This window comes from Photorhabdus noenieputensis (genome assembly GCF_018448935.1).
Taxonomy (GTDB): domain Bacteria; phylum Pseudomonadota; class Gammaproteobacteria; order Enterobacterales; family Enterobacteriaceae; genus Photorhabdus; species Photorhabdus noenieputensis.
Map to the genome: position 1 here is coordinate 1 of NZ_RCWC01000034.1, position 57,671 is coordinate 57,671.

At 40.7% G+C, this 57,671-nt stretch carries 50 protein-coding genes and 1 pseudogene (1 of these 51 running past the window's edge); 15 read left to right on the plus strand and 36 right to left on the minus strand.

Annotation, left to right across the window (positions count from 1 at the left end):
* Positions 1 to 1,477 (minus strand): ShlB/FhaC/HecB family hemolysin secretion/activation protein (locus EAE91_RS18680; RefSeq protein ID WP_214089805.1); only part of this gene is annotated, 1,477 nt, incomplete at its 3' end.
* Positions 1,478 to 2,040: 563 nt separating this feature from the next.
* Here EAE91_RS18680 and EAE91_RS18685 point away from each other — a divergent pair.
* Both EAE91_RS18685 and EAE91_RS18690 read left to right on the plus strand, forming a co-directional pair.
* Positions 2,041 to 2,280, plus strand: a pseudogene (locus EAE91_RS18685) (IS30 family transposase); the annotation flags it as partial.
* A gap of 270 nt (positions 2,281 to 2,550) precedes the next feature.
* Positions 2,551 to 4,227 carry a S8 family peptidase gene (locus EAE91_RS18690; protein ID WP_214089806.1) on the plus strand — a complete coding sequence of 559 codons (1,677 nt, stop codon included), beginning with the start codon at positions 2,551 to 2,553 and terminating at the stop codon, positions 4,225 to 4,227.
* Positions 4,228 to 4,313: 86 nt separating this feature from the next.
* On the opposite strand, the gene EAE91_RS18695 is transcribed toward EAE91_RS18690, so the two are convergent.
* The 18 genes from EAE91_RS18695 to yceD form a co-directional block, all read right to left on the minus strand.
* Complete coding sequence (locus EAE91_RS18695; RefSeq protein ID WP_214089807.1) at positions 4,314 to 5,618, minus strand: NAD(P)/FAD-dependent oxidoreductase; 1,305 nt, start codon at positions 5,616 to 5,618, stop codon at positions 4,314 to 4,316.
* A gap of 395 nt (positions 5,619 to 6,013) precedes the next feature.
* Positions 6,014 to 7,036 (minus strand): beta-N-acetylhexosaminidase, encoded by a 1,023-nt coding sequence (gene nagZ / locus EAE91_RS18700; RefSeq protein ID WP_214089808.1) that lies wholly within the window; start codon positions 7,034 to 7,036, stop codon positions 6,014 to 6,016.
* A 52-nt stretch (positions 7,037 to 7,088) separates the two neighbouring features.
* Positions 7,089 to 7,952: a thiamine kinase gene (gene thiK, locus EAE91_RS18705; RefSeq protein WP_214089809.1), complete on the minus strand. Its 864-nt coding sequence runs from the start codon at positions 7,950 to 7,952 to the stop codon at positions 7,089 to 7,091.
* Complete coding sequence (lpoB, locus tag EAE91_RS18710) at positions 7,939 to 8,508, minus strand: penicillin-binding protein activator LpoB (RefSeq protein WP_214089810.1); 570 nt, start codon at positions 8,506 to 8,508, stop codon at positions 7,939 to 7,941. The genes thiK and lpoB overlap by 14 nt, the downstream gene beginning before the upstream one ends.
* A gap of 305 nt (positions 8,509 to 8,813) precedes the next feature.
* Positions 8,814 to 9,170, minus strand: coding sequence for a purine nucleoside phosphoramidase (gene hinT, locus EAE91_RS18715; protein WP_105395045.1), 357 nt, complete (start codon positions 9,168 to 9,170; stop codon positions 8,814 to 8,816).
* A 70-nt stretch (positions 9,171 to 9,240) separates the two neighbouring features.
* Positions 9,241 to 10,026, minus strand: coding sequence for a metal-dependent hydrolase (locus EAE91_RS18720; RefSeq protein WP_214089811.1), 786 nt, complete (start codon positions 10,024 to 10,026; stop codon positions 9,241 to 9,243).
* 31 nt (positions 10,027 to 10,057) lie between these two features.
* Complete coding sequence (gene holB / locus EAE91_RS18725) at positions 10,058 to 11,041, minus strand: DNA polymerase III subunit delta' (RefSeq protein ID WP_214089845.1); 984 nt, start codon at positions 11,039 to 11,041, stop codon at positions 10,058 to 10,060.
* Positions 11,041 to 11,679, minus strand: a complete 639-nt coding sequence (tmk, locus tag EAE91_RS18730; RefSeq protein WP_214089812.1) for a dTMP kinase — start codon at positions 11,677 to 11,679, stop codon at positions 11,041 to 11,043. Before tmk ends, holB begins: the two co-directional genes overlap by 1 nt.
* A complete protein-coding gene (gene mltG / locus EAE91_RS18735; RefSeq protein ID WP_214089813.1) occupies positions 11,676 to 12,701 on the minus strand; it encodes an endolytic transglycosylase MltG in 1,026 nt (341 codons plus the stop codon). The genes tmk and mltG overlap by 4 nt, the downstream gene beginning before the upstream one ends.
* An 85-nt stretch (positions 12,702 to 12,786) precedes the next feature.
* On the minus strand, positions 12,787 to 13,611 hold the full coding sequence (gene pabC / locus EAE91_RS18740; protein ID WP_214089814.1) for an aminodeoxychorismate lyase: 825 nt from the start codon (positions 13,609 to 13,611) through the stop codon (positions 12,787 to 12,789).
* Between the two features lie 238 nt (positions 13,612 to 13,849).
* Entirely contained in the window at positions 13,850 to 15,091 is a 1,242-nt protein-coding gene (gene fabF, locus EAE91_RS18745) for a beta-ketoacyl-ACP synthase II (protein ID WP_214089815.1), read from the minus strand.
* 73 nt (positions 15,092 to 15,164) lie between these two features.
* Positions 15,165 to 15,401 (minus strand): acyl carrier protein, encoded by a 237-nt coding sequence (gene acpP / locus EAE91_RS18750; RefSeq protein ID WP_011147052.1) that lies wholly within the window; start codon positions 15,399 to 15,401, stop codon positions 15,165 to 15,167.
* 154 nt (positions 15,402 to 15,555) lie between these two features.
* Entirely contained in the window at positions 15,556 to 16,290 is a 735-nt protein-coding gene (gene fabG, locus EAE91_RS18755; RefSeq protein WP_214054730.1) for a 3-oxoacyl-ACP reductase FabG, read from the minus strand.
* An 8-nt stretch (positions 16,291 to 16,298) separates the two neighbouring features.
* Positions 16,299 to 17,231 carry an ACP S-malonyltransferase gene (gene fabD / locus EAE91_RS18760; RefSeq protein ID WP_214089846.1) on the minus strand — a complete coding sequence of 311 codons (933 nt, stop codon included), beginning with the start codon at positions 17,229 to 17,231 and terminating at the stop codon, positions 16,299 to 16,301.
* Positions 17,232 to 17,255: 24 nt separating this feature from the next.
* Positions 17,256 to 18,209: a beta-ketoacyl-ACP synthase III gene (locus EAE91_RS18765; RefSeq protein ID WP_214089816.1), complete on the minus strand. Its 954-nt coding sequence runs from the start codon at positions 18,207 to 18,209 to the stop codon at positions 17,256 to 17,258.
* 6 nt (positions 18,210 to 18,215) lie between these two features.
* A complete protein-coding gene (gene plsX, locus EAE91_RS18770) occupies positions 18,216 to 19,253 on the minus strand; it encodes a phosphate acyltransferase PlsX (protein ID WP_214089817.1) in 1,038 nt (345 codons plus the stop codon).
* A 29-nt stretch (positions 19,254 to 19,282) separates the two neighbouring features.
* Complete coding sequence (gene rpmF / locus EAE91_RS18775; RefSeq protein ID WP_011147057.1) at positions 19,283 to 19,453, minus strand: 50S ribosomal protein L32; 171 nt, start codon at positions 19,451 to 19,453, stop codon at positions 19,283 to 19,285.
* A gap of 12 nt (positions 19,454 to 19,465) precedes the next feature.
* Positions 19,466 to 19,990, minus strand: coding sequence for a 23S rRNA accumulation protein YceD (yceD, locus tag EAE91_RS18780; RefSeq protein WP_214089818.1), 525 nt, complete (start codon positions 19,988 to 19,990; stop codon positions 19,466 to 19,468).
* Between the two features lie 142 nt (positions 19,991 to 20,132).
* Between yceD and EAE91_RS18785 the strand changes: the two genes are divergently transcribed.
* Positions 20,133 to 20,723: a Maf family protein gene (locus EAE91_RS18785; protein WP_214089819.1), complete on the plus strand. Its 591-nt coding sequence runs from the start codon at positions 20,133 to 20,135 to the stop codon at positions 20,721 to 20,723.
* Here EAE91_RS18785 and rluC read toward each other — a convergent pair.
* Positions 20,720 to 21,679 (minus strand): 23S rRNA pseudouridine(955/2504/2580) synthase RluC, encoded by a 960-nt coding sequence (gene rluC, locus EAE91_RS18790; protein WP_214089820.1) that lies wholly within the window; start codon positions 21,677 to 21,679, stop codon positions 20,720 to 20,722. The genes EAE91_RS18785 and rluC overlap by 4 nt on opposite strands.
* Positions 21,680 to 22,238: 559 nt before the next feature.
* Between rluC and rne the strand changes: the two genes are divergently transcribed.
* Together rne and EAE91_RS18800 are read left to right on the plus strand one after the other, a co-directional pair.
* On the plus strand, positions 22,239 to 25,298 hold the full coding sequence (gene rne, locus EAE91_RS18795; protein ID WP_214089821.1) for a ribonuclease E: 3,060 nt from the start codon (positions 22,239 to 22,241) through the stop codon (positions 25,296 to 25,298).
* Positions 25,299 to 25,607: 309 nt separating this feature from the next.
* On the plus strand, positions 25,608 to 26,240 hold the full coding sequence (locus EAE91_RS18800; protein ID WP_214089822.1) for an SDR family oxidoreductase: 633 nt from the start codon (positions 25,608 to 25,610) through the stop codon (positions 26,238 to 26,240).
* A 44-nt stretch (positions 26,241 to 26,284) separates the two neighbouring features.
* Here EAE91_RS18800 and tmaR read toward each other — a convergent pair whose 3' ends face one another.
* Complete coding sequence (gene tmaR / locus EAE91_RS18805) at positions 26,285 to 26,602, minus strand: PTS system regulator TmaR (RefSeq protein ID WP_036782152.1); 318 nt, start codon at positions 26,600 to 26,602, stop codon at positions 26,285 to 26,287.
* An 892-nt stretch (positions 26,603 to 27,494) separates the two neighbouring features.
* On the opposite strand from tmaR, the gene EAE91_RS18810 reads away from it, so the two are divergent.
* Positions 27,495 to 27,725 (plus strand): hypothetical protein, encoded by a 231-nt coding sequence (locus EAE91_RS18810; RefSeq protein ID WP_214089823.1) that lies wholly within the window; start codon positions 27,495 to 27,497, stop codon positions 27,723 to 27,725.
* A gap of 834 nt (positions 27,726 to 28,559) precedes the next feature.
* Here EAE91_RS18810 and EAE91_RS18815 read toward each other — a convergent pair.
* Both EAE91_RS18815 and EAE91_RS18820 read right to left on the minus strand, forming a co-directional pair.
* Positions 28,560 to 29,207 (minus strand): hypothetical protein, encoded by a 648-nt coding sequence (locus EAE91_RS18815; protein WP_214089824.1) that lies wholly within the window; start codon positions 29,205 to 29,207, stop codon positions 28,560 to 28,562.
* A complete protein-coding gene (locus EAE91_RS18820; RefSeq protein WP_036777266.1) occupies positions 29,207 to 29,686 on the minus strand; it encodes an Hcp family type VI secretion system effector in 480 nt (159 codons plus the stop codon). The genes EAE91_RS18815 and EAE91_RS18820 overlap by 1 nt, the downstream gene beginning before the upstream one ends.
* A gap of 288 nt (positions 29,687 to 29,974) precedes the next feature.
* On the opposite strand from EAE91_RS18820, the gene sbcB reads away from it, so the two are divergent.
* On the plus strand, positions 29,975 to 31,405 hold the full coding sequence (gene sbcB, locus EAE91_RS18825; protein ID WP_214089825.1) for an exodeoxyribonuclease I: 1,431 nt from the start codon (positions 29,975 to 29,977) through the stop codon (positions 31,403 to 31,405).
* 140 nt (positions 31,406 to 31,545) lie between these two features.
* Here sbcB and dld read toward each other — a convergent pair whose 3' ends face one another.
* The 8 genes from dld to yieE all read right to left on the minus strand — a co-directional run bounded on the left by dld (position 31,546) and on the right by yieE (position 44,182).
* Positions 31,546 to 33,261: a D-lactate dehydrogenase gene (gene dld, locus EAE91_RS18830; RefSeq protein WP_214089826.1), complete on the minus strand. Its 1,716-nt coding sequence runs from the start codon at positions 33,259 to 33,261 to the stop codon at positions 31,546 to 31,548.
* 194 nt (positions 33,262 to 33,455) lie between these two features.
* Positions 33,456 to 34,838, minus strand: a complete 1,383-nt coding sequence (locus tag EAE91_RS18835; RefSeq protein WP_214089827.1) for an APC family permease — start codon at positions 34,836 to 34,838, stop codon at positions 33,456 to 33,458.
* A 595-nt stretch (positions 34,839 to 35,433) separates the two neighbouring features.
* Positions 35,434 to 37,413 (minus strand): ligand-gated channel protein, encoded by a 1,980-nt coding sequence (locus tag EAE91_RS18840; RefSeq protein WP_214089828.1) that lies wholly within the window; start codon positions 37,411 to 37,413, stop codon positions 35,434 to 35,436.
* A 911-nt stretch (positions 37,414 to 38,324) separates the two neighbouring features.
* Complete coding sequence (locus EAE91_RS18845; protein ID WP_214089829.1) at positions 38,325 to 39,125, minus strand: ABC transporter ATP-binding protein; 801 nt, start codon at positions 39,123 to 39,125, stop codon at positions 38,325 to 38,327.
* Positions 39,122 to 40,201: a FecCD family ABC transporter permease gene (locus tag EAE91_RS18850; protein WP_214089830.1), complete on the minus strand. Its 1,080-nt coding sequence runs from the start codon at positions 40,199 to 40,201 to the stop codon at positions 39,122 to 39,124. Before EAE91_RS18850 ends, EAE91_RS18845 begins: the two co-directional genes overlap by 4 nt.
* Before the next feature lie 20 nt (positions 40,202 to 40,221).
* Positions 40,222 to 41,355, minus strand: coding sequence for an ABC transporter substrate-binding protein (locus tag EAE91_RS18855; protein ID WP_214089831.1), 1,134 nt, complete (start codon positions 41,353 to 41,355; stop codon positions 40,222 to 40,224).
* A 327-nt stretch (positions 41,356 to 41,682) separates the two neighbouring features.
* Positions 41,683 to 43,164, minus strand: a complete 1,482-nt coding sequence (locus EAE91_RS18860; RefSeq protein ID WP_214089832.1) for an amino acid permease — start codon at positions 43,162 to 43,164, stop codon at positions 41,683 to 41,685.
* A gap of 154 nt (positions 43,165 to 43,318) precedes the next feature.
* Positions 43,319 to 44,182 (minus strand): DNA-binding transcriptional regulator YeiE, encoded by an 864-nt coding sequence (yieE, locus tag EAE91_RS18865; RefSeq protein WP_214089833.1) that lies wholly within the window; start codon positions 44,180 to 44,182, stop codon positions 43,319 to 43,321.
* A gap of 194 nt (positions 44,183 to 44,376) precedes the next feature.
* Between yieE and EAE91_RS18870 the strand changes: the two genes are divergently transcribed.
* Both EAE91_RS18870 and nfo read left to right on the plus strand, forming a co-directional pair.
* Positions 44,377 to 45,459, plus strand: a complete 1,083-nt coding sequence (locus tag EAE91_RS18870) for a YeiH family protein (RefSeq protein ID WP_214089834.1) — start codon at positions 44,377 to 44,379, stop codon at positions 45,457 to 45,459.
* A 107-nt stretch (positions 45,460 to 45,566) separates the two neighbouring features.
* Entirely contained in the window at positions 45,567 to 46,409 is an 843-nt protein-coding gene (gene nfo, locus EAE91_RS18875) for a deoxyribonuclease IV (RefSeq protein WP_214089835.1), read from the plus strand.
* A gap of 19 nt (positions 46,410 to 46,428) precedes the next feature.
* On the opposite strand, the gene fruK is transcribed toward nfo, so the two are convergent.
* Positions 46,429 to 47,367, minus strand: a complete 939-nt coding sequence (fruK, locus tag EAE91_RS18880) for a 1-phosphofructokinase (RefSeq protein ID WP_214089836.1) — start codon at positions 47,365 to 47,367, stop codon at positions 46,429 to 46,431.
* A 202-nt stretch (positions 47,368 to 47,569) separates the two neighbouring features.
* Here fruK and EAE91_RS18885 point away from each other — a divergent pair, with 202 nt between their 5' ends.
* The 3 genes from EAE91_RS18885 to yeiP all read left to right on the plus strand — a co-directional run bounded on the left by EAE91_RS18885 (position 47,570) and on the right by yeiP (position 50,072).
* On the plus strand, positions 47,570 to 47,989 hold the full coding sequence (locus EAE91_RS18885; protein WP_214089837.1) for a nucleotide triphosphate diphosphatase NUDT15: 420 nt from the start codon (positions 47,570 to 47,572) through the stop codon (positions 47,987 to 47,989).
* 116 nt (positions 47,990 to 48,105) lie between these two features.
* The gene (gene mtr, locus EAE91_RS18890; protein ID WP_214089838.1) at positions 48,106 to 49,368 is read left to right on the plus strand and encodes a tryptophan permease; all 1,263 of its coding nucleotides are present in this window, start codon (positions 48,106 to 48,108) and stop codon (positions 49,366 to 49,368) included.
* Positions 49,369 to 49,499: 131 nt separating this feature from the next.
* On the plus strand, positions 49,500 to 50,072 hold the full coding sequence (gene yeiP / locus EAE91_RS18895; protein ID WP_036777297.1) for an elongation factor P-like protein YeiP: 573 nt from the start codon (positions 49,500 to 49,502) through the stop codon (positions 50,070 to 50,072).
* Positions 50,073 to 50,301: 229 nt separating this feature from the next.
* Here yeiP and EAE91_RS18900 read toward each other — a convergent pair whose 3' ends face one another.
* Positions 50,302 to 50,619 (minus strand): hypothetical protein, encoded by a 318-nt coding sequence (locus EAE91_RS18900; RefSeq protein ID WP_244868931.1) that lies wholly within the window; start codon positions 50,617 to 50,619, stop codon positions 50,302 to 50,304.
* Between the two features lie 434 nt (positions 50,620 to 51,053).
* Here EAE91_RS18900 and EAE91_RS18905 point away from each other — a divergent pair, with 434 nt between their 5' ends.
* Both EAE91_RS18905 and mepS read left to right on the plus strand, forming a co-directional pair.
* Entirely contained in the window at positions 51,054 to 51,758 is a 705-nt protein-coding gene (locus EAE91_RS18905; protein ID WP_214089839.1) for a phosphatase PAP2 family protein, read from the plus strand.
* Between the two features lie 357 nt (positions 51,759 to 52,115).
* Positions 52,116 to 52,706 carry a bifunctional murein DD-endopeptidase/murein LD-carboxypeptidase gene (mepS, locus tag EAE91_RS18910; protein WP_214089840.1) on the plus strand — a complete coding sequence of 197 codons (591 nt, stop codon included), beginning with the start codon at positions 52,116 to 52,118 and terminating at the stop codon, positions 52,704 to 52,706.
* Between the two features lie 96 nt (positions 52,707 to 52,802).
* On the opposite strand, the gene EAE91_RS18915 is transcribed toward mepS, so the two are convergent.
* The 3 genes from EAE91_RS18915 to rsuA all read right to left on the minus strand — a co-directional run bounded on the left by EAE91_RS18915 (position 52,803) and on the right by rsuA (position 56,083).
* Positions 52,803 to 53,147 carry a YejG family protein gene (locus tag EAE91_RS18915; protein WP_036777304.1) on the minus strand — a complete coding sequence of 115 codons (345 nt, stop codon included), beginning with the start codon at positions 53,145 to 53,147 and terminating at the stop codon, positions 52,803 to 52,805.
* Between the two features lie 1,007 nt (positions 53,148 to 54,154).
* Entirely contained in the window at positions 54,155 to 55,339 is a 1,185-nt protein-coding gene (locus tag EAE91_RS18920; protein ID WP_214089841.1) for a Bcr/CflA family multidrug efflux MFS transporter, read from the minus strand.
* A 42-nt stretch (positions 55,340 to 55,381) separates the two neighbouring features.
* Entirely contained in the window at positions 55,382 to 56,083 is a 702-nt protein-coding gene (gene rsuA, locus EAE91_RS18925) for a 16S rRNA pseudouridine(516) synthase RsuA (protein WP_214089842.1), read from the minus strand.
* A 314-nt stretch (positions 56,084 to 56,397) separates the two neighbouring features.
* Between rsuA and radD the strand changes: the two genes are divergently transcribed.
* Positions 56,398 to 57,671 carry the 5' portion of a DNA repair helicase RadD gene (gene radD / locus EAE91_RS18930; protein ID WP_214089843.1) on the plus strand. Its footprint extends 484 nt past the window's final position, so the window shows 1,274 of its 1,758 coding nt (coding positions 1–1,274); its start codon is at positions 56,398 to 56,400; its stop codon lies off the right edge, out of view.

Sequence of the window (57,671 nt, forward strand, 5' to 3'; positions counted from 1 at the left end):
AATCCATTGCCAGATACAGCGACTGCCCTTTCAGCGGGGTTTGCCAGTCCAGCTCGTTGCGGCTGTACCAACCCCGATCAGCGGATAAGGTCAGCTCGCCATCAAAGCCGCGCACCGTCCAGCGACCGCCAATCGAGAATCGATCCTGGGGTGTCAATGGGCTGGCGCTTATCTGACGCAAATACTGGGTTTGATAAGAAAAGGGCTGAGAAAACAGCGTTAACGGCCCGGCAAGCGTCGCTGAGAACTGGGTGATTTTAGGCAAGGCGGTCCCTTCATTGCGGTACTCTTCCGGCGCAGGTTGCGCGCCAAACCAGCGCATGCCCTGTTGGTAAGTCACCCGGGTATCCAGCGTCGCGCTGCCGATAAAGTGATGATGGGACAGCCCCAGCTTCCAGCCCGCGGTTTCCCGGCGCTGAACATCGATTTCAGTGTTATCAATAAAATTGCGGGACGCCCGACGATAAATTTCACCGTTAAGCAGGGTTTTCTGATCGGCATTACGGTGCAGCACCCGGCTAAGCTGAACCGCCAGGTTTTGACTTTTGCCCCGGTATTGGATCGCCTGATTCAGCCCGGCTATCGTCTGGGTATAATCGTAATGACTGGCTGTCACGCTCGCCATCCAGTAACCGAAGGGCAAAGAGTAATAGAGCGTGTCATTTTGGCTGCCCTTGCCGGCAGACGCGTGAATATCGCGGCCACCGGAGAGATAGAACAGGTCGCTGAGCGCCAGGGGGTTATCCAGAAAAAAGGTGAGTCCGCCCTGATAACGCCCGGTGCTTTTCGAGCCGGTATCATCCAGATACGTCGCGACTCGCCAGTGCCGGGACTGACGCCAGTCCAGCACAATATCGCTCTCCCCCGGCTGCTCTGCCGGGACAATGTTCATATCCGCCTGCACGGTGGGGAAACGTTGCAGATTTTCCAATCCCTGCTCAATATCCCGTAAATCCAGTAGCTTGCCTTCACGCGCGGGAAAGGGGGTTATCCGCTGGATATATTTCCCGCTGTCAGGGGTATAGCGGATATGCCGGATTTTTCCCGGTATCATCACCAGTTTTAGCGTTTGGGTACGCAGATCCTGGGGAGGAACCAGAACCCGGCTGGTGACATAGCCGTGATTAATGAGCTGATCTTGCAACTGGGTTATCAGCCGGCTAATGCCTTTATCGCCCAGGCAATGGTTTTCGCCCTGTTGGGTGACACGCCGGAACGGTAACCAGTGCGGGAAATTTTTGGTGCCTGCCAATGCTACATGAGTGATAGGAAAACACGGGGTTTCCACCGGAAAGGCGGATGACTCCCCGGTTTCCGGTACCGACAGGTGAACCTCCGCAGAGGGCGGGGCTAATTGCGCCTCCAGAGCTTGCTGACGGGCCTGTTGATGAATGAGTTGTTGATCTGCGATATCGGCGGCTTGACTGCCTGAAACCACGCTACAAAAAACCGTTAATACTACAATACTGCTTTTCATTGACTTTCTATTCCACAATGTCGAAACAGTATTAACCACAAATTTAGCTTAGCGATCAATATTTAGAGTTGATTATCAACCGGGCAACTAAAATAGGGAGTTGGTTAAGATAGCAGCAAAAACAAGAGGTTATATGACAAAGCAAAAAACAGGCCAATGTGATTATTTTGTAACAGTATTGTATAAAAAATAGATTAATATTAATCATTTAATAATCAACATTAATAATTTCAAATTAATTTTATCTTTTTGTTTTTATTATGTGATGAATATCACATTTATAATGATTGATTTCGGTATTCATTCAAAATGAAATGTGATTCTTATCGTAAATTTGTGATGAAATATTGTCTTTTATGGTTATGTGAGGGGTTAGGGTTATCCATGCCAATCTTACTTCTTATCTGCCGCTCGCTCTGCCAGAAGATCACTTAACCTAAATCCTTCATAATTATGTGGGATAAATAGTATGATTTGTTCGCGTCATTCTCTGTAATTGGAAAGTTGAACGTAGTGGCGATTGGGAAGATGATACGATGTTTGGAATTTGCAGAGCATAAACTAAATTAGAGGCGCAAATTTACTTTTCTCACCCTATTCACCTTGGGAAAGAAGGGACCAATGAAAATATCAATGGGTTAATCAAGTAATACTTTCCAAAAGGAACCAATTTTAATGAAATCTCTGAGCAGGAAATAGATTTTGTGGTAAACCGATTAAGTAATCGCCCCTGAAAAACTCGGGGTAGTAAAACACCCAATGAATTATTTAAAGGAATACGGATATGTTTACTTACAGAGTAACGATATTGCACTTACTATGTAAATATATCCCATGCTATTAACAAGGTCATTTAAACTTACCCACCTTAATAAAAGCCCACTTTTTATTTTAAGAAAAATAACTTCCTCATCAAAGCGATTATAAATTAATTCTAAAATCACATTCAGCAATAATCAGTATAGATAGCTGAGTTACTCTCTAACAGAACAATGGACTAAGAAATAATAATAATATGAAATACCCAATTATAGTTATACTGAGGAGGCAATTAACCAAAGAGGAGAATGATAATGAACATATCCCTTGAGTACTTTCAATCTGCAAAATTTGACGGTAATTTATATCTCAAATGTCACGGTGAAATTAGTCACAAGACAGAAATAAAATACACCGTAACCAATTTAAATACAAAAGAGATATATGAATGTTATAGTGAAGATAATCAACTCGCCTGCTTGACTTCACTAAAACCCGCAAATTATACCATAGAAACCACCCTTATTCAGAATGGTAAAATAGTTGCTAAGCTTACACCAGAAAATATAGAAATAAAAGAATCAGATTTATTGTTTGATATCAATAAGAAAATCGATGAGATAGATAAAAACAAAACTGATAATATTGACATTAACCATATCCCCCCGAAACAAACACCTGATAAAAATAACACTGTCTCTTTAAAAGGAAACAATGATATCCCAAATAATAATTTGAAATATAATCTTGAGATTATGTTTTCCCCTGATGGATTAAAAAAATTTGAAATAGAAAAAGATAATTTATTACCTATTTTTAATTCATATAAAAGCGCAATAGAGATAAAACCTGTTTTTAATCAAGAAGATTTAGATAAGAAAACCTGGAAAACACCAGAATTCAGTAAATTAACTCACCTCTACAAGATAGATGCTGATATTAATCATGCTGATTTAGTTAAGTTAGCCAATGAACTGGAGAAACTGGATTATGTCGAATTTTGCTCTCTTACGCCGATTTTGAAAGAGCTACCGCCACCGCCTTTACTTCTGTCCGAAGAGGATACGATAATTCCTGAATTTGATACTACTCATATCGTTACGCCTGATTTTTCACATCTACAGGGATATTTAGACGAACACAACGGTATGAATATTAGAAAGGCTTGGGATGAAGGTTATAAAGGCAAAGGCGTCACTGTACACCATCTTGATTTTGGTGTTTATAGAAACCATGAAGATTTGGTTGGTAATATTACAGTTATCAACAGCCGCCCAGAAACACAAGATTGTAATCACGGCACAGCAGCCACCGGCTGTATTGCTGCAAAAGATAATGAATTCGGTGTGACGGGTATTGCTCACGAATGTCAATTCCGTTTTTATGACGTCGATGATTTTGATAGGATCATATATAGCTTTTTACCTGGGGATATTATTAGTTTAAATATTCAAACTGTAGCCAATAATAGATATTATCCTTTTACCTACCTTAAATCTAATTGGCAAAGAATAAAAAGTTGTGCTGATGCAGGAGCAATCATTATTTTTGCTTCTGGTAATAGCGGTATTAATTTAGCCTATGATTTCACTTTCCCTAATTACGGCGATCCTGGCGGTATTATGATTGGTGCCTGTACATCAATTAATGGACACCGATTAGGATTTTCCAATCATAATCTCCATACCAGTTTAAATTCTTGGGGCGAGAATGTCACAACTACTGGATATACAAACTTACAGTACCTATCAGGAAATAATAGAAATTATACTCGCAGTTATAATGGTACATCCAGTGCTACACCTTTAGTCTCAGGGGCATTAGCACTTATTCAGTCCTATGCTAAATCAAAATATCATAAATATTTTGATTGCACTCAAATAGCGACATTGGTTAGAAGTAGCGGTTTTGCAATAGGAGAACTACAAGGAATAGGCTCGCGACCAAATGTCGCAAATGCTTTCAAATTAGTTGATCGTTTGCTTTCTTAATTAAGGTAAATGATTTCAGATTAAAGTAGTGATGTTTTATCAGGGCCACCCGTTATTCTACGGGGGGCCTTATATTAATTAAGTCATTAATGCAATTTCAATCGTGGGCGAATTACACGGTTTATACCGCCAACAAGCATCATTAAGCCAGTTTTGATATATCCATGTAAGGCGACCTGATGCATACGATATAAAGAGATATAGACAGCGCGAGCTACACGCCCTTCTATCATCATTGAACCACGCATCAAATTGCCCATCAAACTACCCACCGTACTGAATTTAGACAACGATACCAAGGAACCATGATCTTTATAGGTATACTCTTTTAACGGCTTGTCATACAACAAGGCAATAATATTACTGTAACAGCAGCTAGCCATTTGATGAGCCGCCTGTGCCCTTGGTGGAACAAAACCGCCTTCCTTCTTCGAGCATGATGCACAATCACCAATGGCAAAAATATGATCATCAAGTGTCGTTTGCAGAGTTGGCTTCACCACTAACTGATTAATTCGGTTAGTTTCAAGACCAGCAATATCTTTCATAAAATCAGGTGCTTTGATACCGGCAGCCCATACCATGAGATCAGCTTTAATTAGCTCACCCTCTTTAGTATTCAACCCGCGTTCATCAGCACTGGTCACCATAGTTTTAGTTAATACATGAACGCCAAGTTTTGTCAGTTCCTGATGTGCCGCAGCAGAAATACGCGCAGGCAATGCAGGCAGAATCCGCTCCCCTGCTTCGACTAACGTCACGTTCAACGCTTCTGAATTCAACCCTTCAAAACCATAACTGTTAAGCTGTTTTACCGCATTGTGCAATTCCGCTGATAATTCAACACCTGTCGCACCACCGCCAACGATAGCAATATTAACCTTATCTTGTTGACCACAGTTTGCAGAATACTTAAGAAACAGATTTAACATTTCATTATGGAAACGGTGAGCCTGTTGTGGGTTATCCAGGAAGATACAATGCTCTTTCACACCCTGTGTATTAAAATCATTAGATGTACTACCCAAAGCCATAACCAGAATGTCGTAGCTCAATTCACGTTCAGGTACCAGCACTTCGCTATATTCATCTCTGATCTCAGCCAAAGTAATTTTTTTGCTATCACGGTGAATATCAGTCAAGGTCCCTAATTGGAAACTGAAATAGTGATTACGGGCATGGGCCAGGTAACTCAACGCATCAACCCCATCGTCAAGGGAACCTGTTGCTACTTCATGTAATAACGGCTTCCATAAATGGCTTTGGTTACGATCCACCAGCACAATTTCTGCTTTCTTCTTGCGACCTAACTTATGCCCCAGACTGGTTGCCAGCTCCAAACCACCGGCACCTCCACCAATGATAACAATTCTTTTCTTTGGTGTTGTCATGACTACTCCACTAAAATGTAAACCAAATGTTATTTAAGGGCAGTAAAATAATGCCTTTAAATAACATTTAGTTTTATACAAATAACTGATGTGATAATTACAGAATATCATGACTGGTTAGTAGGTCATACCAAAATTGAACAACATCAAATTCTTTTGAATAAATAAACATCAATCACAAGATTTGTCAATTTATTTTCAGTTGGCTGGATTCAGCTCTTATTTATTTCATTTTCCTGTTTACATAGAAAATAAAATATGCATCAGAAAAAATGCCTGATATCAAAGAAATTTCAGGAATGTGACCATGCTATGTACACAAAAAAGCGGGATATTTTCCCGCACAATTAACGCTAAAGGTCATCTATTTGGCAATAACACAAATACTTTACAAATTACCGTGCACAATCCTGCCATTGTTCACACAAAGCCGTTAGTGCTTTATTAGCCTGCTGCCAACGTTTCGAATTCTTTAACTCATTCAGGCTGTATTGACCACCTCGATGATACAATTCTGATAATCTCTCCACTTTGGTCAAAGGCAGATTATCAAGCACGCTAACCGCTCCATCACGGTTATTACATATCAAAATCATGTCACAACCTGCATTAAGCGCAGTCTGTCCGCGTTCAACGTAACTTCCCATCATCTCCGCCCCCGCCATAGAAAGATCATCGGAAAATATCACGCCATCAAAGCCTAATTGCTGGCGCAGCACCGATTTTAACCAGTATGACGACCCGCTGGCTGGATGCTCATCTACCTGAGAATAGATCACATGAGCCGGCATAATCACATCCAACAAATTGCGCTGAATAAAATCACGAAAAATAGACATATCATGATGACAAATAACTTCCAACGGGCGATCATCACAGGGTGTTTCTTTATGAGAATCAGCATTAACAGCACCATGCCCCGGAAAATGTTTACCCGTCGATTTCATACCAGCAGAATGCATGCCTTTAATAAAGTTCTCCGCCATAATCTTGGCCTGTTCAGGATCTTCATGGAATGAACGTTCACCAATAGCCGCACACTGGTGACCTAAATCCAAAACCGGAGCAAAGCTGATATCGATATCCATAGCAATCATTTCAGACGCCATCAGCCAACCCGCCTCTTCCGCCAATTTAGTGCCACTGAGATTGTCATTCAATCCAGCAAAAGATTGAGCCGCTGGTAAACAAGTGAAACCTTCACGGAAACGCTGAACCCTGCCACCTTCTTGATCAACAGCAATCACAAGACGATGGCGGGAAGCCTTACGAATTTGACGTACTAATTCTCGCAATTGCTCAGCATCATAAAAATTACGGGTAAACAGAATTAATCCGCCCACTAATGGATGTTGCAAAATTTCCTTCTCTTCATTATCCAATTCATAACCAACAACATCTAACATGACCGGACCCATAATATTCCTCACTTGTATTTATGTGCTGCAATCAATGCAGTGTGATAGAAATTTAAAACGTTAGACCAAAAGAAAGGCGTAACGGTTGTGCTAATTCTAAAAATTGCGAATCACCACTCTGTTTCCAACGCACTTCAAACCACATCAAAAACATATAATCAACCCAAGGTCGCCAACGTTTAATCTGGCGCTCTAATAGCATTCGATTCAAGTATCCTGATGGCTGACAACAATAGGCGTTCAAAAAATCCTGCTGCTGCGACTCATCCCAATGATTAGTGCGAAACAGTGTCGCTAGCGCAAACCCAATATCGGTATCAGTTGCATATTCCCAATCAATGAGTTTCAACCCCCGAGAAGTATTAAGCAAATTACCATAATGCACATCCATATGAGCGGGTGATAATTTTAGTATTGAAGGCATTGGAGACGACATAAAATGTTTATGCAACCGCAACCAGCGAGGAGTAAGACGCGCTTTATCAATCTGCAACCAGTGGCTTTCTAGCTGATGCCGTAGTTGAAGCCGGTACCCAAACAGAGGCTGGTGATGCAAAATCGCCAATAATACCGCCAATTTTTGCAAAAAATCAGGCTGAGTAAACTCATTTTGCCCAATAATATGGCCGGGCAACCATTCCAACAACAACCAGTGAGGAACCATTGCTATTACTTGCGGAGCAATTTTTACCTGGCTGAGATGGCGCAAAATGGCGCTTTCACGCTGACGATTAACGCCAAGCCGTTTCCCCTGCTGCCACTGTCTACGGCCAACGACATGATATTCACCATTGGTGGCATAATAGCTCTCATTTGTCAGACCGTTTAACGGTCTTATCTTCCAATCGTTTTCCTCGGTATGCGGCCATTGCCTGCACAATGCCCGCAATAAACAATCATGATTATTTAACGTCACCGTGCCCTGACCAGAGAATCTCACCCGTTTGTACTAGCATCAGTTGCATGACGATATCACGCTTATCACTGTTACCTGAAACTATAGAATAGAGAACATAATCGGCATTCAAATAACGCGCCAGACCAATCGCTTTGCTACGCAATCCCAAACTATCTTCTTCAGATAAACCTAGAGATTGACGGGCACTTTGCACCTGATTTTGCGGTACTAATTCAAAAACATGTTCGCTACTGAGAGCCTGACACAAAGCATTGGTTGCCTGCATGGTTTGTAATGCACCGTTGGTATTATTTTTTACCGTATCAACTAACAGTAACTTCCCGCTTTCCAACCCATGAGCCTTAACTAATTGCTCTACTAATGGCTGCACAGTACTTTCCCAGTCAATCGTGCGCATTTTCGGGGGTTCTGGCACCTTTTCAGATGGCGGCGTCGGTTTTTCCGATGGGGTCACGGGTACAACCGGCGTCGGAGGTTCAGGCTGCTCCGGTGGCAAAGATGGACATCCAGCCAAAAACATAACCGATAGTGCTACAAAAAGAATTCTTCTCATTAACCTATTCCAATTACAGAGTTTTAAAAAACAGATAAGTTTTCGCTGTGACAGCAGCAATATATTATCGGTTCAACTCTAATGATAAATTTGCAGCATTTATACCCGTTATCTTTCAAGTTGCCTCTTTGTTGGCTGCACTCACTCACCCCGGTCACATAGTTATCTATGCTCCCGGGGATTCACTCCCTTGCCGTCGCGATGCATCTTGAAATCCATTGGGTATATTACAAAATCGAGATATTCGGGGCCATCTTGGAATAAACATCCCCGAATATCTGCCTATGTCTATGAATGTCAGTACTTCACATTGACTTCATCAACAATGGCCCTAAATGGCGACCACCAACCAAATGCATATGAATATGATAAACTTCCTGCCCCGCATGGCGGTTACAGTTCATAATCAAACGATATCCATCTTTAGCAATGCCTTCTTGTTCAGCAATTTTTGCTGCAACCGTCATCATTCGCCCTAACGCTGCTTCATGCTCCGGCTTAACATCGTTCACTGTTGGGATCAAAACATTTGGAATAATCAGAATATGGGTCGGTGCTTGTGGAGAAATATCGCGGAATGCAGTGACCAGATCGTCCTGATAAACAATATCAGAAGGTATTTCACGGCGAATAATTTTACTGAAAATAGTTTCTTCTGCCATTACATTTTCCTTATATTCAAAAAATAACAGATATATGAGCGCCTACAAGCCAAAGATTCAAGTTGATAAATCAAATTTTGTCTACATCAACATGAAATAAATCGCAAAAATTCTGTGTAGTCACTTCTGCCAGCGCCTCAACACTCACACCTTTGAGTACAGCCATATATTCCGCAACATCACGTACATAGGCTGGCTGGTTCTGTTTGCCACGATGAGGCACAGGTGCAAGGTAAGGCGAATCGGTTTCAATCAGAATACGATCCAACGGTACATATCTCGCCGCTTCACGAATCTGCTCTGCATTACGGAAAGTAACAATACCAGAGAATGAAATATAGAAGCCTAAATCCAGTAATTCCCTAGCCGTATCTTTATCTTCCGTAAAACAGTGTAAAACACCACCACATTCTCGTGCCTGTTCTTCACGCAATACCTTTAAAGTATCATCACGTGCACTACGGGTATGAACAATAACCGGCTTGTTGAGTTTTCGTCCGATACGAATATGTTCACGAAATGAGGTTCGCTGTAATTCAGCATTATCCTGTTGATAATAGTAATCCAACCCAGTTTCACCTAGTGCAACAACTTCATTCCCAGCCGCTAAACATGCCAACTCATCAAAGTCATAACCTTCATCCAGATTAAGTGGATGAATACCGCAGGAAAATACGATATTTTCCCGTTTACCAATTAGCGTTTTCATTTGCTGGAAGCCGGGTAGCGTCGTCGCTACTGCCAGCATGAATTTAACCTCCCGATCTGCCGCTTTTGCAACAACATCATCTACATTTTTGTGTAGATTTTCATAATCGAGACAATCGAGATGACAATGCGAATCAACTAACAACATATTTAAACTCGTATACAAAAAGGTTTCAGGGTTATGAAGTAAACTGTTTTTCCCAATTAAGCAACTGTTCTGCCAACAACAATTCCCAATTTACGCCCACTACTGAAAGCAATTGATGACGACAAGACATCCAATCACCAACGCTTTGTAGCAAAACAGCCATAGTATGCATGGAACTCAACTGATAAATCAGCGTTTGTTGATCTTGATTGATGCAATAACTCTGCACCTGCTGTTGCCACTTAATCGCATCAAGTAACAAACTGATAAGCCAATGAAGTCGTTGTGGCGCATTTTCATGATTCAGTTGAGGTAAAAGTGACAAAGCATCACGTTTATCCAAAGCCTGTTTGACAGCTTGGCAAAACTGTTCCCGTATCTGCCATTGCTCCGGTTGCAATAATTGTTCTGCTGCTACAGGTGCTCCCTGAGACAGTTTTAATGCTGTCATCGCATCGACCGAAGAAATTAAAGGCAACTGTTTTTGCAACCAATAAAGGCTATTTTCCGTCTCAGGTACCGGCAGAAAATAGTAAAAACAACGGCTACGTAAAGTTGCCAAAAGGCTGACTGGTTGCCGACATTCCAGAAGAAAATAGGTATGTTCCGGCGGCTCCTCCAATGTTTTCAATAATGCATTAGCCGCAGCATCTGTCAAACACTCGGTCAAAGGTAACCAAACAATTTTTGCCCCACCTTGCTGAGAACGGCTATAAAGCTTTTCCGTAATCTGCCGTACCGCTTCCACACCAACGCTGGTTTTACCCTTCTCAGGAGTCATAATGTGCCAATCAGGATGGGTTTCTGCCATCATCAGGTGACAACTATGACACTTCCCGCAGCTTTTCATCCCCTGCCTATTCTGACACATCAACCAACGGCTTAATCCATAGATCAATACATCGGCTCCAGTACCTGCATTGGCATGAACCAATAAAGCATGATGGCCTCGTCCTTGCTGGTGAGATTCCACCAACTGACGATACGCCTGATTAAGCCACGGATACCAATTCATCAGCCATTTTCCTGCTGCTTTAGCCATTGCCCAAGTACCAGTTCAATATCTGCTTGTACTTGCTCTATCGGTTGAGCCGCATCAACGGTCACAATACTCTTATCTTGTGCTGCAAACTCCTGGTAACGGCTGCGCGTACGATCAAAAAAATCCATTGATTCTTTTTCAATTCGGTCTAACTCTCCACGTTCACGGGCACGTAGTAAACCAATCTGAGGAGGAAGATCGAGATAAATAGTCAAGTCAGGACGAAAATCACCAAGCACAGTATCACGTAGCGAAGCCATCAAGTTTTTATCAATACCACGTCCTCCCCCTTGATATGCCTGGGAAGAGAGGTCATGACGATCACCCACAACCCATGTACCACCAGCCAAAGCAGGTTTAATCACATTTTCGACTAATTGAACTCTGGCTGCATATAACATTAACACCTCTGCTTTATCCGTCAGAGATTCACCTTCAACACCTTGTTTAATTAACTCACGTAATTTTTCTGCTAGTGGTGTTCCACCCGGTTCACGGGTAAAAATTAAATCCTGAATACCGTGCTGCTGCAATATTTCAACGACTGTTTTCATCGCTGACGTTTTTCCTGCACCTTCCAGCCCTTCAATAACAATAAATTTGCTGTTCATTTATCTTGCTTTAACCCCTGACGGTAAATATTTACCGCCTTATTATGCGCAGCCAGATTGGTCGTAAAAGTATGGCCACCTTTACCATTCGCCACAAAATAGAGAAACTCAGTTTTTGCCGGGTGTGCAGCCGCTTTTATGGAAGCAAGACCAGGCATCGCAATCGGTGTGGGCGGCAGGCCATTAATCATATAAGTATTGTAGGGTGTCAATGTCGTTAAATCTTTACGAAAAATAGTGCCTGTGTATTTTTCGCCTAAACCATAAATCACGGTCGGATCAGTTTGAAGCCGCATGTTCAACCGTAAACGATTAATAAATACAGAAGCAACTTTTGTCCGCTCAGCCTCAACACCGGTCTCTTTTTCAATAATCGACGCCATAATCAACATTTCATAAGCATTCTTATAGGGCAGATTTTTGTCACGCCCTTCCCACTCCTCTTCAAGCGTTATTTTCATCTGTCGATATGCTCGTTTCAGCAACGCCACATCGCTTGTACCTGCCGTATAGTGATAGGTATCAGGATAAAGCCACCCTTCCAAAGTATCTGTATCTTTTATATCGAGTATCTCAGCCAATTCCCGCGCATTTTTATTATCCAATTCATGTTTAAGATATTCAGATTGTTGTAGTATTTTCCACCAGTCAGATAAACGACTACCTTCAACAAAACGGACCGTAAATTGCGCTTCTTTACCACTAGAGAATAACTGCAACACTTCCCGCAACGTCATTTCTCGTGTCAATTGGTAAGTTCCCGCTTTAAACTCGGCAAGTTTTGGCTCCAGCCTTAATAACCAAGGGAAAATATGACTATCTTCAATCAAGTTATCCCGCACTAGTAACGCCTCCAAACCATGACGACTAATGCCGGCTGGTAAGGTAAATATTCGATCCTGTTTAATTGTTAGTGTTTGATCCGCAAATTTTTCAACTTTTTTATAGCCAGCATAGAGTAATATTGCTGCCGTAATGACAATCAAAACCAATAGAGCAAAAAGACTTTTTTTTCGTTTCATCAATTAATCTAATCACTTAAACACATTGTTCGCTTAGATACACTATTCACTTTTAAACACACTATTCACTTAGACACATTATGAATTACAATTTCAGACATTCAGGAAGCAAATAATCATACAGCTCCCTTGACTGATATTTCCATGTGGGCTGATTTTCATGAATTTGAATTTCTCTGACCGGTATCACTGGCATTAAAGAATTACAGACTATCACTTCATCTGCATCAGCCAATGTCTCGGGATAACAGTTTACACAAGAAAAGTGATAATCACTTTCCGATAATAACGCGATTATTCTTCTCCGCATCACCCCTTCAATACCACAACTTCGTAAATCAGGAGTATACACATCTTTTCCTTTACGCCAGAAAATGTTTGCAGTACAGCATTCAACCAACAAACCATCAGTATCAAGTACCAGAGCTTCATCAGCATTTGATTTTTCGATAAATGATTTAATCAATACCTGCTCTAATCGGTTAAGGTGTTTAATTCCGGCAAGATAAGGATTTATTCCCATCGGTATCGGACTGAGCACCAGAGATAAACCTTTCTGACGCTGTTTTAAATATCTTTCGGGATAAGGACTAAGAGACAAAATCTCATTGGGTTGTGTAAAACCCTCAGCACTATAACCACGCCCTCCGGTTCCGCGGGAAATAATAACTTTAAGTACACCTTGTTCAGTTGTAGAAACAATCTGTTTTATATGGTTTTCAAGCTGTTGCCAATCGGGTTGTGGAAGATATAACCTTTCAACGCCTTTTTGTAATCGTTGGATATGCAGTGGCAATAAAGCAGCCTGCCCCTGTTCTATTCTTACTGTTGTGAAACAACCATCACCGAATTGAACTGAACGATCATTGACTGGTAAATAGTTGCTCCGCTGCCCATTAATCCAATACATATAACTTTATTCTTAATTACTCAAAAAAGGCATTTCAATCAATTCATCAACAGACGGTATCATAGTATATCGCTGACGCGAGTGCAAAAATGCCTATGATTCTTGCCACAAAAAAAGCTCCAATAATTATTAACTATTGGAGCTTTCTATTTTGTCGCCTCTCAATACTTACAAATTCATACCGAGAGACCCTCAACAGCAATTTTCTGTAATATCAGGCTTTGTCTGTCAATTAGGTTTACATCTTACGGAAAATCAGTGAGCCGTTAGTACCACCGAAGCCGAAAGAGTTACACAATGCATATTCCATCCCCTCTACCTTACGGGACTCATTTGGCACGAAATCCAGACGGCAGTTCTCATCCTGGTTTTCCAGGTTGATAGTTGGTGGAACAACCTGATCACGCAATGCAAGGATAGTGAAAATAGATTCCACCGCCCCCGCAGCACCCAACAAATGACCCGTCATTGATTTGGTGGAACTCACTAAAACATCAGTGCCTTCACCAAACACCGACTCAACTGCATGGGCTTCCGCTAAATCGCCAGCCGGTGTTGAAGTGCCATGAGCATTAATATATCCCACTTGCCTGGTAGTGATACCGGCATCTTTCAGTGCATTTTCCATCGCCAGCGCAGCACCTGCACCATTTTCTGGCGGAGACGTCATATGATAAGCATCACTACTCATGCCAAAGCCAACGATTTCTGCGTAAATTTTCGCACCACGCCTCTTCGCATGCTCATACTCTTCTAGTACCAGAATACCTGCACCATCCCCCAGAACAAAGCCATCGCGGTCTTTATCCCACGGACGACTTGCACTTTGTGGATTATCATTACGGGTAGATAAAGCACGGGCAGCACCAAAGCCACCAACCCCTAGAGGAGTACTGGCTTTTTCCGCACCACCTGCCAGCATAATGTCAGCATCATTATAAGCAATAATACGGGCAGCATGACCAATATTATGTACACCTGATGTACATGCTGTAGCGATAGAAATGCTTGGACCACGCAAACCGTAAATAATACTCAGATGACCTGCTACCATGTTTACAATCGTAGAAGGTACAAAGAATGGACTGATCTTGCGAGGACCATTCGCTACCAATGCCCCGTGATTTTCTTCAATCAGACCCAAACCACCAATACCAGAACCAATAGCAGCACCAAAACGACTAGCATTGGCTTCTGTTACTTCAATTCCGGAATCTTCAATGGCTTGCACACCTGCTGCAATACCATATTGAATGAAGTCATCCATTTTTCGTGCATCCTTGCGCGAAATATTGAAATCTTCATGATTAAAATCTTTAACCAGACCAGCAAACTTAGTTGCATGATGACTGGTGTCAAAATGGTCAATAAGGCTGATACCACTCTGTCCGGCACAAACAGCTTTCCAAGAAGATTCTGCTGTATTACCGACAGGAGATAACATGCCTAGTCCGGTCACAACTACTCGACGCTTAGACACGCTTATCCTCCAGGGAGGGAAATTATTTAGGGCAGAAACATAGGCGGTCGAATGACCGCCTAGGTGTGTTCACTTATTCGCTTTGGTTCTGGACGTAATCAATAGCTGCCTGAACTGTAGTGATCTTTTCTGCTTCTTCATCTGGAATTTCGATATCGAACTCTTCTTCCAGAGCCATTACCAGTTCAACTGTGTCAAGAGAATCAGCGCCCAAGTCATCTACAAAAGAAGCTGAATTAACAACCTCTTCCTCTTTAACACCAAGTTGTTCAACGATGATTTTTTTAACGCGTTCTTCAATAGTGCTCATGCTATTAAATTTCCTATCAAAATTCGCTTTCGCGATGGTTTTCGTAGTTTATAAAATACAGGAAAAGATGCAACCCAATCCCGGCTGGTCGAACCACAAACTTGCACTATTTTGCGTTATTTGACACAAAAAATGCAACTGGTTCGCTCATTTTTTAGTTCATGTACATGCCGCCATTGACATGTAATGTTTCGCCTGTGATGTAAGCCGCTTCATCAGAAGCAAAGAAAGCCACAGCACTAGCAATTTCTTTTACATCCCCAAGCCGCTTGGCGGGGATATCTTTCGAAAAGTTCGCCAACTGTTCCTCTGGCAACGCTTTTAGCATATCAGTTTCAATAAGCCCTGGCGCAACAACGTTAACAGTAATACCGCGGGAAATCACTTCGCGAGCCAATGTCTTACTGAAACCAACAAGACCTGCTTTCGCCGCTGCATAGCTTGCCTGCCCAGTGTTCCCCATCGACCCAACAACAGAGCCAATAGAGATGATACGACCATAACGTTTTTTTATCATGAAGCGCATTGCCGCTTTTGTCATACGGAAAACGGATGAAAGATTAGTGTCAATAACATGCTGCCACTCATCATCCTTTATGCGCATCACCAGGTTATCACCCGTGATACCTGCATTGTTCACTAAAATATCAAGCCCACCCCATTCTGTTCGGATGGTAGACATAAGCTGTTCAATCGATTCCGGATCCGTGACATCCAGCACAAAACCTTTACCTTTTTCACCAAGGTAAGCACTGATGACTTCAGCACCTTTTTCGCTTGTTGCTGTACCAATGATATAGGCTCCACGCTCTGCTAATAGCTCAGCAGTTGCACGGCCGATCCCACGGCTAGCACCTGTTACTAATGCAATCTTTCCATCTAATCTCATATTGTTCCTCAATTATTTTCCAATGCAGTTACTAGTGAAGCTGTGTCATTAACTGCTGCTGCACTTAAGGTATTGACAATACGTTTAGTTAAACCTGTCAAGACTTTACCTGGCCCTATTTCTAATAGCCGCTCAACACCCTGTCCAACAATAAATTCAACTGTTTCCGTCCAACGGACAGGGTTATAGAGCTGTCGTACCAGTGCATCACGGATAGCTTCAGCAGATTGTTCCATTTTCACATCAACATTATTTACCACCGGGAACTGAGGATGGCTAAATTCAATTCCTTCCAAAACAACTGCCAGCTTATCTGCGGCGGGTTTCATCAGTGCACAATGCGACGGCACACTGACTGCCAAAGGCAGCGCACGTTTCGCACCTGCGGCTTTACATGCATCTCCAGCACGCTCTACCGCCTCTTTCTCACCGGCAATAACAACCTGACCAGGTGAGTTAAAGTTAACAGGAGAAACAATTTGCCCCTGAGCTGCCTCTTTACAGGCACGATCAATGGATTCATTATCTAAACCGATAATAACATACATTGCACCAACACCCTCAGGTACAGCTTCTTGCATCAATTTGCCACGCAGTTCAACAAGTCTAATTGCTTGTTTGAAATCAATGACACCTGCACAAACCAGTGCAGAATATTCACCAAGGCTATGTCCAGCCATCAGTGATGGTGCTTTTCCACCTTTTTCCTGCCAGACCCGCCAAATAGCAACCGATGCTGCCAACAACGCGGGTTGAGTTTGCCATGTTTTGTTCAGTTCTTCTTCTGGCCCCTGTTGAACCAGTGCCCAGAGATCATATCCCAGCACATCGGATGCTTCAGCAAAAGTTTGCTCGACAACTGGGAACGTTGTAGCCAAATCGGCCAACATACCAAGGTCTTGAGAACCCTGACCAGGAAATACCATTGCAAATTCAGACATAGACATGTTCATCTTCCTGTCAAATTAAAAACGTATCAGTGCTGAACCCCAAGTAAGGCCACCACCAAAAGCCTCAATTAAGATTAACTGACCACGCTTAATCCGGCCATCACGCACTGCTTCATCAAATGCTGTGGGTACCGATGCCGCAGAAGTATTACCGTAACGATCTAGCGTTACCACTACTTTATCCATTGTCATATTTAATTTTTTAGCTGTCGCTGCGATAATACGCAAATTAGCCTGATGAGGCACCAGCCAATCCAACTCACTATATGGCAAGTTATTTGCTTCTAAAGTCTCATCAACTATGTTAGCCAATTCACGAACTGCAATCTTAAATACTTCATTACCGATCATACTAGCATACGCTGGTTCTTTTAGATTCTGGCGTTCCTGATAAGGCAATACCAGCAATTCACCATAGCTACCGTTTGCATGAAGGTGAGTTGAAAGAATTCCTGGCTCATCAGAAGCCCCTACCACCATAGCGCCCGCACCATCGCCAAACAGGACAAGTGTTCCGCGATCATCTGGATCAAGTGTTCTGGTAATAGAATCAGAACCAATAACCAATGCATGTTTTGCCACACCGGTTCTAATAAACTTATCAGCAATACTCAGTGCATAAACAAAACCAGAACAAGCGGCGGAAATATCAAAAGCCGCGGAATTTTGGGTACCCAACATGTGCTGAATTTGGCACGCAGAACTGGGGAAAGCATGGGTGGATGAAGCTGTTGCAACAATGATTAAATCAATCTGATCTTTATCAATGCCCGACATTTCAATTGCTTTCTTTGCAGCCCGAAACCCCATAACCGCAACGGTTTCATCATCAGTAGCAATACGACGTTCGCGGACACCTGTACGGGTAACAATCCACTCATCAGAAGTATCTACCATTTTTTCTAAATCAGCATTAGTACGCACTTGCGCAGGCAGATAACTACCTGTACCTAAAATTTTTGTATACATGTATGTTCAGTCACTCTTGGGTAATGCTGTTTCCAGGCGTGCAGCAATTCTATCAGGAACCTGCCTTTCAACGGCCTGAACAGCCTGTTCGATTGCGGCTTTAAACGCATGCTCATTAGCCGCCCCATGGCTTTTGATTACAATTCCATATAATCCTAACAGACATGCGCCATTATACTGGTCAGGGTTCAGGTGACCGAAGCGTTTTGTCATCCGTTTTTGCAGCCACTTCTTGACTATTTTCAACAACCAGGAAAACTTTTTCTTTTGTCCATCCGATGATTTAAGCAGGGATAAGATAACTCTGATCGCCCCTTCCATCGTTTTTAACGTCACGTTACCTGCGAAGCCGTCACATACCAATACATCACTCTTGCCTGTCAGTAATTCATCACCTTCCAGATAACCAATGTAATTTATTGTCGGAATGTTCTTTAAAATAGTGGCGGCTTCGCGGATATTATCCAGCCCTTTACTCTCTTCTGTACCAATGTTAAGCAATGCTACCGCGGGATTAACCACCCCCACGACTTCTTCGGCCATTACTGAACCCATAATGGCGAATTGTACCAACATGCGGCTATTGCAATTAACATTGGCTCCTAAATCCAATACAACCGTTTCCCGCTGTTTCAAGTTTGGCAATACGGTCATCAAAGCAGGTCTTTCAATGCCTTCTATAGATTTTAGCATCAATTTAGATAACCCCATCAATACTCCTGTATTTCCTGCGCTGATACACGCCCGCGCTTCACCTGATTTCACTAAATCCAAGGCAATACGCATTGACGTTCCTCGGCTGTTACGAATCGCTTGCGATGGTTTCGCATCATTAGCCACAACCCGTTCAGCAGGAACCACTTGTAAACGACTGAGCAACTCAGCATCGCTATTTACAAGCATCGGAGAAATGATATCGGGGATCCCGACCAACAATAATTTAAGTCTAGGGTTAGACGCCAGTGCCTGCAATGCAGCAGGCACCGTAACGCGAGGACCAAAGTCCCCGCTCATGGCATCTAACGCTAAAGTCAGATTAGTCAAGGTATTAACTTGCTAATGACTGGCGGAGATTATTTGTTGATGACTTTGCGGCCACGATAGTAGCCATCAGCAGTCACATGGTGACGTAGGTGAGTTTCACCAGAAGTTTTATCTACAGACAGTAATGGTGCAGTCAGTGCATCATGAGAACGACGCATACCACGTTTAGAACGAGTTGGTTTATTCTGTTGTACGGCCATTGACCTTACTCCTTAAGTACTTTTCTTTAAACTGGCTAATACGGCAAATGGGTTTGGTTTTTCAGCCTCTAGAGGTAATTCACCAAACACCATGTCCGCTTCGGACACTTCACAGTGTTCAGAATCATGTACCGGAACCACCGGCAGAGAAAGAATTATTTCATCTTCAATCATTGCCAGCAAATCTATTTCGCCAAATTCGTTAACGTCAATTGGCTCATATTCTTCCGGTAATGCTTCAGCCTGTTCATCATTGACGACCGGGCTAAAACAATATGTTATGTGAACGTGATGGCTGAAATTACCGCCACAACGCTGACATTCAAGCGTAACATCCACATCGGAATGCCCACGCACAACCGCCAGACGTTGGTTATCTATCTGAAACGATAAAACGCTGTCTACATCATTGTCCACGCTAACCACAGATTCCGCGATACGCAAAACTTGCTCAGGTGAATAACTACCTGTGTAGTCTAATCGTTTCTGAGCTGCGCGAAGCGCATCAATGGTCAGGGGTAATTTTACCTTTTGCATAAGGCGCGCATATTATCTTTGTAATGAGATATAGTCAAAGAAAAAGGCCACACATCTGCACCTTTCCGCCAAATATTCGCTTATTAAGCTGTGCCTAGTTTAAAATGCCTGCAATTATTTCGCCATGTCTTTTGGAAAAATTATGACACAAATCATTTTAGCTTCCACCTCAGCTTACCGCCGCATGTTACTGGAAAAACTTCGTCTACCCTTTATATGCGCGGCTCCTAATACTGATGAAACACCTCGAATAAGTGAAAATGCAGAACAGCTCGTTATGCGTTTGGCGCAAGCTAAGGCACAAGCATTACAAGCAAAATATTCTCAGCATTTGATTATTGGTTCTGATCAGGTTTGTGTTATTAATGGCGAAATTACCGGCAAGCCTCACAGTTTTGAAAAGGCATTTAAACAATTACGGCAAGCCAGTGGTCATTGCGTCACCTTTTATACCGGCATTTGCCTCTTTAACAGCAAAACAGGAATAGCTGATACCCGTTGTGAATTGTTCAATGTCTATTTTAGAAAGCTGACTGATGATGAAATTTGGGCTTATTTAACTGCGGAAAACCCCCTTAATTGTGCAGGAAGCTTTAAAAGCGAAGGGTTAGGAATTACTTTATTTGAACGACTTGAAGGGAAAGATCCGAATACGTTAATCGGTTTACCATTAATTACATTGACTGAATTATTAATCCGCCAGGGGGTAAACCCACTGACGGCAATAGGTTAATTACTGTGATTCTGACGTAGCGTTTTTATACAATAGCGCAATTGCTCATCCAACGGTGCTTCAAGACGTAATGTCTCCCCCGTCGAAGGATGAGTAAACTTTAGCGCACAGGCATGCAAAAATAGGCGATTAAGACCCGTATCTGACAGTTGCGAATCAAAAACTTTATCGCCATAACGATCATCAAAAGCGATCGGATGCCCGGCATATTGAGTATGAACGCGGATTTGATGAGTCCGACCTGTTACAGGACTGGCTTTCACTAATGTTGCATTAGTAAAACGCTCTTCTACTTTAAAACGTGTTTCAGAAAGCTTACCTTCACTGCTTACCTTAACAATCCGCTCACCACTTTGCAGGATATTTTTCAGCAATGGGGCCTGAACGACTTTGCAATGTGATTGCCATTGTCCTCGTACTAAAGCCAGATAATCTTTCTGCATCTGTTTAAGTCGTAATTGCTCGTGCAAAGCCCGTAAGGTTGAGCGCTTTTTAGCAATTAACAGAATTCCAGAGGTATCACGATCCAAACGATGCACCAATTCGAGAAATTTGGCTTCCGGACGTAAAACCCGTAGCCCCTCAATAACGCCAAAACTTAAGCCACTGCCGCCATGAACGGCCGTACCGGAAGGTTTATTGAGCACTAGAATATGGTCATCTTCGTATAAGATACAATCGCCTAATACAGCAACTTTATCCAGTTTAGCTGAAACCGTCACCTCTTGCCGTTCTGCAACCCGAACCGGCGGAATTCTGACGATATCTCCCGCAGACAACTTATACTCAGGTTTTATCCTGCCCTTGTTTACCCGGACTTCACCTTTACGCACAATCCGGTAAATCATGCTTTTAGGAACCCCTTTCAAACGCGCTAATAAAAAATTATCAACGCGCTGTCCGGCCTCATCGTCATCAATAGTGACAAATTGTACAATTTGATTATTCGTTTTCATGATAGCAATTTTAATTATCACTCAAGCAGAGTGCTACTCATTTTTAAATATGTGTAAAAATCACGCATACTTTCCGGCTGTTACCTTCCCTACTTTAAGATAAAGATTAAATATTAACTATTTCTTCCTATTTCATCAGAAAAACCGCTTAAAGACATAAAGTCACCTTGCTATCACCCCAACAGCAATGGAATAATACGTAGCCACCATCAGTTTTTTAATCCTGAATGGCGAAGTTAAACGTTTGTTCTTTATTTGATTGCACAAAAACGCAGCAATGGCGTAAGACGTACTGGGAAATCAAATAACTAGCGGGCTACGGGTAGCAGATTACTGGAATTGGATCAAATCCGCTTCATTTATATTTGCAGATTATTCCTAGAAAAGGGTACTGTTTTCTAAGTGAAAATTCAGACCTGCCGAAAATATGCGTCTCTATACAAACGACAACCGGGAGGTTGGCGGATTTGTAAAAGACACGAGACCATCGGTTACCAGTCGCTCATCTATATTTGCCCGTAGCTCTATAACTAATGTAAAAAATAATGAGTAAGTTACAATGAAAAGAATGCTAATCAACGCAACTCAGCAAGAGGAGTTGCGTGTTGCTCTGGTTGACGGGCAACGTCTTTATGATTTGGATATCGAAAGCCCAGGACACGAGCAAAAAAAAGCAAATATCTACAAAGGTAAAATCACCCGAATTGAACCTAGTTTGGAAGCCGCTTTTGTTGACTATGGTGCTGAACGGCATGGTTTCCTTCCTATTAAAGAAATAGCCCGCGAATACTTCCCCAGTAACTACCATCCTCATGGCCGCCCTAATATCAAAGATGTTCTCAGGGAAGGCCAGGAAGTTATCGTTCAAGTCGATAAAGAAGAACGTGGTAATAAAGGGGCCGCCTTAACCACTTTTATCAGTCTGGCGGGCAGTTATCTGGTATTAATGCCTAATAATCCTCGCGCTGGCGGTATTTCCCGCCGTATCGAAGGAGATGACCGCACAGAACTGAAAGAAGCATTGGCATCGCTAGAAGTGCCAGAAGGGATGGGGCTGATCGTCCGCACTGCGGGCGTCGGTAAATCCGCAGAAGCACTACAGTGGGATTTGTCATTCCGCCTTAAACACTGGGAAGCGATCAAAAAAGCCGCTGAAAACCGCTCTGCGCCATTCTTAATCCATCAAGAAAGCAATGTTATTGTCCGTGCTTTCCGCGACTATTTGCGCCCAGACATCGGTGAGATTTTAATCGACAATCCCAAGGTTCTCGATCTGGCGCGGCAGCATATCACTGCACTTGGCCGCCCTGATTTCACCAGTAAAATCAAACTGTACAGTGGTGAAGTTCCCCTGTTCAGCCATTATCAGATTGAATCACAGATTGAATCTGCATTTCAGCGTGAAGTTCGCCTGCCATCAGGCGGTGCTGTGGTTATCGATACCACAGAAGCATTAACTGCGATCGATATTAACTCTTCCCGAGCAACACGCGGAGGAGATATCGAAGAGACGGCTTTTAATACCAACCTTGAAGCCGCAGATGAGATTGCCCGTCAATTACGCCTGCGTGACCTTGGTGGTTTGATTGTTATCGATTTTATCGATATGACACCAGTACGTCATCAACGTGAAGTGGAAAACCGCCTACGTGATGCTGTTCGTCAGGATCGTGCTCGTATTCAAATTGGCCGTATTTCTCGCTTTGGTCTATTGGAAATGTCCCGTCAGCGCCTGAGTCCATCGCTAGGTGAATCCAGCCACCACGTTTGCCCACGCTGTAGCGGCACAGGGACTATTCGTGATAACGAATCCCTGTCGCTATCCATTTTACGTCTGATTGAAGAAGAGGCACTGAAAGAGAACACGCATCAAGTACATGCTATTGTTCCAGTACAAATCGCCTCGTATCTACTAAATGAAAAACGCCAGGCAGTCAGTGCAATTGAGCGCCGTCAAGGAGACGTTGGCGTAGTGATCGTGCCTAACGATCAAATGCAGACTCCCCACTTCTCTGTCCTACGCGTACGTAAGGGTGAGGAAATTTCTACACTGAGTTATCTGCTTCCTCAATTTCATGAAACTGGAACGACAAATCTTCAAGAAGATGTCCAACCTGAACGTAAGCGTCCTGAACAGCCCGCTATTTCTGCTTTTGCTTTGCCAACCGATACGCCAGCACAGCAACCATCACATAAAGCAAAAGAGAAAAAGCCTAATCGCCCTGCTCAGACTATAACGGAACAACCTGGTCTCTTAAGCCGCTTCTTGACTGCTTTGAAAAAAATGTTCAGCGCAGAAGAAGAAAAACCGGCCCAGAAAAAAGAGAATAAATTATCCGGCCATGATAACCGTCGCTCTTCTGAACGACGCAATCAACGTCGCCAAAATTCACGTAAAGATCGTGATGATAATAATCTACGTGATGAGCAACGTAATAACCGTGATCGTGACGAACAACGGAAAAATCGTCATACTCAACAGAAAAATGGCCCTCAAGATAACAACGTGACGATAGATACTGCCGCTCGTGAAGCCCAACAGCAGCAACGTCGCGAGCAACGTGCAGAACGTCAACGCCGTCGTCAGGAAGAAAAACGCCAGCAGCAACTTGAAGTTCAGAAGCCAGAAGTCGTTGAAAATGAAGTTGAAGAGCGTCTGCCAGTTGTACCGCGTCGCCAACGTCGTCAGCTTGAACAAAAAATTCGCATCATAGATGAAGTGAAAGAAGTGACAACTGTCGCTTCACTGCCGGTACCTGTTGCTACGGAAGAGCAATTACCAGCACCTGTTGAAATACCTGTAGAAACAGCTCAATTACAACAACTGGCTGAAAATAAAGAGCAACAAGATAATGTTATGCCACGCCGCTCTCGTCGTTCACCTCGTCATTTGCGCGTTAGTGGCCAGCGTCGTCGTCGTTACCGCGATGAAAGAAATCTACTTCAATCGCCGGTACCATTATCTATGGCTGTTGCATCACCAGAAATCGCTTCCGGTAAAGTTTGGGTTCGCTATCCGGTGGTTCCGATTTCCATAGAAATTTCTGAGGAAATTTCTATGATCGAACAGCAGGAACAGCAAAATGAGGTATTGCCAGCAATAGTAGCGGAAACAGTACCTGCAATCACCATTGTTGCAGAATCTGAACAAACCATCACTGAATCGCCTAAGGTGGCGGAAACGCTGGAAGCTCATCAGGATAGGCTAAAACCTGAAACAGGTATTACAGAATCAAATGACATTGTTCTACAGCAAACTCAATCAGTGCAGGAAGAGCCGTCATTTATTGAATTTGTTGCAATAACACCGATTGCCTCTGAATTTGAACAGCAACCTGAAACAGAAGAAAGCATTATTGTTCCTGAAGAAATTGCAGCAGTGATAATTGTTGAAAAGAGTAAAGATGAAATGGTTAAACAACCTGTTGCTATTATAGCCAAAATTCATCATGCTTATGCGCCGATGACCAAAGCGCCAGCCCCTGAGATGATTGAAAAACCGATTGTTATCAGCGAATGGCAACGACCTTTTTCTCATTTTGAAGGGAGGGGAGCTGGAGGCCATTCAGCCACTAATGCGGCTACTTCACCAATGGCTAAACCGCAATCCTTCGAATAAATAACATTATTTAATATTAGCAGAATGGCTCTTTTTAGGGAGCCATTTTTTTTGCTACTAACCCCACAAAAATACTTACCATTAATTTTATTCTATCCACATAAGGGTTAGTTTAAACGGCTATCACTGTTACTCTGTTCAATTAATTATCATTCGATTTATATCCTATGGATTTCAAGATGGATCGCGACGGCAAGGGAGCGAATCCCCGGAAGCATAGAGAACTATGTGACCGGGGTGAGTGAGTGCAGCCAACAAAGAGGCAACTTGAAAGATAACGGGTATATTATTTAACCAGGAGAATAGTCTATGAAACCGTGGCTTATTTTTGGTGCAGGTAGTGGCGTTGGACGTCATCTTGTGACTGTCGCACTGCAACAAAAACGTCCCGTAATTGCGCTTATCCGCAATTCTGAGCAGGCTACTGAGCTGAGTGCTTTAGGCGTCAAAGTGATACAAGGTGATGCCTGTAACGCTGAAAATGTTGAAAAAACCGTACAATATGTAAGTTCAGAAGCAATCGTCTTTTCTACTATTGGTGGAATTGATTCAGATCTCCTTGGCAATATGACTATCATTGATACTATTGAGAAAACTGGAATAGCACGTATGTTACTCGTTACCTCAATAGGTTGCGGCGAAGGCTGGAAAACTCTGTCACCCAGAGCTAAGTCACTGTTTGGCCAATCTGTCAGGCGTAAATCAATGGCAGAAAGCTACCTTCAAACAAGTTCTTTGAATTACACAATTATTCGCCCAGGTGGATTAACAAATAAACCGGGAACAGGCCATTGCCAAAGATATCAGCATGAAATTCATGGCGCAGTTAGTCGTCAAGATGTTGCACATCAACTGGCAACTATGGCAGAAGAAGAATCTTCATATCAGCAAATTTACACCTTAGTTGATCCAGAGCTTAAACCTGATTGGGTTACTGCGTAGTCGGCAAAAATAACCACGCATTGATGCGTGGTTATCTAATGATGCTATTTGAGTTCACCGATTGTTTTAAGCTTTTTAGACAACTCACGGCGCTCTTTAGAAAGATCCGCATTTTTAATTATGTGATCATCTATACGGTCTTCATAATCACTTCTCATATTCATAATGATGCTCTGAATATCCTCAATTGACATACCGGGCTTGATGTATTCACTCAAGTTATCAAGCAATAAAACCCGTTTCTGGTTATCGCGTATTTTCTTCTCATTATCTGCGATTTCGCGCTGTAACTTATTTTTACGACGAAACATACGTACAAATTCCAACACATTGTGGAATGACGGCTTATTTGCATTGTCCATTTTCATACCTTATCTTCAATCTAAACGTACAAATTATCCAATCTGACTACACAATAAGACTAAAACCATTAATAGACAAGTCAGTTTCCGTTATTTATTGATTCTCATTAATTACATAAACCTGTTAACTTCTTGCTAAAGGTTCAGCATGTTGACTCAATCGAAAACAATCGGCCAATGAGAGTGAATAATAAATCGCCAACCTTCCACTGGCAGAAGCACAATTTTTCCCTTCCCTATCGCTTATCTTCCATTTCTTACTCTACAATTTTTTCATACTTCAAGTGTACTATCATTAATCACTATTATCTCCATGATTATCTAACAAGCGTAATTATATATCTGTCGGAGAAAAAATTTATATATTTGTATATAATAATAATTCAACTATTATCCCATACAAAATGAATAAAAAACTATAAAGTTAATTCCACTTAGAAATCAAACAAGATATTAATAAACAAATCAAATAAAGACAACTAATTATATAGAGCACGATAAAATATTGAATAAAACGTTAATACTCTCTAATATTATATACATTTTAAACTGTATTAATTCCTTTATTTCCCAACTCTTTGCAAGATAAGATTTTCAGGTAATTATTTTTAATAAAATTTATACCCAATGGAAAAACATTTAGTTTATTAGTTTATTAGTTTATTAGTTTATTAGTTTATTAGTTTATTAGTTTATTAGTTTATTAGTTTATTAGTTTATTAGTTTATTAGTTTATTAGTTTATTAGTTTATTAGTTTATTAGTTTATTATTTAAATACATGTTCAAACTGACTATATTTGTGATACCCATCTTAATAATAAAATAAAAATTTCCTTATTGCTGAAACATAATTAAAATTGACGAAAAATATAACGATAATTAGGTTAGGTGATGAAAAAAATTCCTTTTGATTTGAATGGTTACGAAATCTCTTTTGGCCATGCACGTAAAACAAGAATTCCAATTATAAAAATAACTCACCCCAAAAATGGGGTTTATATTAAACCATTTTATAGTGTCAATAGAATAAATTTACTTGAAAGAATCCAATATGAAACTGGTTTAAGTGATCAATATATTGAATCTATTAATGAATATTTTCAAGAGGTTAATTACCCTTAATAAGGGAAAATATATGAATAAAAATATATTTTAATTATTATATATTCTGTTTGCTGGTAAAATTGCCTAAACAATTTATCAGCAAACTAGTAAAAGGTATTTATAGATTACCTATGATAATACCTTTGATAACAGAAAAGCCCCCTTGAAAATATACTTATTAGCCTAATCCTCCTGGATAAATCTAGATAAATAATAATCTCTACGCTTACTAACCATAACCTATTGGAATAATATGCATTTTCCTCTTATTTTTTCCGTTATATAGTAAAAAAACGCATAAAGTGCCAAGCATATACCTGCAACTATTATATACTGATATCGATTTTCCAATGTTGACATCAGTGCAAAATAGATTAATACACCCACTGAAAGTGTACCAATACTAACAATTAATCCTTGTATTAGATACATCACGATTTTCATCAATATACGTATTATTGCCATTATCATTCATCTAACCCTGCTGAAAATTTATCAAATAAACTCCGATTCCCGTCATACACCTCCAATGTTGTAACATATGGCTCCATTTTACTTTCAACCAAGAAATATTACCTTCTCGGAGTAAATGTTACAGATCCACTCAGCTTAGTGAACTATTTTTCATAATCTAATGAAATAACCCACACTTTTCTTTTATTTTTTCTGTAATGTAGTAAAAAAAAATAGAAAACGCCAAGCATGTACCTGCAACTATCGCATACTGATATCGGTTTTCTAATGTTGACATTAAGGTAAAATAAACTAATCCAATAACTGAAAATACACTCACCCCACCAATTATCCCTTGAGTTATGTGCATCACGATTTTCATCAATATACTTACTATCTTCATTGATCTAGCCCTACAGAGAATTCATCAAATACTTCATTAAATAAATCTCGATTTTCATCATACGCTTCCAATGCTCTGACATATGGCTCCATTTTACTCTCAACCAAGAAATAAAGTAAATCCAAGTTACCCTCTCTCCTTAATAACATATATAAGTTCGGGTTTGTTTGAGCTAATTCTCTAGAAGTATAGATAGCCCTAGATACTGACGCCCCAAGCCCCAAAACTGTAGTAAATGCTAGAGAGCCACCAAATTTCGTAAACCATTTTGTACCGAAAAAAGCACCGAGCTGTCCGTTAAAGATGACATACTTTGCAACAATACCCCCAAATATTTTCCCAGCTTTCGTTTCGATTAATCGTTGCTTTTGTTCTTCACTCAGCTTACCTAAGTAATCTTCAAAAATAATCTGAATCACCCTTTCAAGATTATTAAGCGTAATTGCTTCTGATTTTACCAATCCAACAAAACGATATTTGTCATTTTCATTATCCCATCGATGATCAGTATCAAGATAATCATAACCAAGATAATAAAAATCCACCGGAATATCTAATATTCCCTCAGCAAACCCAGTAAGCCAGCTACTGTCATCGTTAATAGCCGAAACCATTTTTTCAGCAATTTCTTTAGCTCCATCCATTAAAAAACCCTTTCATCCCAAATACTATACGTACTCGTTGAACACGCCACATTATTCCAGGTAATATTGGCATATACTATTGAAAGAATTTCCTGTGGCATCATATGATTACTGGTTAATGAATGCGGGTGGTCTGATTTTAAACTAACAATATACGCTTGCCCAAGACGAATTGTATAGTAAAGCTCAAGTCCACCGTTTTCGCTGGTACGGTAAGATTCAAGAAAACACTCTAACCTTTCGTTATCATCCAAGCTTTTTGCTAATAAAGGAGAAGCTTTATCAATAGGTTTAGTAATAATTACCGGATGATGTGAAACATTTTGTTTGCGAGTCATAAGATGTTGCAGACTATAGACGAAGATCTTATCTTCGTGCCCATTTTGCGCTTTGATACCTATTGAGTCTCTTCTGCCACAACCAGCAGAAATTAACCCTTGATTTTGACCTTTAACTGTTAAATAAATTAAATTTGACATATTCATCTCGCTTATTTTTTCAACACTTCGATGCATACTGCGGTAGGCAGATCAATATTGTCAAGGGTAAATGTTCTTAAAACACACAATTTTTTATTTCAAGTACTCAAAATGTTAATAATCGGCCTCCAATCGCAGAACAAAAAGTAGGAAAACATGTATACAATATTGATTGTAATTACCTAGATTCTCTAAGATAGTAAGCAACAATTGTCTGCATTTTATGGCAAAAATGTCGCTCATTCTTTGAAAAAACAAACAATTAACATCATTGGACATTGAACAACAGTGAAAAATAGCAGCGAACAACCCACTTTCTACATCCACGACTACGAAACTTTTGGTCAACATCCGGCCTTAGACAGACCGGCTCAATTTGCTGGTGTTCGTACTGATATGGATTTCAATATTATTGAAGAGCCATTAGTTATTTACTGTTCACCTGCTGATGATTATTTGCCACAACCAGAAGCTGTCATGATTACAGGCATTACGCCTCAAATTGCATTAGAAAAAGGGGTCAATGAAGCGGAATTTGCCCGCCAGATTCATAATGTATTCAGTGTACCGAACAGTTGTATCCTCGGTTATAACAATATTCGGTTTGATGATGAAGTCAGCCGGAATATTTTTTACCGTAATTTTTATGATCCATACGCTTATAGTTGGCAAAAAGGTAGCTCCCGTTGGGATTTGCTTGATGTATTACGTGCCTGTTATGCCTTACGCCCCGAAGGTATTGTCTGGCCAGAGAATGAAGATGGTCTACCTAGCTTTAAATTAGAACATCTGACCAAAGCAAATAGCATTGAACATTCACATGCTCACGATGCTATGTCCGATGTCTACGCCACAATCGCAATGGCAAAATTACTCAAAGAAGTACAGCCAAGGATGTTCAATTATTTCTTTCAGTTAAGAAATAAGCAGAAAATTAGCGCCCTTATCGATATCCCTCAAATGAAACCACTGGTTCATGTTTCCGGGATGTTTGGCGCTGCTCGCAGCAACCTCAGTTTGGTTGCGCCTCTTGCCTGGCATCCAATAAACCGAAATGCTGTTATTATGTGCGATTTAGCTGGGGATATTTCACCATTACTGGAATTGGATGCAGATACATTGCGTGAACGTCTATATACCCGCCATGATGAATTGCAACCAGATCAATCACCAGTCCCTATAAAACTGGTTCATATTAATAAGTGCCCGATAATCGCCCCCGATAACACTTTGCGAACAGAAGACGCTGAACGTATTGAATTGGATCGCGATCATTGCGAAAGAAATCTGACTATTCTACGGAATAATCCACAAATCAGAGAAAAAGTTGTAGAACTGTTTGCCGAGGCCGAACCTTTCCCTGAATCCGATAATGTTGACGCTAAGTTGTATGATGGCTTTTTTAGTGATGCCGATAAAGCAACAATGAATATTATCCGTGAGACGTTGCCTCAGAATTTACCTGCACTCGATCTGACTTTTCAGGACCCACGGATTAAAACGCTGTTATTCCGCTACCGTGCCAGAAACTATCCTGCTACTCTAACTTACGATGAACAACAGCGCTGGTTACGTCATCGTCAAGATGTCTTAACTCAGGATAAGCTGAATGAATATTTCTTTACAATTGAACAACTCTTCATTGAACACCAAGGCAATGAAGAAAAATGTCGCCAGCTCAAAGCACTCATGGAATATGCAGTGCAACTGGCTGGATAATTAAACGGGGCGAGAACAAATATAAAACGGCGAGTCATATATACTCGCCTTTCTTTCTAACAGGATGATTATCATCAACCTTTACAGATTTGAACTTTCTTAGTACCAGCATATCGTTGTAACTACTGAGAATATTGACATTAAGATCCTTCGCCCCAATTTTTTAGCTTGGATGTTTTTCCAATTCCTGGGTTGAGAGTGTTAGTAGGATCAGTCATCCGATAAAAGGCCTTAAGTTGAGGTTTAGCTTGATATACATGCCCCACATTATGCTCTGCCGGGTATTCCGCACCTCGTTTATCAAGCAGTTCTATCATTCTTTCCTTCAATGCCTGTACATCTACCCCCTTTTTCACAATGTAATCCTGATGGAACACGTAGCACATAAAGTGTCCGCAATAAAGTTTGTGTACCAATACATCATCAAATTCTGGGGGTAATTGTTCAAACCATTCACGATCATTACGGCGCAGAGCGATATCAAGTGAAAGGATATTCTCTACTTCGTTACTATGCACTGCTTGATAACGGATCGCCGAGCCACCAGCGGAAAAACGATGCAAGAACGCTTTAGCCCCCTCCTCTGGCGTACAAGCAAAGAAATCCCCTTCTACCTGGCTAAAATATTTTTCCAACCAGCTTCTGGCCTCTTCAACCCCATCACCAGACATCTTTAATATCAGATGGTGCTCAAAACGATTACGATATTCTTTTAAACGTTTAGGCAAGTGGGAAGGAAGTAAGCGACTTAATCCCTGCATAATGCGGTCAACAAGATTGGTAGGCAAGAATGGAATCCGGTTGAAGATAGCGTCCATTCTCCCTTTTAAAGTAAAATAAGCCGGCATTTTATCGGTACCAAGCTTATCAATCATGATAAAAGTATCTTTACCGTAAGTTTCCGCAATATCAAAAATATCCCGGTGCATATATTCACCCGCCACCGGTAAACTATGAAAATTTGCTAATATATGGCGACGCAATTCTGTCAATACGCCAGTTTGATTGGTACCGATATAAAATACTTGAGACAAAGGTTCTGCCGGAAAAGTATCGAGCCGGACGGCAAACACAACCAGCTTACCCGCACAACCTGAAGTTTCGAACAAACGGCGCTCGTCAGAATTGAAACGAGATGGAGTATCAGCATCTACGTCACGCACCCGTTGGGCATATTCATGATCAGATGCTTTACGCTGACCATGTTCTACATCCTGATCACTGTAACGTTGTTCTTCCAGACAAGAGAGAATCTCTTCTGGTGTTTCTCCCAAATAGATCCCTAGATGATTAATCAATTCTGGCTTACCACGCTCATTAACCCGTCCATACAATGCCATTTCGGTATAAGCCGGCCCACGATGAACTAAAGAACCGCCGGAATTATTACAGATGCCCCCAACCACAGAAGCACCGATGCAGGAAGAACCGATAACTGAATGAGGTTCACGGCCCAGAGGCTTGAGTGCGCGTTCAAGTTGCCATAACGTACTGCCTGGTAACGCAACTACCTGATTACACGATTTTAAAATCTGAATTTTATTCATGCGCAGCGTGCTAATGATCACTATGTCACGATCATAATCCTTGCCATTCGGAGTAGAACCTTCGGTTACCCCCGTGTTGGCCGCTTGCATTAAAATGATTTTATCTGCTTCAATACAGGCCTTAAACACATACCACTGTTCCACCAGTGAACCGGGAAATACAACAGCTAAAGCGTCTCCTTGGCCGGAGCGAAAGCCTTTACGATAACGTTCAGTTTTATGGGGAGCAGTCAGAATATGAGATTTACCGACAATATTGGTCAAGGTAGTAATTACTTGTTGATTTTGAGAGGTTTTTGTATCATTCATAGTCTCTTCCTTAATAATAATCACCTCTCAGAGCATAGATTGTTTTTCTCCGTTTACCGTTGAAATTTTTCTTATCTGTAAGCTACCTCGCTGTTTTTTTTCTTAAGCTCCCTTTCCTTCATTATTACAGTAAATTGGTAACACAGTAAAAAATAATGGCACCAAATTCGGCACCATTATTCTTTTACTAGATATTAAACCATTTCAGAGCATTGGGGCATCGGCTGACGGAAGCGACGAGTCAGAAATACCATATAAATCAGACCAATTGCTCCCCAAGTTAGCCCTAATTCCATAGAACTTTGTTCCAGATTCATCCACAGTACACTAACGGTACAAGCACCTATCACAGGTAGTACCAAGAAATTAATTGTATCTTTTAATGTACGATTACGACGTTCACGGATATAGAATTGAGAAATAACTGACAAGTTTACAAAGGTAAACGCTATCAACGCACCAAAATTAATTAGAGCTGTTGCAGTAACCAGATCAAAGGTAATCGCAGATAACCCTATAATACCTACTAGCAATACGTTGATTACCGGAGTCCGCCATTTTGGATGAACGTAGCCAAATATTTTCTCAGGAAATACTCCATCGCGCCCCATAACATAGAGCAGACGGGAAACCCCTGCGTGAGCCGCCATACCAGAAGCCAAAACGGTGATACAAGAGAACACCAAGATAATAGCTTGGAACAACGTACCCGCTACATACAACATAATTTCTGGCTGAGATTCATCTGGGTTCTTGAACCGAGAGACATCCGGAAAATAGAGCTGCAAGAAATAAGAAACCGCAATGAAGATAACACCACCGATTAATACCGTCAGGAAAATCGCTTTCGGAATCACCTTACCAGCATTCGGTGTCTCTTCGGACAACGAGCTAATGCCATCAAACCCTAGGAATGAAAAGCACAAAATCGTGGCCCCAGTAATCATTGGGATTAAATGAGCATCCTCAGAAACAAATGGTTTCGCACTCCATAAAGTTCCAACTCCTTCCCCGTTGTACACACCGTGGATCAGTAACCCCACAAATACAACCATAATGGCTACCTGAACAATAACAATAGCCGTGTTGAGATTAGCAACAACGTTAATGCCACGCAGGTTAAAAGCTGTCATCAGTAATGCAAATCCCACAACGAAGATCCACGGATCCACGCTAGGAAAAATAGCTTGAAGATAAATTTTCGCTAATAAGACATTAATCATCGGCATGAACATATAGTCCAATAGCGACGACCAACCCACCATAAAGCCAACATGCGGACTAATGGATTTTTGTGCATAAGTATATGCAGATCCGGCGGATGGGAAACGTTTTACCAATTTCCCATAGCTCAAGGCGGTAAACAGAATTGCGATCAAAGCAATAGCGTAGGATGTTGGTACATGACCGTCAGTCAAACCAGAAACAATGCCGAAAGTATCAAAGATGGTCATAGGTTGCAGATAAGCAAGACCCATCATCACCACCTGAACCAAAGTCAGTGTTTTTCTGAGTTGAACACGATTGTTCGCACCAGTCTGGTTGGTGCCTAGTGGGATTACAGTATTATGAGACATGAGCGAAACCTCCCATAACTTCGATTCGCGTTGTGACACTACTTAATCGACAGTTACTGGGAAGACTTCGCTTCTGCCTATAGGCAGGAGAGTTAGAGGCTGGATTATATGCAGAGCGCAACGCTCCGTAGTCATCGATGCAGCAGCATGTACCGATTGGTACAAGTGCGAAAGAGAATAATTGCTCCATATTTAGCGTTCCTCATTACGGCAACCGATTCTCATTACGGTTGCTCGTGGGCCAATTATCTATCCGGCTCAGAGTCCGGCCTCTGGTATAGTAAAAAATAAGTCAAAGCAAAAAAAATAACCGACACATATAAACGCATCAGTTATTCTCTAGTGGGCGAATTCTGCACTCGAAGACCTGAAATAGCAATACTCGGCGCACTAAAAGTTCATTATTTTTTACCACACCCATTGATGACGCTATGGAAGTCAACGGTGTCATATACACTTCTTTGGCATGAGCTAAGTTTTAACACAACACAAAACGGATTGCTATTCAGTTTTTACAGGTATAAGTAAAAAACAAAAATCCTCTCTGTCAGCAACAAACAGAGAGGATTATGACACTGTTAGTTAGAACGCGTTATTAAAAGTCGTAATTGATACCAATGTTATAGCGACGACCATCCAATACCGTTTCATGAGTATCCTCAGTCACTTGCTTCTCAAATACGTTGTATACCCCACCTACCAAACGCAAACCATCAGCTAAATAATAACTGACACCGATATCCACAAAGGTATAAGACGGTGTTCCTTTCCCCATAGAGGTACGTGATAAATAATTCGAAGTTTTGCCACGGTAATTAACACGAGTCCAAGCTTGCATTTCTGGTAAAACTTGCCAATTTAAGGTTGCATTCGCCATATGTTTAGGCATCTTATTCAAAGGTTTCCCTTTAAAGTTACCACTCTTTTGCTCAGAATCAGTATACGTATAGTTTGCAGTCAATAACCAGTCATCAACAATATCCCAGTTTATCGTCGCTTCTACACCACGCATATTGGCTTTATCAATGTTCACACGGTCACTAATAAATTTATAAGCAGTGCCATCAATAACGCACTTACCCCGAGATTTACCACTTGGATCGGTACAACGACGTAATTCAGTAATTTTATCTTTAAATTCAGTATTGAATATCGTTAAACCTGCATTAAAATTATCCTGATTGTTCCAAATAACACCAATTTCCTGGTTGAAGCTCTTCTCTGGCTTCAAATCTGGATTACCGACGATAATCGCGGGATCACCACCACCACCCGTAATCTGCCCCCAATTAGATGCCGCTTGACGTAATTCTGGTGAACGGTATCCTGTCGAAATACCACCTTTAATTGTCCATTGCTCATCAACATGCCATACACCATACAAACGTGGAGTCCAGTGGTTACCGAAATTTTCGTCTTTGTCCATACGGATACCACCGGTCAACGCAAAGTCATTAGTCATTTGCCACTCATCTTCAGCAAATAACGCCCAACTCCAGCGGGTCAGCTTATTGACATTTTTAGCAGAAGCTAATTGATTCCCGTCATCACGTAAATCTTCATAACGATACTGACCACCTACGCTCAATGAGTGGTCACCCAACATAAATACTGTATGAGTATTGAACAGATTATCGTAATATTTCATATCACGACCGGGGTTACGTGATTCGTCACGCTGGAAATATGTTGTCGATGTTCCAAAATCGTAAACACCGTTATGGGTGATGGAATAATTATTTCTTTTATATCGACTTTGGCTATTACCTGGAGATCGCCAACTACTCGTTTTTGTTTTCCCTACAGTAGAATCACGATCTTGTTCATAACGTCCAGCTTCAAAATCAAAAGTATTCTGTTCATCGGGCGTCAAAGAGAAAGTAGCTGAACCGTTACGCATTTCCTGTTTATTAAAACCACCAATAAATTTATCTTCATTTCGGTGAGAATACAGGCCACTCACTTTCAGCCCCAGTAATCCATCAATAATTGGGCCAGAGGTATAAACACTACTCTGATGACTATTACCTGATTTAGAACGCTCTTGCAAAGTACCATCAGCGCGGAAGCTAGTTTTCCACTCTTTCTGTGCCTTACGGGTAATGACGTTAATCACCCCCCCCATCGCATCAGAACCATAAAGAGAAGACATGGGACCACGCACCACTTCGATGCGTTCTATCGCAGCCAACGGCGGCAACCACCCCTGCTCAATACCAGAATTGTCACTGTTTGGACGAGTACCACGAGTATCAACACGCTTACCATCAACCAGAATCATCGTATATTGAGATGCCATACCGCGAATACTGATATCACTGTTGCTAGCACCACCTGTAACAACGACCCCCGGCACATCTTTCAATGCATCAGTCACATCACGATAAGCCTTAGTTTCCAATTGTTCACGGCTCACCACAGAAATAGACGCTGGAGCATCTTCAATTTTCTGTTGAAAGCCTGCTGCTGTAGTCACAATAATAGTGTCATTATTGCCGCCAACCGCCAAGACTGAGCTAGATGAAATTGCAGCAATAACACCTAACGCGATTTTTCTTTTATTAAAAACACCCATTCCCGATTCTCCAAGAGATATAATTTCACTTTATTCATCTATAAAAATGGATAATCAACATGTGCTCAAATAACGAGGATAAAATATTTACCTCTGTGTAGTTTTATTATTTTATTAGTTTACTTATATCTTATTACCATAAGACATAAGACAATATTCTCTATTAATTCCAATAATCCATCTTATTAACTTATTCCATTTACTATCCTTTGCAGTTAAAGAGTAAATCTCAGCATTAACCAGACAAAACTGTAGCTTTTAAACACACAGTATTAAAAGGTAAATAAATTATTCCTCATATACGGCGATGCACGTTTTGATTTTTATGCGCATTCCGCGCCTATGCTTTATCATAAATATAATTTAAACAATAAGTTAAAATGAATTCTCCAATCTCTAGCGTTGAAAGCAATACCTGTAAAATATCCCTATGATAACTGTGTTTAACTCCTTACATGTCACAAATCAGTATTAATATCATATACAGCTACCCAAGGTAATAATATTACGACAATATGTTTCTCGTGATACCAATACTACTACGTAGTATTAATCATTTAAATTCAGCTCACTAAGCAGTTCATTTAATAAAAATGAATAATCAACGTATGCTAAGGTAACGAAAATAAAGTATTTATCCCTGTTTAGTTCTATCAGTTTACTAACATCTTATTACCATAAAGTATAAAACCGTATTTTTATTGGCTATAATAATCTATCTTATTAACACATTCTATTTACTACCCTTGCCAGCAAAGGGTGAATCTCGGCATTAGTCAGACAAAAATGTAGTTTTTAAGACACTGTAGCATAAGAAAAATAGATCATTCCCCCACGTACAACTATGTACATTCCAGTTTTTGTGTGCAATTTATGTCATGCTTTGTAAAAAATATAATTTAAATAACAAGTTAAAATGAATTCTCACTCGCTAGCTTTGAAACCAATCCATCAACCAATACCTGGGGAATGCCCTGAGAACAACGTTCAATTCTGCCTTTGACACCGTAAACCTGTGCCAGACTATCTGGCGTAATAACCTGCTCTGGAATTCCTTCAGCAATTAAACGCCCTTTTTGCAACATTAATACATGATCACCATGACGTAACGCGATATTAATATCATGCACAACGACCACCGTAATAATATTACGACGATACGTTTCTTGGGCTACCAATGCCATGACGTGATATTGATAATTTAAATCCAGAGCACTAAGTGGTTCATCTAATAACAATAATGTTGGTTTACGAATTAACGATTGTGCCAATCCAACCAACTGTTTTTGACCACCAGATAACTGATCTAAATAACATAACGCCAGGTGTTCAATCCCCAACTGACGTAATAACGACATCACCTCTTCTTCACTAGTTTCAGAATGACGTCCTCTGGATGCCCGTTGAGCAACGATAATCGATTCCAGTACATGCAAATGAACACCAGCAGGTAAACTTTGTGGTAAATAAACCACATTTTCCGATCGCTGGATAAAACTCATTTCCATCAAATCCTGACCATCAAGCCAAAGCTGGCCTCTTGCACGATTTAAACCCGCCAAAGAACGCAGAAGTGTTGATTTACCGCTACCATTTGGCCCCAACAGTACCGTAATTTTCCCACGCGGCAACGGAGCAACATTCAGATTTTCAATAACCGAATGTTTCGGGTAACCCGCAAAAAAATTGCTAATGGTTAATCCCGGGTTCATATGTTCCCCCTATGACGTAAAATTATGCTAAGGAAGAATGGAACCCCCACTAACGCAGTAACAATCCCAACAGGAATAACCACACCTGGGATCAGGTTCTTCGAGGCGATGGACGCCATAGACAACACCAATGCACCAATTAAAGCACTAGCGGGTAAATAGAAACGATGATCTTCCCCGAACATCATACGGGCAATATGTGGCGCAATTAAACCGACAAAGGCAATTGGCCCAACGAATGCAACGGCTAAAGCGGCTAGAATACTAATACGCAATAATGTCCCCAAACGCAGACGACGAACATCGATACCAAAACTGATTGCACGATCTTCACCCAAGCGCAGCGCTGTCAGTCTCCAGGAATTCATCATTGAAATAGGAAAAACGACTGCAAACACCAACAACATAACACCCAGTTTTATCCAAGTTGCTCTGGCAAGACTACCCATTGTCCAGAGTACTAACCCCTGAAGGGTATCTTCCGTTGCGATAAACTGCATCATGGAAACCAATGCTTCAAAGGTAAAGACCAATGCAATACCAAATAATACTACCCCAGACGTAGCAACACGTGTCAAACGAGTGATCGTGTCCAGTACCAATGCAGCCAACAAAGCGAAAATGAAAGCATTCGCAGAGATGAACCATTGATCAGGCACGCCTGGAATACCAATACCCGATACAATCGCCAACGCCGCACCAAATGCAGCCGCTTGAGCAACCCCTAAAGTAGAGGGGCTGGCTAATGGGTTATTTAAAATCGTCTGCATTTCCGCGCCAGCCAGCCCAAGAGACAAGCCAATCACTACCGCCATCAAGGCATATGGTAAACGGATATCCCAAACAATTACCCGTGTACCCGCATCCACACTCTCTGGCGACATTAAAGTTTGCCAGAGAGATGACAAAGATAGACCTGATGGCCCTATCGTAAAATCTAATACCAGTGAAACACCAATAATCAGCACGATAAATACCATCATCACAATACGGCGGCGTAAAATATATCGGTAATGAACTTTTACACTGCTGTCATCTAATTGTTGTTTCACCATTGGCTCGGTAGTGGCACTCATTATTCCCGTTACCTGACTGATTACTTTTCACTAATCCAGTAAACCCCTGATGGATCAACTGCCAAGAATTTACTGTGTAATTCATTCAGTGTCTTTTGCGGATCTAAATCTGCAAATTGCTTAGGATAGAACCACTTAGCAAATACTTGAGTTGCTATCACATTATATGGAGAGTTGTAGTAGTTATGCCAAATCGCATAATCTCTGCCCTCTTTAACCGCAGTCAACGAGCTAATACCTTTACGTTCAGTCATTTGTTTCAGACTGGCTTTTGCGAGTTCAGGCGTAGATTGCGCTCCCAGTTTTACACCAGGTTCATTACTGTCTGGCGCTTTTGCACCACTAGCAATGTAAATATAAGGGTCAACTGCAATAATTTTTTCGAGATTCATGTTACCAAGTACGCCTGGCAGAACACCTTTAGCAATGTTTTTACCACCGGCCAAATCGATAAAGTTACCCATATTACCGTCACCGGCAGTTGCACAGCAGTCTTCAAAAGAACCCGCTCTTAAGTCGATAAATACTGTTGGTTTTTTCTCTTCCGGGATTTTATTGGTGATATCAGTCACCAGTTTTACATTTTTCTCGTAAAAATCGGCATATTCTGCCGCTTGTTTTTCACGATTGAGTACCTTACCTAACATACGAATGCTCGGCAGCGTGTTCTTTAACGGCTCAGTACGAAAATCGACAAATACAACCGGAACACCAGCCTTTTCAAGTTGAGCGACCAATTCGCTGTCTTTACCAGGGCCATGACCAGACAAACCAAAAATGGCGATATCTGGGTTGAGAGTTAATACTTTTTCAGAACTGACACTATCAGCACTGGTATTACCAATCAAAGGAATCTTGTCAATCTCAGGGAATTTAGCTTTATAGACGGCGTAAGACTGCGGATCCAATTTGCGGAAATCACCTTGCCAACCCGCGATACGGGCCAGTGGCTTATCGCCTTCAAGTAAAGCGATAGCGTGGAACAAACGGCCTTCGCCCAACAAAACACGATTTACATTCTCTGGAACTTCAACAGAGCGACCAACTATGTCGGTGACCGTTTCAGCCCATGATGCGAAGCTTGCCATGACTGCCGAACCCGCTAACAGGCCGACACTGATACTCTTTGCTATGGTTCGAGACATAAATTTCATTTTGTTAGCCCTTTGATATTAATAATTATGGCATTAACAATAGGCCAAATGAGAATACTTATCAATATGATCTACACAAATTTTGGTAAATTACGTGATTAATTGTATGATTAACGCTATGAAAAATAAAAAATACCCATTTGATCACAAAATGGGGGTTTTCTTTTAATTTCTTATCAATAACGGCTTATCTACTCAAATAAATAAAACATTAAGATAATAATAAATTAATCGTGAATTGAATTAAAAAACCATAAAAACCAAGCGGGCAGGAATTTTTTCAAAGATTCCTGCCCGCCTATTAATCACGATTTAGCGTATTCACATTCACTGATTTGAGATATCAGGAAATTTCATCTCGCCATATTTGATAAAACGAGTTTTCTTCACTAGTTTATAACCAAACCAAATCAACAGGAATAGTGGAATACCAATATAAGTCGCAGTTACACCATACCAGTCAATTTTATCTTGTAGAAATGCCTGATAATTCTGTCCTAATGTGATGATTAGACACAAAACAAACGCAAAGATTGGGCCAACAGGGAAAAATCCTGAACGATAAGGTAATTTACTTAAATCCAATCCCTGAGCTATATAACCACGGCGGAAACGATAATGGCTGATAGCAATCCCCAACCATGCAATAAAACCGGTCATCCCAGAGGTATTCAACAACCACAGATAGACGGTCTGGTTACCATACATTGAACTGAGGAAACACAACGCAGCAACCACAGTTGTTGCATACAAAGCATTACGTGGAACACCGCCTTTGGATAATTTGCCAAAAATCTTCGGTGCTTTACCCTCTTTTGCCAATGTGAACAACATACGAGTCGATGCATACATACCTGAATTACCCGCAGACAACACAGCCGTCAAAATAACCGCATTCATCATAGCCGCGGCGGATAATAAACCGGCGTTTTCAAATACCAACGTAAACGGACTAACACTGATATCACCGACCTCATTACGCAATAGGCTTGGATCAGTATAAGGAATAATCAGACTGATGATCAGGATTGCAAAAATATAGAACAGCAGAATACGCCAGAATACCTTACGTACAGCACTAGGAACATTTTTCGCCGGATCTTTTGACTCACCCGCCGCAATGCCAATCAGCTCGGTTCCCTGGAAAGAAAACCCAACTATCATTGCCACGCCAATCATGGCTGCGAAGCCACCAGCAAAAGGTGCATCACCAACAGTCCAGTTATGCCATCCAGCTCCCTCAGCTCCTTTCATGATACCGGCTATCATCAGTAATCCGACCACAATAAAGACAATAACCGTACTGACTTTAATTAAAGAGAACCAGTACTCAGCTTCACCAAATCCTTTCACTGAAATAAAATTCAATAGAAAAATCAGCGCGAGGAATAGCGCACTCCAGATCCAACCCGGCATATCCGGCAACCAGTACCCCATAACCAATTGAGCAGCAACTAAATCCACCGCGATAGTCACCGCCCAGTTGTACCAATAGTTCCAACCCAAGGCAAAACCAAACCCTTCTTCAACATATTTGGAACCGTAAGTCGAGAAAGAGCCGGAAACCGGCATATAAGCGGCCAGTTCACCCAAACTGGTCATCAGGAAATAAACCATCAAGCCAATTAATGCATAGGAAAGTAATGCTCCGCCAGGCCCTGCCTGTGAAACTGTCGCACCTGAAGCCACGAATAACCCAGTACCTATTGATCCGCCAACGGCAATCATCGCCAGATGCCGAGCTTTCAATTCACGTCGCAAATGTTGCTCTGCTGGTTTCCGGGAAACACTTTTTTGTTGTTGAGACATTCTGTTCCTGTTAGCTGCGAATAAATCTGATGGCGGATTGTAACAAATCCTCACTATCAAAATAGCGAGGAAGCGCTGTTATAAGATACCTTCATAATGTAGAGAAAATTATAAGTAACACAGCTAATTTTGGATTTTAGGCCGAACGTAAACTTTACCGGCAATAACTGAGCAATTTTTGCAGCGCGTTAGACATGTGCTTTTGCCGATGATGAATTAGGTACAATGTTCTGAAAAGTCTTAATCCTGGCACTTTTAACTCCAGTAAAGTGCGATTTTGCAATTGTTCTGCAACGACTCGTCTGGATAAGCAACTGATGCCCATACCAAATTTGACCGCATGTTTTATCGCTTCAGAGTTTCCCAATTCCATCAAAATCTTGAACCCAGGTAAACGCGCAAACAACAGATGATCTAGCACTTCTCTTGTACCCGATCCGCTCTCCCTTAATATCCATGATGCCTTAACTAAATCATCCAATTTTAGATCCTGTTTAGCTAGCGGATTTTCAGGAGAAGAAAAAACAACCAACTCATCTTCCATCCATAGTTGAGTTATCAATTCAGGACTATGACAGGAACCTTCTATCAACCCAAGATCAACACGGAATTCCAGCACTGAATTGATGACATCCTGCGTATTATTGATATTTAACTCTAATGGCGTATCAGGAAAATCCTGACGATAATTTGCCAGCATTTCCGGCAACATATAATTACCAATAGTACTACTGGCAGCGATACGTAACGCACCCAACTCCTGTTTGAATAACTGCTGAATTTCCCCTGCCTGCTCTAGCAGTGCCAAAGCCTTGGGATAAAGTAGACGACCATGTTCATTAGTCACCAACCGCTTTCCTACCCGATCAAAAAGCTGTACGCCAAGCTGATTTTCCAGATCCGTTAATGAGGCGCTTACTGCGGACTGAGATAGCGCCAATTGCTGAGAGGCTTGCGTCGTTGAACCGCTTTTCAATACCTCAGTAAAAACTTCCAACTGCCTCAATGTGATATGCATATTGCCCCGCAAAAAAATATGGTGTCAGTCAAAGTTAGCTTGTTTTAATTTTATACAGTAATAAACAACTTAACAAAAATCCTCTTTTTTACCACTTTTTTAGATTACATATAAAAAAATTATCAATTTTAATGATAATTTAATTTTCTATATGCTTATGTTTAAAACATAATAAGCAAAGTGAGAAAATATCTATGTCTGACATTCGTGCTGAAAGATTCGGCAAACAACCATCTATTCCCGGTATCAAATTAATACCAGGGTTAATATTAGCGGCAATACTTACTGCAATCTCAATATATGCCGGAAATATTTCATGGTTTATTAATATGGGACTGGGCACATTAACACTGGCGATCCTTACAGGGATCATTGCCGGTAATACTGTCTACCCTTTACTCAAACCTTATTGTGATAAGGGTATCCATTTCTCAAAACATTATCTCTTGCGGGCAGGTATTATTCTTTACGGTTTCCGTTTGACATTTCAGCAAATTGCCGATGTTGGCGTTACCGGCCTTTTGATTGATGCAGTAATATTGTCTTCCACTTTCTTTATTGCAATCTGGCTAGGCAAATCACTCTTTAGATTAGACCAGCAAACGGTAATACTGATTGGTGCCGGTAGCAGTATCTGCGGTGCAGCGGCTATTATGGCAACAGAGCCGGTAGTCAATGCCCCTGCCAGTAAAGTTGCCGTTGCGGTATCAACAGTTGTCATCTTCGGCACTATCGCTATTTTCATTTATCCGTGGTTTTATCAACTCAATGAGTATTATCAGTGGTTACCACTTACTCAGGAAACTTTCGGTATTTTTACTGGCTCTACCATTCACGAAGTTGCTCAAGTTGTTGCTGTTGGGCATGCAATTAGTGATCAAACGGAAAACGCAGCCGTTATCAGTAAAATGATCAGGGTTATGATGTTGGCACCATTCCTGTTGTTATTATCCCGTTACATTAGCCGTGCCCGCACTAAAAATGGAAGAAACCATCAGGAGAAAACACCAATGACTATCCCCTGGTTTGCGGTGATTTTTATTGCAATAGCGGGTTTTAATTCTTTCAATTTATTGCCTACCGCAATAGTCCATTCTCTGATTAATATCGATACTATTATGCTTACTATGGCAATGGGAGCATTGGGTTTAACTACTCATGTGAGTGCCATCCGTCAGGCCGGATTTAAACCCATTTTATTAGCTTTAATTTTGTTTATATGGCTGATAATAGGTGGTTTTTTGATAAATCTGGGCATTCAACATTTGTTCGGTTAACCAGAGTCCACACGGAGAAATTTCAGCAACATATAACCTTTCCATTCTTAAGGTTCATTGAGTGATTGAACAATGCCATAATGACGTAAAGTAGGAAGGAGAAAAATATGAAATTTGTTGGAGCACATGTCAGCGCTGCCGGTGGAGTTGATCAAGCGGTTATCCGGGCACACGAATTAAAAGCTACCGCCTTTGCCCTATTTACAAAAAATCAGCGCCAGTGGAATGCTCCACCTTTAGCCGCTGATGTTATCGATAAATTTAAAGAAAATTGTGAACGTTATGGATATAGCAGCCGACAAATTCTCCCTCACGACAGTTATCTGATTAATCTCGGCCATCCAGAAAGTGAAGCTCTGGAAAAATCCCGGCTAGCTTTTATTAATGAGATGCAACGTTGCGAACAATTAGGAATCGATTTATTAAATTTCCATCCTGGCAGTCATCTCAATAAAATAGATGTGGATAAATGCCTGGCACGTATTGCAGAATCTATCAACATTGCTCTCAATAAAACCCAGGGAGTCACTGCTGTTATCGAAAATACGGCAGGTCAAGGCACTAATCTGGGTTTCAAATTTGAACATCTGGCCGCAATTATTGACGGAGTTGAAGATAAAAGCCGAGTGGGTGTCTGTATTGATACCTGTCACGCCTTTGCGGCTGGCTACGATTTACGTACAGATGATGTTTGTAAACAAACTTTTCAGCAGTTTGAAAAAGTTGTCGGCTTTCAATATCTACGCGGAATGCATTTAAATGATGCCAAAAGTGAATTCGCCAGTCGTGTTGACCGACATCATAGCCTTGGAGAAGGAAATATTGGCAAAACACCTTTCAGTTATATTATGAAAGATGCTCGTTTTGATGGTATTCCGCTCATCCTTGAAACGATAAACCCAGATATTTGGCCGCAAGAAATTGCCTGGCTGAAATTACAACAAAATTAATTATTCTTTAATTAAAGCATTATTTAACGGGTATCAGTTCAACGTCAGCCATCATGGCAGCTAATTGAGGGCGATTACTGATACCCACATTAGGTTGACTAACCGCAAGTGCAGATACAGCCGTCGCCAATCGCAACGTGTGTTCACTGGATTCCCGCATCAGCAAACCATAAACCAAGCCACCAACCATTGAATCACCGGCACCAACCGTGCTGACAACTTTACAATGTGGTGGTTTTGCCAACCATGCCCCAGATGCGTTAACCCATAATGCCCCTTGCTCACCCAAGGATATGACAACATGAGCAATTCCTTGATCCCTAAGTTGATGTGCAGCCATGATGATATCGGATAATTCAGGTAACAAACGCCCCGCCCACACTTCAAGCTCATGACGATTCGGCTTAACTAACCAAGGAGATGCTTTTAACCCTGCAACCAATGCTTCACGGCTGCTATCGAAAATAATACAAGGGCAAAGCTGACGTAGACAGGTCATCCAGTCGGTAAACGATTCAGCAGAGACACCAGCAGGTAAGCTACCACTAACAACGACCATATCAAACTGTCCAAGCCATGAAAGCGAATCATTAACAAATCCCGACCATTCAGCTTCACCGACATAAAAACCAGAGAAGTTAAAATCTGTCACTTCACCGCTTTCTTCTGTCAATTTGACATTAATCCGTGTTCTGCCCGGTACTAAATGAAAACGATTTACCATACCATTTTCATTGAAGAATTGTTGAAATCCTTCCTGATTCTCCTTACCCAAAAAACCACTCACCGTGACATCAATACCTAAATCACGCAAAACTTTAGCAACATTATTGCCTTTTCCCGCAGCGTGTAGCCCGGCGGTTTGCACTCGATTGATTGCCCCCTTGACGATTTCCGGGCACAATCCCACTAAATCATAAGCAGGGTTTAGGGTGATAGTGGCAACTCTACAGCTCATTTTGCCCAATGTCTCCTAAGTAGATGATCATCATTATTATGAATTTTTCAGTTCTATTTATATCACTAAAATTGAATCGTTTCAGTTAAATTCCGTACTTTATTGATTATTGCCTTAAACTGATTTACGGATAAGAATAGCATTGAATTTTTCTCAAAATGAGATGCAAATTTGCTGAAACTTAGATGAAGGAATAAACCAAATGTCTGTCATTGTGGGTGTTGGCGTGGTTATTGTAAATGAACATGGTCAAGTATTACTTGGAAAACGTAGCAGTAAACATGCACCATACTGGTCAATCTTTGGCGGTCATGTTGATGCCGGAGAAACTTTTGAACAATGTGCAATCCGTGAAATTGCAGAAGAAACAGGTCTGGTGATTCAGTCACCAAAAGTCTACGGTATTTGTAATAATCTTCAAACTTATCAACAAGAAGGAAAACATACTATTTCGGTGTGTTTACTGGCAAAACATCCGGGTGATGACCCAAAATTGATGGAGCCAGAAAAATGTGAACAGTTTATGTGGTGTGATCCCGACAATCTTCCTGAACCTCATTTTGAAGCCAGCCGGAATGCAATAAAAATGTGGCAAGAAAATAAATTTTATCTGACCGAATGAACTAACTTATGTTAGTTCAATTTCAAATAATCCTTTATGACATCTATTTACACTCTATAAACAAAAATGTATCTTTAAGCTAGTACAAAGAAACAATATACCAGCAGGAGTTAAATATGTCCATTGAGACAACCCAGAGTTTAAAGCGCCCTCCCATACTAGGAGGTGCAATGATAATTGCCGGAACTGCTGTCGGCGCAGGAATGTTCTCTACTCCCGTGGTGACTTCTGGTGTCTGGTTTACTGGCTCAATTATTCTGCTGCTTTACACATGGGCGTGTATGTATTTTTCTGGCTTGATGATATTAGAAACTAACCTGAACTATCCATCAGGTGCCAGCTTCCATACCATGACTAAAGATTTACTCGGTAAAGGATGGAATGCAATCAATGGTATCTCTATTGCATTCGTGCTTTATATATTGACCTACGCTTATATTTCAGCGGGTGGCTCAATAATTGTCCACAATTTTAAAAATATTATTTCGATATCACAGGCAAATGCTGGCCTTATTTTCGCCTTTATCGTTGCATTTATTGTCTGGTTATCGACTCAAGCTGTGGATCGTCTGAGCACAATTTTGATCGGAGGTATGGTTATTACTTTTTTTATGTCCGCTGGCGGCATGTTTACCGAAGTTAAATATGTCATCCTGTTTAATCATCAGACGGATACTATATCAAACGACACAGCAACAAATTATATACCTTATGCTTTAGCCGCTCTGCCCTATTTACTCGTCTCATTCGGATATCACGGTAATATTCCAAGTTTAGTAAAATATTATCATAAAGATAGCAAAGCCGTTATTCGCAGCCTGTTATTCGGTACATTAATCGCATTAGCTATTTACATCTTGTGGCAATATGTCATTCAAGGAAATATTCCCCGAGAAGTATTCAAACAGATTATTGCTGATGGCGGGAATATCGATGCTTTATTAAAACACATGGATAATACAACAGACAGCAAAACCGTTCACCAACTTCTAAATGCCTTTTCTTATATGGCATTAGCCAGTTCATTTCTTGGTGTCTCTTTAGGACTATTTGATTACATAGCTGACTTCTTTGGCTTTAAAGATAACAACACCGGCCGGTTAAAATCTGCATTAGTGACATTTATTCCACCAACAGCGCTAGCTTTACTATTCCCCAACGGTTTTATACATGCCATTGGTTTCGCTGGATTCGCTGCAACCATCTGGGCTGTCATTATTCCAGCACTGATGGCTCGGGCAAGTCGCCAGCGCTTCCCAGAAGCCAATTACCGAGCACCAGGAGGAAAATTTCTTATTGGGTTTATCATCCTGTTTGGTTTGATAAATGCTATAGCTCATATTTTATCCTCTCTTGATTTATTACCTATGTATCGTTGATATAAAACATTCTTACTACAACCCCAATGTAAAAAAACAGTGGGGTTTTTTTAATCCCTACTTGCCTAATACCTTGACTACGAGTAATTTTGTCGCCGATTATTCTCTTGCAGTTTTATGGAAGGTTACATATGGCTAAAGCCAACGAAATTAAACGCGGTAGTGCCGTCAGTTATAATGGTAAGTTACTGCTGGTCAAAGACATTGATATTCAAGCGCCAAGCGCCCGGGGAGCTAGCACACTATATAAAATGCGCTTTACTGATATCCGTACCGGCCAGAAAGTGGAAGAACGCTTCAAAGGAGATGATATCCTTGATACGATCAGCCTGACTCGTCGTAGCGTTAACTTTTCCTATATTGATGGCGATGAATATGTTTTCATGGATGATGAAGATTTCACACCTTATCACTTTAAAAAGGAACAAATCGAAGAAGAGTTGTTATTTATTCCTGAAGGTGGCCTGCCGGGTATGCAAGTTCTGACAATAGAAGGACAAGTCATTGCCCTTGAACTGCCACAGACAGTCGATATGGTGATCGAAGAAACAGCCCCTGGAATTAAAGGCGCTTCTGCCAGTGCACGGACAAAACCTGCCAAAATGAGCACCGGACTCACCGTGCAAGTACCTGAATATATCAGTAGCGGGGAAAAAATCCGTATCCATATTGCAGAACGTCGCTATATGGGACGTTGCGATTAACAGTATTATCTAATTCTGAGTTGCCCAGTATAAAACAGGGTAACTCACTTTACCTATTCCATTAATTAAATCAGTCACCCGCTTTCCCTTTAGCATTTGGTCATAATTAAAATTCCCAAATAAAATACAATATAAATCTGTCACTCATTCATTTTAGCAATGATAAATAACATCCTTACTCTTCTTAAATTAAACATAAAATAAATAACATATGAAATTTTTCTTAACATCAATTATAGAAAATTGTAACAACACCAATTTTCTCTTTTCCTTTTATCCATTTAATCTCTGTTACCCCCATTTGGTGTGGTAAATAAAAATAAATATCATTTTGCAAATCGAGCTTTCGTCGTTGGGTAATCTTATGTCCCTTTCGCCAACAAGTGGTATCAGCCCAGTTATCACGCCAATCGAAACGACACGGTGATTCAACAATCGCACCTGAAAAGCGAATAACTCCTGTACTTGATGTTGTTTCCGACCCACTATTGGCAAGACTAGGAATCGCCAGAAAAAAACAACCCATCATAACCCGGAACATAGACATAAAGCCCCCACCATAAAACAGCATCATTTGCTGCGATTTCTAAAAATGAAATCAATCTAGAAATCGGAAAAATTTATGAGTCTATGTATTGGTAACGGCTATTTTCGTTGTTTATTTATAATTTTTAGCGATTAAAGCTGATAAAGGTATTTATATCTTACAATATTAGAATTATCAGAATAAATTATCAATAAATTAAGAAGTTACAGCCTTAACCCCCCCAACATCACTCAATAAAAATCCACAGAATTGAGGAGGAATAGTTGCCAAAGTAAATAAAAAATGAAGAAAAAAACACAAAGCAGATAAAAAAACAACAAATTAACTTACAGTCTCTTAAGAATTGTGACATTATTACTCAATATTTGTTATATTAACCTACATAATCGTAAGTTTAGTTACCACTTGTTTTATTTTTAACAAATAGGTCTCCCATGACACGCAGTCACCCATTTACCATATTTATACTGAACCTGTTAGGGATTACTTTGTTTTTCTCCTGGTATTTACCAGAACAACACGGTTTTTGGTTCAAAATCGACTCTGCAATCTTCTACTTCTTTAATGCAAAATTAATCCCAGGTTCAATATTCACAGAATTTGTCGCATTTGTGAATATCAGGGCCTTCGATGCCATTTCACTTTTATGTATGGGATTACTATATTACAACGCTTTTCGTAAACAGAATTACGATGGCAAACGCAGATTATTCATGATTGGTTTGGTCATGGTAATAAGCGCAGTTATACTTAACCAAATCGGCCATCTACTCCCTGTTATCCGTCCAAGTCCAACATTAACCTTTGATCATATCAATCGTATTAGCGAAATGACCAATCTGGTAACAAAAGATGCATCAGGCGATAGCTTTCCAGGCGATCACGGATTAATGCTCCTGATTTTTAGCTGCTTTATCCTTCGCTATATCTCAGGCAGAGCATTCTGTACCGCATTATTGATTATGGTAATCTTTGCATTACCTCGTATCATGGCAGGAGCGCATTGGTTTACTGATATTGCAGTCGGCTCTTTATCTCTGGTGCTAATCGGAACAAGTTGGCTACTATTAACACCATTAAGTGACATCATGATTAACTGGCTGGATAAGAATCTGCCACAAATTGGTCGCCCAATTTAAGGGCTTTCCCATAAACTCTTTTTACCGAATAATATTGGGAAGGTATTTAACTTTCCCAATAGCTCATAAAACCCACATAAATAACATAAATTAGCAACATTCCTGATCTCTCCTACTTAGAAATCTAATTTTTTGTAAATTATGTCATTAAATACTCGCCTTTTCCTGATTGTTTCTGTACTCTCGGTCTAAATGACATTTATTGTAAATATCGTTATAAAACGTGGCATCAGACGCGTTTTTTCACCAAGCGCGTTGTTTACTCATTGTTTTTTCTAACACCAGGCTTCGAAGCGTTTGATATTTTTCAATAATAGCGACCAACTAAGGTAAGGATAGCAAGGGAAAACAAAAATAATGGTCAAGTCTCAACCTGCTCTGAGATACATGACGCGGCTGATACCCGCGCTGTTCGTAGCGATTACTTTATCCGCGTGCAGCTCGCCAGATTCATCAAGGTTTCGTAACACACAAACTGATACGCATGCAGTAAACGGTAAGAACGGCTTCTTACTTCAAGCGTCTCAGGATGAATTCGAAGCGCTCGTTCGTAATCTGGACATAAAATCTAAAATTCTTAGCCAATACAATGGCTGGAAGGGCGTTGCCTATCGACTCGGTGGCGATACTAAACGCGGTATAGATTGTTCTGGCTTTGTTCAACGTACTTTCCGTGATCAATTTGGTATGGAACTGCCACGTTCAACATTTGAACAACAAAATATTGGCAAAAAAATCGACCGTTCAAGATTGCGCCCTGGCGATTTAGTCTTATTTAAGACAGGTACACGTACCAGGCATATTGGCATCTATGTTGGCAATGACCAATTCGTCCATGCCTCTACTAGCAATGGTGTCATCGTTTCCAGGTTAAGCAGCACATACTGGAGCAAACGTTATTACGGCGGTCGCCGAGTCATCAGCAATAACATGGTACCTAACGGATAATTATACCTAACGGATAAAAAGTACCTAACGGCTAAAAATTTTTCCCCTGCCCACAAAAAAGCGCTTCCACCAAAGGAAGCGCTTTTCGCGTTTATATCAGAATGGATAAAGCGCAGTTATCTTTTCAGCAATGGCAGCGCCAAGTGTCTTCAAACGACACATAACCGCACTTTCATCTTCACTATTAATAAACAAGCACGGTTGACCTTCCAATTCAATCACAGTGCTTCCGATTTGCATATCAGCAAGTGATTGCTGCAATTTTTGCATAACATTCCACGCAGCCCCGTCCTCGTGGCTGAGTAACTTCAACCCCATCAGGCTGCTTTCTGCATTCACTTCATCAACCGGAAGTGGCTCAACTTTGATACCCACAAAACCGGGTGACCACCTGTAACTTTGCGGCAGCCGATGTACCACCGAAAGCTGAATATTATTCACGAATCATTCCTACCTGAAAGAATATAGATACAAAAGTTAAAGTTAGCGGCTATCTTCAGGTGTTCTACTCGCCAAAACCGAATAACTAACCCCCAAAAAAGGTAAACGAAAAGTTAAATTTGTGTTTATAGTATTACATTAATTCCAAATTTCACCTTATAAAAAGTGAGATCAATCTCTCATTTCTCATATATTTATACTTTTTTTAAAGAAAACTCAACTAATTTTTATGCAAAAACCCAACTTTATGTTTAATGATTGTTTACATATTTTATTTTTTCAACTCAACACTTTAACATAAAAATCAAATAAGAACTGTAAAAACAAATAGATAACAATGTGTTTTATAAGGTATAATTAATGACAACCTAATGATAACGCCATTGAATATTTTTTAATTTAACAAAAATACAACAAAGACTTATAGTTACCATCAATACATCAACAACAATTTATTCGCACAGCAAAACATTTCGGAATTTCCTTACAGTAAAAAGTTAGCCTCTTAGCCCAACGGAAATACAAAAATCAACAAAACGCAACAACAATAATAAAAAACAATGAGGCAATAATAGTTTCGCCTCTCCATAAATAGCTCCGTACTACCATTTATAGTTATTAAGCACAGCCAATCGCTCAATTCCTTATAATATTCAGGGAAAATACTCTCTTTAATAAAATTATCGTTTTTAATGATAATTTCAGTAATACAGAAAATGCTGATGATACTACAAACTTATTACAGTCTCATTGCTTAATAGTAAATCTTAAAATAACAAAAAAATCATAACAAAATGATTTAATTGATTATTTTAAATATCATTAAATCCTATCGCTATCAATCAAGAATATATCAATGAAGGAAGATATATATTTTAAAATAAAATAGCTCCTCAATAATCTCGTATAAAATTATAACCGAAAAATATCATCAAAAATATTTTTCGCTTACAATAAGTTTCTTTTTAAGGAAAAGGCTGCACATGAAAACAGCCTTCTGTTTTTACTTACCGACTCTTTTTTGCATATATAATAAGCAACACAGCCAAAATAACAGATAAAACCATAGAACCAACCATTGGCCAGGCATTACGTGCTGGTAACATGGCAAGTAATACACCAACTAAGGCACTAATACCAAAACGAATCGTACCCGCCAATGAAGACACCGTTCCGGCCATATGTGGGTAATCATCTAAAACCACCGCCATGACATTAGATGTAATCATAGAAATACCACATATATAAGCTGCAACACCGATGACCAGAGCAATAAAACCAAAATCGAGTGCGGTAGACAGTAACAACCAGCCCCCCATCACAAACTGCACACTCAAACCACAATACATCATCTTCAACGCGCCAAAACGCCGGACATAGCGACTATTTATTGTCGTCATCACAAACAGAAATGCGATATTAAGCGCAAAGTAATAACCAAAGTGCTGAGGAGAAACACCATTTAACTCAATATAAACAAATGGCCCCGCACTAAGAAAAGAAAACATTCCTGCAAATGAAAAACCGCTGGCAAGCATGTAGCAAAATACACGACGCTGGCGAAATAACATAATAAACTGACTTACAGTCGTACGAAGATGAAATTTTTGTCTTTTCTCTTTTGGCAAAGTCTCTCTTATAAAGAAAGCAACAAGGAATATGGTAATAACAGCAGTTACCGCAATACTCCAAAAAATAGCATGCCATGTGAACCAAATCATTATCATGCCACCAAGAATTGGTGCAATTAATGGAGCAATAGTCATTACTAATATCACAAAAGACATGCTACGCGAGAATTCATCTTTGGTGAACAGATCTCGCATTAGCGCATTAATGACAACCCCTGCGGCGGCGGCCGAGAATCCATGTAAAAAGCGCATATAAATAAAATCATCGATATTCTGAACCGTTGCGCACGCAGCCGAAGCCAGAGCAAATACAGTAACCCCACCCAGAATAACCGGCTTACGCCCCAAACTGTCAGCCATCGGACCATATATCATCTGACCGATAGCAAAACCAAGAATATAACTGCTCAGCGTCATCTGAACCCGTCCGCTATCTACACCGAAATCTTCGGCAACAGTCGGCAAACTCGGTAAATACATATCAATGGCAAGAGGCATTAACATAGAAAGCAGCCCAAGGATTAAAATCAGTCCTAAATAGGATGATCGTTGTTGTTGCACGTATATTGCTCCAATATTTAAAATAATTAACTAAAACTAAAATTAAGGAACATTGACACTGGCAATTTCTTGCTTAGTCAATGACCGGTACTCTCCTGGCTCCAATTCAGGATCTAAGATGATTTCACCGATTTGCTCACGATGAAGTGCTGTTACCCGATTACCCACCGCTGCAAACATACGTTTTACCTGATGATAACGCCCTTCACTAATCGTCAGGCGGACTTCTTGAGGTTCCAGAATTTCCAGTTGGGCAGGTTTTGTCAGTGTTTTTTCACCATTAAGTTGAACACCTGCAAGAAATTTATCTGCCGTCTCTGCTGCAATCGGACATTCAAGTGTGACTAGATATGTTTTTTTACAATGATGTTTTGGGGAAGTAATGCGATGAGACCATTGACCATCATCGGTTAGCAAAACCAGACCGGTGGTATCCATATCCAACCTACCAGCCGTATGTAATTTATGCGCTGCCGACTCATCAATAAAATAGAGAACCGTCGGATTTATCGGATCATCGGTGGAACAGACATACCCTGGTGGTTTATTTAGCATAAAATAACGAGGCCCTTGTTGCTGTTCCAATAACGAACCATCAAACATGACCTGTTGCTCTGGAGTTAATTTATAAGCTCCAGTTTTTACAATCTCATCATCAACCGTGATACGCCCCGCACGCAACTCGCGTCCTACGTCATTCCGACTGATACCAAGCTGTTGTGACAAAAATTTATCCAATCGCATGGATGAAGACACCTGTATTAATTAATTTAAAAATGAACGTAATCCACTATCCTGACACTTATCTTGGCACTACAACACAATGCCACCAAACAGTGCCACCAAACAGTGCCACCAAACAAAGAAGATATGAAATGAACTTAAAAGATTTTAAAGCTAATCATAACTATGTTTACTATAAACAACAATTATCTATTTGTTATAACCAGTTACAGTTTCACTCAATCAGATAATTATCTTATCTTGACTTGCGTTCACAGCAAATTGATAAGAAAAATGTTACTCTTTTACGGATATTTTTCTGTTGCGGAATGATTATGACTTTTACTTTACGTCCCTATCAGCAAGAAGCCGTGGATGCCACCATTAATCACTTCCGGTACCATCATGAGCCCGCGGTCATTGTATTACCAACTGGAGCAGGTAAAAGCTTAGTTATTGCTGAACTGGCAAAATTAGCTCGTGGGAGAGTATTAGCACTAGCTCATGTAAAAGAATTAGTTGCACAGAACTACAGCAAATATTGTGCATACGGTTTACCCGCAGACATTTTTTCCGCCGGATTGCAGCAAAAACAAAGCACAGGAAAAGTGGTATTTGGTAGTGTACAATCTGTCGCCCGAAATCTTGAACATTTTGATAATCAATTCTCTTTACTGATAATTGATGAATGCCACCGCATTAGCGATGATGAAAACAGCCAATATCAGCAAATTATTCATCACCTTCGGCAAAATAACCCTCAATTACGTATTCTTGGCTTAACAGCAACACCTTACAGGCTGGCTATCGGCTGGATATATCAATATCACTATCACGGAATGATCCGTGGTGATGAAAACTGTTTTTTCCGCGATTGCATATATGAATTGCCCCTACGTTATATGATTAAACACGGTTTTCTGGTGCCCCCAAAACGGCTAGATATGCCGGTTATGCAATACGATTTCAGCCAAGTTCGCTCCAGTCAGCAAGGCATCTTCAATGAAACTGATTTAAATCACGAAATCAAACGACAAAAACGCATCACGCCTCATATTATCAGACAAATCATTGAATATTCCGCTGATCGCAAAGGCATTATGCTTTTTGCTGCAACTGTCGAACATGCCAAAGAGATTTTTCAATTACTCCCTTCCGGCCAAGCCGCATTAGTCAGCGCCGATACATCAACCGCTGATCGTGATCTGTTCATCGAAGCCTTTAAAACTCAGCAATTACGCTATATGGTTAACGTCGCCGTATTAACAACTGGATTTGATGCTCCCCATGTTGATCTGATAGCTATTCTGCGCCCTACTGAATCCGTCAGTTTATATCAGCAAATTATCGGTCGTGGTTTACGTTTATTTCCCGGCAAAAAAGATTGCCTGATTCTCGATTATGCAGGAAATCCTCACGATCTCTACACACCAGAAGTTGGCAGCAATAAACCGGATAAACAGAGCCAACCGGTTCAAGTATTCTGCCCTATCTGTAACTTCGCCAATATATTTTGGGGAAAATGCACCTCCGACGGTGAAATTATTGAACACTTCGGCCGCCGCTGTCAGGGTTGGGAAAAGGATCAATGCGGCAAACGCCGTCAATG

Excerpts from the sequence above, each read along its gene's own strand:
- EAE91_RS18690 (WP_214089806.1), top strand. The coding sequence starts at position 2,551 with ATGAACATATCCCTTGAGTACTTTCAATCTGCAAAATTTGACGGTAAT.
- EAE91_RS18695 (WP_214089807.1), bottom strand. The coding sequence starts at position 5,618 with ATGACAACACCAAAGAAAAGAATTGTTATCATTGGTGGAGGTGCCGGT.
- nagZ (WP_214089808.1), bottom strand. The coding sequence starts at position 7,036 with ATGGGTCCGGTCATGTTAGATGTTGTTGGTTATGAATTGGATAATGAA.
- lpoB (WP_214089810.1), bottom strand. The coding sequence starts at position 8,508 with ATGAGAAGAATTCTTTTTGTAGCACTATCGGTTATGTTTTTGGCTGGA.
- hinT (WP_105395045.1), bottom strand. The coding sequence starts at position 9,170 with ATGGCAGAAGAAACTATTTTCAGTAAAATTATTCGCCGTGAAATACCT.
- EAE91_RS18720 (WP_214089811.1), bottom strand. The coding sequence starts at position 10,026 with ATGTTGTTAGTTGATTCGCATTGTCATCTCGATTGTCTCGATTATGAA.
- holB (WP_214089845.1), bottom strand. The coding sequence starts at position 11,041 with ATGAATTGGTATCCGTGGCTTAATCAGGCGTATCGTCAGTTGGTGGAA.
- tmk (WP_214089812.1), bottom strand. The coding sequence starts at position 11,679 with ATGAACAGCAAATTTATTGTTATTGAAGGGCTGGAAGGTGCAGGAAAA.
- mltG (WP_214089813.1), bottom strand. The coding sequence starts at position 12,701 with ATGAAACGAAAAAAAAGTCTTTTTGCTCTATTGGTTTTGATTGTCATT.
- pabC (WP_214089814.1), bottom strand. The coding sequence starts at position 13,611 with ATGTATTGGATTAATGGGCAGCGGAGCAACTATTTACCAGTCAATGAT.
- acpP (WP_011147052.1), bottom strand. The coding sequence starts at position 15,401 with ATGAGCACTATTGAAGAACGCGTTAAAAAAATCATCGTTGAACAACTT.
- fabG (WP_214054730.1), bottom strand. The coding sequence starts at position 16,290 with ATGAGATTAGATGGAAAGATTGCATTAGTAACAGGTGCTAGCCGTGGG.
- fabD (WP_214089846.1), bottom strand. The coding sequence starts at position 17,231 with ATGTCTGAATTTGCAATGGTATTTCCTGGTCAGGGTTCTCAAGACCTT.
- EAE91_RS18765 (WP_214089816.1), bottom strand. The coding sequence starts at position 18,209 with ATGTATACAAAAATTTTAGGTACAGGTAGTTATCTGCCTGCGCAAGTG.
- rpmF (WP_011147057.1), bottom strand. The coding sequence starts at position 19,453 with ATGGCCGTACAACAGAATAAACCAACTCGTTCTAAACGTGGTATGCGT.
- yceD (WP_214089818.1), bottom strand. The coding sequence starts at position 19,990 with ATGCAAAAGGTAAAATTACCCCTGACCATTGATGCGCTTCGCGCAGCT.
- EAE91_RS18785 (WP_214089819.1), top strand. The coding sequence starts at position 20,133 with ATGACACAAATCATTTTAGCTTCCACCTCAGCTTACCGCCGCATGTTA.
- rluC (WP_214089820.1), bottom strand. The coding sequence starts at position 21,679 with ATGAAAACGAATAATCAAATTGTACAATTTGTCACTATTGATGACGAT.
- rne (WP_214089821.1), top strand. The coding sequence starts at position 22,239 with ATGAAAAGAATGCTAATCAACGCAACTCAGCAAGAGGAGTTGCGTGTT.
- EAE91_RS18800 (WP_214089822.1), top strand. The coding sequence starts at position 25,608 with ATGAAACCGTGGCTTATTTTTGGTGCAGGTAGTGGCGTTGGACGTCAT.
- tmaR (WP_036782152.1), bottom strand. The coding sequence starts at position 26,602 with ATGGACAATGCAAATAAGCCGTCATTCCACAATGTGTTGGAATTTGTA.
- EAE91_RS18810 (WP_214089823.1), top strand. The coding sequence starts at position 27,495 with ATGAAAAAAATTCCTTTTGATTTGAATGGTTACGAAATCTCTTTTGGC.
- EAE91_RS18815 (WP_214089824.1), bottom strand. The coding sequence starts at position 29,207 with ATGGATGGAGCTAAAGAAATTGCTGAAAAAATGGTTTCGGCTATTAAC.
- EAE91_RS18820 (WP_036777266.1), bottom strand. The coding sequence starts at position 29,686 with ATGTCAAATTTAATTTATTTAACAGTTAAAGGTCAAAATCAAGGGTTA.
- dld (WP_214089826.1), bottom strand. The coding sequence starts at position 33,261 with ATGAATGATACAAAAACCTCTCAAAATCAACAAGTAATTACTACCTTG.
- EAE91_RS18835 (WP_214089827.1), bottom strand. The coding sequence starts at position 34,838 with ATGTCTCATAATACTGTAATCCCACTAGGCACCAACCAGACTGGTGCG.
- EAE91_RS18840 (WP_214089828.1), bottom strand. The coding sequence starts at position 37,413 with ATGGGTGTTTTTAATAAAAGAAAAATCGCGTTAGGTGTTATTGCTGCA.
- EAE91_RS18845 (WP_214089829.1), bottom strand. The coding sequence starts at position 39,125 with ATGAACCCGGGATTAACCATTAGCAATTTTTTTGCGGGTTACCCGAAA.
- EAE91_RS18850 (WP_214089830.1), bottom strand. The coding sequence starts at position 40,201 with ATGAGTGCCACTACCGAGCCAATGGTGAAACAACAATTAGATGACAGC.
- EAE91_RS18855 (WP_214089831.1), bottom strand. The coding sequence starts at position 41,355 with ATGAAATTTATGTCTCGAACCATAGCAAAGAGTATCAGTGTCGGCCTG.
- EAE91_RS18860 (WP_214089832.1), bottom strand. The coding sequence starts at position 43,164 with ATGTCTCAACAACAAAAAAGTGTTTCCCGGAAACCAGCAGAGCAACAT.
- yieE (WP_214089833.1), bottom strand. The coding sequence starts at position 44,182 with ATGCATATCACATTGAGGCAGTTGGAAGTTTTTACTGAGGTATTGAAA.
- EAE91_RS18870 (WP_214089834.1), top strand. The coding sequence starts at position 44,377 with ATGTCTGACATTCGTGCTGAAAGATTCGGCAAACAACCATCTATTCCC.
- nfo (WP_214089835.1), top strand. The coding sequence starts at position 45,567 with ATGAAATTTGTTGGAGCACATGTCAGCGCTGCCGGTGGAGTTGATCAA.
- fruK (WP_214089836.1), bottom strand. The coding sequence starts at position 47,367 with ATGAGCTGTAGAGTTGCCACTATCACCCTAAACCCTGCTTATGATTTA.
- EAE91_RS18885 (WP_214089837.1), top strand. The coding sequence starts at position 47,570 with ATGTCTGTCATTGTGGGTGTTGGCGTGGTTATTGTAAATGAACATGGT.
- mtr (WP_214089838.1), top strand. The coding sequence starts at position 48,106 with ATGTCCATTGAGACAACCCAGAGTTTAAAGCGCCCTCCCATACTAGGA.
- yeiP (WP_036777297.1), top strand. The coding sequence starts at position 49,500 with ATGGCTAAAGCCAACGAAATTAAACGCGGTAGTGCCGTCAGTTATAAT.
- EAE91_RS18900 (WP_244868931.1), bottom strand. The coding sequence starts at position 50,619 with ATGTCTATGTTCCGGGTTATGATGGGTTGTTTTTTTCTGGCGATTCCT.
- EAE91_RS18905 (WP_214089839.1), top strand. The coding sequence starts at position 51,054 with ATGACACGCAGTCACCCATTTACCATATTTATACTGAACCTGTTAGGG.
- mepS (WP_214089840.1), top strand. The coding sequence starts at position 52,116 with ATGGTCAAGTCTCAACCTGCTCTGAGATACATGACGCGGCTGATACCC.
- rsuA (WP_214089842.1), bottom strand. The coding sequence starts at position 56,083 with ATGCGATTGGATAAATTTTTGTCACAACAGCTTGGTATCAGTCGGAAT.